General features: G+C 64.7%; 46 protein-coding genes and 3 pseudogenes (1 of these 49 running past the window's edge). 29 read left to right on the plus strand and 20 right to left on the minus strand.

Features of this window, described 5'->3' with window-relative positions; all coding sequences use genetic code 11:
* Both LG367_RS08125 and LG367_RS08130 read right to left on the minus strand, forming a co-directional pair.
* A pseudogene (locus tag LG367_RS08125) lies at nt 1-1,976 on the minus strand (hypothetical protein); the annotation flags it as partial.
* Between the two features lie 100 nt (nt 1,977-2,076).
* A complete protein-coding gene (locus tag LG367_RS08130; protein WP_226468746.1) occupies nt 2,077-4,866 on the minus strand; it encodes a TonB-dependent receptor in 2,790 nt (929 codons plus the stop codon).
* 493 nt (nt 4,867-5,359) lie between these two features.
* Here LG367_RS08130 and LG367_RS08135 point away from each other — a divergent pair, with 493 nt between their 5' ends.
* Nucleotides 5,360-6,031, plus strand: coding sequence for an energy transducer TonB (locus tag LG367_RS08135; RefSeq protein WP_226468747.1), 672 nt, complete (start codon nt 5,360-5,362; stop codon nt 6,029-6,031).
* Nucleotides 6,032-6,161: 130 nt separating this feature from the next.
* Here the strand turns inward: LG367_RS08135 and rlmH are convergent, their stop codons facing one another.
* The 6 genes from rlmH to leuS form a co-directional block, all read right to left on the minus strand.
* Nucleotides 6,162-6,632 carry a 23S rRNA (pseudouridine(1915)-N(3))-methyltransferase RlmH gene (rlmH, locus tag LG367_RS08140; protein WP_226468748.1) on the minus strand — a complete coding sequence of 157 codons (471 nt, stop codon included), beginning with the start codon at nt 6,630-6,632 and terminating at the stop codon, nt 6,162-6,164.
* A 75-nt stretch (nt 6,633-6,707) separates the two neighbouring features.
* Nucleotides 6,708-7,130 carry a ribosome silencing factor gene (gene rsfS, locus LG367_RS08145; RefSeq protein WP_226468749.1) on the minus strand — a complete coding sequence of 141 codons (423 nt, stop codon included), beginning with the start codon at nt 7,128-7,130 and terminating at the stop codon, nt 6,708-6,710.
* Nucleotides 7,131-7,159: 29 nt separating this feature from the next.
* Nucleotides 7,160-7,840, minus strand: a complete 681-nt coding sequence (gene nadD / locus LG367_RS08150; protein ID WP_226468750.1) for a nicotinate-nucleotide adenylyltransferase — start codon at nt 7,838-7,840, stop codon at nt 7,160-7,162.
* Nucleotides 7,837-8,865, minus strand: a complete 1,029-nt coding sequence (holA, locus tag LG367_RS08155) for a DNA polymerase III subunit delta (RefSeq protein ID WP_226468751.1) — start codon at nt 8,863-8,865, stop codon at nt 7,837-7,839. Before holA ends, nadD begins: the two co-directional genes overlap by 4 nt.
* A 37-nt stretch (nt 8,866-8,902) precedes the next feature.
* On the minus strand, nt 8,903-9,490 hold the full coding sequence (locus LG367_RS08160; protein ID WP_226468752.1) for an LPS-assembly lipoprotein LptE: 588 nt from the start codon (nt 9,488-9,490) through the stop codon (nt 8,903-8,905).
* A gap of 76 nt (nt 9,491-9,566) precedes the next feature.
* Entirely contained in the window at nt 9,567-12,293 is a 2,727-nt protein-coding gene (gene leuS, locus LG367_RS08165) for a leucine--tRNA ligase (protein ID WP_226468753.1), read from the minus strand.
* Nucleotides 12,294-12,573: 280 nt separating this feature from the next.
* Between leuS and LG367_RS08170 the strand changes: the two genes are divergently transcribed.
* The 4 genes from LG367_RS08170 to LG367_RS08185 all read left to right on the plus strand — a co-directional run bounded on the left by LG367_RS08170 (nt 12,574) and on the right by LG367_RS08185 (nt 16,510).
* Nucleotides 12,574-13,752, plus strand: a complete 1,179-nt coding sequence (locus LG367_RS08170) for a M23 family metallopeptidase (protein WP_226468754.1) — start codon at nt 12,574-12,576, stop codon at nt 13,750-13,752.
* 133 nt (nt 13,753-13,885) lie between these two features.
* A complete protein-coding gene (locus LG367_RS08175) occupies nt 13,886-15,238 on the plus strand; it encodes a metal-dependent hydrolase family protein (protein ID WP_226468755.1) in 1,353 nt (450 codons plus the stop codon).
* Entirely contained in the window at nt 15,235-15,486 is a 252-nt protein-coding gene (locus LG367_RS08180; RefSeq protein WP_226468756.1) for a SemiSWEET transporter, read from the plus strand. The genes LG367_RS08175 and LG367_RS08180 overlap by 4 nt, the downstream gene beginning before the upstream one ends.
* Nucleotides 15,487-15,586: 100 nt before the next feature.
* Complete coding sequence (locus LG367_RS08185) at nt 15,587-16,510, plus strand: cyclase family protein (protein ID WP_226468757.1); 924 nt, start codon at nt 15,587-15,589, stop codon at nt 16,508-16,510.
* Here the strand turns inward: LG367_RS08185 and LG367_RS08190 are convergent.
* Complete coding sequence (locus tag LG367_RS08190) at nt 16,489-17,094, minus strand: DUF998 domain-containing protein (RefSeq protein WP_226468758.1); 606 nt, start codon at nt 17,092-17,094, stop codon at nt 16,489-16,491. The two genes, LG367_RS08185 and LG367_RS08190, sit on opposite strands and share 22 nt — an antisense overlap.
* Before the next feature lie 75 nt (nt 17,095-17,169).
* Nucleotides 17,170-17,547, minus strand: a complete 378-nt coding sequence (locus LG367_RS08195) for a hypothetical protein (RefSeq protein WP_226468759.1) — start codon at nt 17,545-17,547, stop codon at nt 17,170-17,172.
* Between the two features lie 134 nt (nt 17,548-17,681).
* Here LG367_RS08195 and trxA point away from each other — a divergent pair, with 134 nt between their 5' ends.
* The 7 genes from trxA (at nt 17,682) to arsC (ending at nt 25,291) form a co-directional block, all read left to right on the plus strand.
* Entirely contained in the window at nt 17,682-18,563 is an 882-nt protein-coding gene (trxA, locus tag LG367_RS08200) for a thioredoxin (RefSeq protein WP_226468760.1), read from the plus strand.
* A gap of 66 nt (nt 18,564-18,629) precedes the next feature.
* Nucleotides 18,630-19,088, plus strand: coding sequence for a DUF4442 domain-containing protein (locus LG367_RS08205; protein ID WP_226468761.1), 459 nt, complete (start codon nt 18,630-18,632; stop codon nt 19,086-19,088).
* 146 nt (nt 19,089-19,234) lie between these two features.
* Nucleotides 19,235-21,358 (plus strand): bifunctional serine/threonine-protein kinase/formylglycine-generating enzyme family protein, encoded by a 2,124-nt coding sequence (locus tag LG367_RS08210; protein ID WP_226468762.1) that lies wholly within the window; start codon nt 19,235-19,237, stop codon nt 21,356-21,358.
* A 132-nt stretch (nt 21,359-21,490) separates the two neighbouring features.
* Nucleotides 21,491-22,171, plus strand: a complete 681-nt coding sequence (locus LG367_RS08215; protein WP_226468763.1) for a DUF502 domain-containing protein — start codon at nt 21,491-21,493, stop codon at nt 22,169-22,171.
* On the plus strand, nt 22,168-22,944 hold the full coding sequence (locus LG367_RS08220; protein ID WP_226468764.1) for a queuosine precursor transporter: 777 nt from the start codon (nt 22,168-22,170) through the stop codon (nt 22,942-22,944). Before LG367_RS08215 ends, LG367_RS08220 begins: the two co-directional genes overlap by 4 nt.
* Before the next feature lie 89 nt (nt 22,945-23,033).
* A complete protein-coding gene (locus tag LG367_RS08225; RefSeq protein ID WP_226468765.1) occupies nt 23,034-24,851 on the plus strand; it encodes a DUF885 domain-containing protein in 1,818 nt (605 codons plus the stop codon).
* Between the two features lie 20 nt (nt 24,852-24,871).
* Nucleotides 24,872-25,291: an arsenate reductase (glutaredoxin) gene (gene arsC / locus LG367_RS08230; RefSeq protein WP_226468766.1), complete on the plus strand. Its 420-nt coding sequence runs from the start codon at nt 24,872-24,874 to the stop codon at nt 25,289-25,291.
* Between the two features lie 24 nt (nt 25,292-25,315).
* On the opposite strand, the gene LG367_RS08235 is transcribed toward arsC, so the two are convergent.
* A complete protein-coding gene (locus LG367_RS08235) occupies nt 25,316-26,665 on the minus strand; it encodes a DEAD/DEAH box helicase (RefSeq protein WP_319004008.1) in 1,350 nt (449 codons plus the stop codon).
* 479 nt (nt 26,666-27,144) lie between these two features.
* Here LG367_RS08235 and LG367_RS08240 point away from each other — a divergent pair, with 479 nt between their 5' ends.
* From LG367_RS08240 to LG367_RS08265, 6 genes are all read left to right on the plus strand, one after another.
* Nucleotides 27,145-28,836 carry a FecR family protein gene (locus LG367_RS08240; RefSeq protein ID WP_226468767.1) on the plus strand — a complete coding sequence of 564 codons (1,692 nt, stop codon included), beginning with the start codon at nt 27,145-27,147 and terminating at the stop codon, nt 28,834-28,836.
* A 13-nt stretch (nt 28,837-28,849) separates the two neighbouring features.
* Nucleotides 28,850-30,553, plus strand: a complete 1,704-nt coding sequence (locus LG367_RS08245) for a CHASE2 domain-containing protein (RefSeq protein ID WP_226468768.1) — start codon at nt 28,850-28,852, stop codon at nt 30,551-30,553.
* Nucleotides 30,554-30,607: 54 nt separating this feature from the next.
* Nucleotides 30,608-30,913, plus strand: coding sequence for a hypothetical protein (locus tag LG367_RS08250; RefSeq protein ID WP_226468769.1), 306 nt, complete (start codon nt 30,608-30,610; stop codon nt 30,911-30,913).
* A 10-nt stretch (nt 30,914-30,923) separates the two neighbouring features.
* The gene (locus tag LG367_RS08255) at nt 30,924-32,105 is read left to right on the plus strand and encodes a low temperature requirement protein A (protein ID WP_226468770.1); all 1,182 of its coding nucleotides are present in this window, start codon (nt 30,924-30,926) and stop codon (nt 32,103-32,105) included.
* A gap of 124 nt (nt 32,106-32,229) precedes the next feature.
* Nucleotides 32,230-34,353: a M13 family metallopeptidase gene (locus tag LG367_RS08260; RefSeq protein ID WP_226468771.1), complete on the plus strand. Its 2,124-nt coding sequence runs from the start codon at nt 32,230-32,232 to the stop codon at nt 34,351-34,353.
* A 108-nt stretch (nt 34,354-34,461) separates the two neighbouring features.
* A complete protein-coding gene (locus tag LG367_RS08265; protein ID WP_226468772.1) occupies nt 34,462-36,525 on the plus strand; it encodes a M13 family metallopeptidase in 2,064 nt (687 codons plus the stop codon).
* A gap of 103 nt (nt 36,526-36,628) precedes the next feature.
* Here LG367_RS08265 and LG367_RS08270 read toward each other — a convergent pair whose 3' ends face one another.
* Both LG367_RS08270 and LG367_RS08275 read right to left on the minus strand, forming a co-directional pair.
* Nucleotides 36,629-37,294, minus strand: coding sequence for a rhomboid family intramembrane serine protease (locus tag LG367_RS08270; RefSeq protein ID WP_226468773.1), 666 nt, complete (start codon nt 37,292-37,294; stop codon nt 36,629-36,631).
* Nucleotides 37,295-37,530: 236 nt separating this feature from the next.
* Nucleotides 37,531-37,854, minus strand: a pseudogene (locus LG367_RS08275) (MGMT family protein); the annotation flags it as partial.
* Nucleotides 37,855-37,958: 104 nt separating this feature from the next.
* Here LG367_RS08275 and LG367_RS08280 point away from each other — a divergent pair.
* The gene (locus tag LG367_RS08280; protein ID WP_226468774.1) at nt 37,959-38,312 is read left to right on the plus strand and encodes a hypothetical protein; all 354 of its coding nucleotides are present in this window, start codon (nt 37,959-37,961) and stop codon (nt 38,310-38,312) included.
* A gap of 37 nt (nt 38,313-38,349) precedes the next feature.
* Here LG367_RS08280 and LG367_RS08285 read toward each other — a convergent pair whose 3' ends face one another.
* Both LG367_RS08285 and LG367_RS08290 read right to left on the minus strand, forming a co-directional pair.
* Nucleotides 38,350-39,471, minus strand: a complete 1,122-nt coding sequence (locus LG367_RS08285) for an inorganic phosphate transporter (protein WP_226468775.1) — start codon at nt 39,469-39,471, stop codon at nt 38,350-38,352.
* 11 nt (nt 39,472-39,482) lie between these two features.
* On the minus strand, nt 39,483-40,109 hold the full coding sequence (locus LG367_RS08290; protein ID WP_226468776.1) for a DUF47 domain-containing protein: 627 nt from the start codon (nt 40,107-40,109) through the stop codon (nt 39,483-39,485).
* 228 nt (nt 40,110-40,337) lie between these two features.
* Between LG367_RS08290 and LG367_RS08295 the strand changes: the two genes are divergently transcribed.
* Nucleotides 40,338-41,645 (plus strand): hemolysin family protein, encoded by a 1,308-nt coding sequence (locus tag LG367_RS08295; protein ID WP_226468777.1) that lies wholly within the window; start codon nt 40,338-40,340, stop codon nt 41,643-41,645.
* Nucleotides 41,635-42,294: an exopolysaccharide biosynthesis protein gene (locus LG367_RS08300; protein ID WP_226468778.1), complete on the plus strand. Its 660-nt coding sequence runs from the start codon at nt 41,635-41,637 to the stop codon at nt 42,292-42,294. The genes LG367_RS08295 and LG367_RS08300 overlap by 11 nt, the downstream gene beginning before the upstream one ends.
* Before the next feature lie 26 nt (nt 42,295-42,320).
* On the opposite strand, the gene LG367_RS08305 is transcribed toward LG367_RS08300, so the two are convergent.
* The gene (locus LG367_RS08305; protein ID WP_226468779.1) at nt 42,321-43,082 is read right to left on the minus strand and encodes an RNA methyltransferase; all 762 of its coding nucleotides are present in this window, start codon (nt 43,080-43,082) and stop codon (nt 42,321-42,323) included.
* 350 nt (nt 43,083-43,432) lie between these two features.
* Between LG367_RS08305 and LG367_RS08310 the strand changes: the two genes are divergently transcribed.
* Complete coding sequence (locus LG367_RS08310; protein WP_226468780.1) at nt 43,433-44,260, plus strand: inositol monophosphatase family protein; 828 nt, start codon at nt 43,433-43,435, stop codon at nt 44,258-44,260.
* Between the two features lie 258 nt (nt 44,261-44,518).
* Here LG367_RS08310 and LG367_RS08315 read toward each other — a convergent pair whose 3' ends face one another.
* Nucleotides 44,519-45,430, minus strand: coding sequence for a LysR family transcriptional regulator (locus tag LG367_RS08315; RefSeq protein ID WP_226468781.1), 912 nt, complete (start codon nt 45,428-45,430; stop codon nt 44,519-44,521).
* 96 nt (nt 45,431-45,526) lie between these two features.
* On the opposite strand from LG367_RS08315, the gene LG367_RS08320 reads away from it, so the two are divergent.
* From LG367_RS08320 to LG367_RS08340, 5 genes and pseudogenes are all read left to right on the plus strand, one after another.
* Complete coding sequence (locus tag LG367_RS08320; protein WP_226468782.1) at nt 45,527-46,759, plus strand: MFS transporter; 1,233 nt, start codon at nt 45,527-45,529, stop codon at nt 46,757-46,759.
* A 131-nt stretch (nt 46,760-46,890) separates the two neighbouring features.
* Nucleotides 46,891-47,685 carry an SDR family NAD(P)-dependent oxidoreductase gene (locus LG367_RS08325; protein ID WP_226468783.1) on the plus strand — a complete coding sequence of 265 codons (795 nt, stop codon included), beginning with the start codon at nt 46,891-46,893 and terminating at the stop codon, nt 47,683-47,685.
* A 51-nt stretch (nt 47,686-47,736) separates the two neighbouring features.
* Complete coding sequence (locus LG367_RS08330; protein ID WP_226468784.1) at nt 47,737-48,792, plus strand: aldo/keto reductase; 1,056 nt, start codon at nt 47,737-47,739, stop codon at nt 48,790-48,792.
* Between the two features lie 147 nt (nt 48,793-48,939).
* On the plus strand, nt 48,940-49,821 hold the full coding sequence (locus LG367_RS08335; RefSeq protein WP_226468785.1) for a PhzF family phenazine biosynthesis protein: 882 nt from the start codon (nt 48,940-48,942) through the stop codon (nt 49,819-49,821).
* Nucleotides 49,818-50,831: pseudogene (locus LG367_RS08340) on the plus strand (zinc-binding alcohol dehydrogenase family protein); the annotation flags it as partial. The gene LG367_RS08335 and the pseudogene LG367_RS08340, both read left to right, overlap by 4 nt.
* Nucleotides 50,832-50,923: 92 nt before the next feature.
* On the opposite strand, the gene LG367_RS08345 reads toward LG367_RS08340, so the two are convergent.
* Nucleotides 50,924-53,029, minus strand: coding sequence for an LTA synthase family protein (locus tag LG367_RS08345; protein ID WP_226468786.1), 2,106 nt, complete (start codon nt 53,027-53,029; stop codon nt 50,924-50,926).
* 91 nt (nt 53,030-53,120) lie between these two features.
* Here LG367_RS08345 and LG367_RS08350 point away from each other — a divergent pair, with 91 nt between their 5' ends.
* Both LG367_RS08350 and LG367_RS08355 read left to right on the plus strand, forming a co-directional pair.
* Complete coding sequence (locus LG367_RS08350; RefSeq protein WP_226468787.1) at nt 53,121-55,148, plus strand: NADPH-dependent 2,4-dienoyl-CoA reductase; 2,028 nt, start codon at nt 53,121-53,123, stop codon at nt 55,146-55,148.
* A 331-nt stretch (nt 55,149-55,479) separates the two neighbouring features.
* The gene (locus LG367_RS08355) at nt 55,480-55,941 is read left to right on the plus strand and encodes a cell wall hydrolase (protein WP_226468788.1); all 462 of its coding nucleotides are present in this window, start codon (nt 55,480-55,482) and stop codon (nt 55,939-55,941) included.
* A gap of 146 nt (nt 55,942-56,087) precedes the next feature.
* On the opposite strand, the gene prpC is transcribed toward LG367_RS08355, so the two are convergent.
* Both prpC and prpB read right to left on the minus strand, forming a co-directional pair.
* Nucleotides 56,088-57,239: a bifunctional 2-methylcitrate synthase/citrate synthase gene (gene prpC, locus LG367_RS08360; protein WP_226468789.1), complete on the minus strand. Its 1,152-nt coding sequence runs from the start codon at nt 57,237-57,239 to the stop codon at nt 56,088-56,090.
* A 74-nt stretch (nt 57,240-57,313) separates the two neighbouring features.
* A protein-coding gene (prpB, locus tag LG367_RS08365; RefSeq protein ID WP_226468790.1) for a methylisocitrate lyase crosses the window boundary here: on the minus strand, nt 57,314-57,671 show its end. Its footprint extends 527 nt past the window's final position; only the last 358 of its 885 coding nucleotides appear in the window; its start codon lies off the right edge, out of view — the gene reads right to left on this strand; its stop codon occupies nt 57,314-57,316.

The raw sequence follows: 57,671 nt of genomic DNA on the forward strand, positions 1-57,671 counted from the left end.
CTCGAGAGCGTGGTGACGTTGTTGTTGCCGTCCTTCACCGTGGCGACCGTGCCGTCGGTGTTGTAGGTGAGGGTTTGCTTGAGCTTGCCGAAGGCATAGGTCTTCAGCGGCAGCGCGGTATTGGCGTCGTAGTCGGTCTGCGACATGACATCGCCGTCGCAAGCGGAGCTGGCCGGGACCGAGGCTGTGCAGGTCACGGACTTGATCTGGCCTAGCACCCACTTCGACAAATGATCTGAGTACGCCGTTGTCTCGCTGCGGCTGTAGCCCAACGAACTCGACTTGGTCACGCTCAAGGGGCGGGCAAAAGTGTCGAACGCATTTGCGCCCACCGTATTAGTAAACGTCACGCCGTCCTGCGTGATAGTGGTCTTCTTTACCGGCCGGATAAGGCTGTCGTCTAAGGTCGGTGCTCTAATATTTCTTATGAAGGGCAAGCTCTGACCAGGGACATTCTGATACTCGATCAATTTATCCATAACAACAGCCCCGCTCGCAGCAAGAATACGTTCCTGCAATAACAACCCCTCGTCTACCGGCGTCTCAGCCGCCTCCGAAGCGAACCTCTTCCCATATCGATATTGGTGCTTGGTACCATCAGGGGCGGCTAATATGCTCCATTTTTCCGAGCTACCCGATATGGTTTGATCGAAAGAAAAAGTCGTCGTTTGTGATTCGACACCCAGCCCGGAAATGACCTTCTCGGATATCGCCCACCTATCGAAAAATGCGGGATTGCTGCAACTATTATTTACCGCAGGAACTCGCCACGCCCTTACCTTATTAAAGGTGAATCTTCCATTTATGCCAGCCGGATGCCTAATCGAGTATTGGAATGGCGGCGGGTAAATGGTTTCCCAGGACATGCATGGATCAGCTATTTCACCATCAGGCGGATCGACTTCCCTCGAAGCCCTCAAACTCCCAGATTTTTGATAGGTCCATTGCTCTCCTGTTGGCAGAGTTACGCTAATCAGTCCATAAGCACCATCGCCATAACCATAAGACCAGACTCGACCATTAGCAGAAGCCGTTGCAACGCGCCCACCAGAATAAGTGATGGAAATATCCCTCCCATCACTGGATGAAATTCCCGACAACATTCCACCAGAATAACTATAGCTTACCCAATTCCCGACTCTATCTTCGACCCTGGTAGCTAAAAGAAAAACACGCTTTCGGTACGCTCTAGCGATAGTCCCTGGACCAGAAAGATACTTTTGTATTTGAGCAGCGCCACGCTCAACCCCCCAATCGAAGTAATATTTCGTACCGTCTGGAGCCAGAGCAACAAAGCCTTCTCCGGAGTAATTCTTCGTTTGCGCCAAACAGCCGAGGCGCATGCCACTCACTGTTGCCCACGGATAGCTTGCTCCAGACACCGTCGGCACCCCGGGGTCCGCAACAACGATTTTTTCATCGCCACGCCCTGGAATATGCAAAGTTGTCCCACGCCAGAAATCGAAGATATAAAAATTATCTACAAACTCTGCAGGCAGCTTTAATTCACTACAGCGTTTACCACGATCGGGGGCGTCTACAACCCATCCATCTGTCGAAAAAGTGCCTTCAAGGTAAGGGACTTCAACATCCCAATCCTCGAAGCCACCAAGAAACCAGTCATTGTTGTCAGTATTGTCTTGCCAGTTGGCGTTCCGATCAGAAATTGAGAAGCGTCGCCCCAACGCAACGGGAAGGGCATTGTTCCCTGGGAGACTTATGTCGTTAATCACGAACTCCGCAGAACCCGAGAACATAGAGATTTTCTCTCCAAACGGGGCATCTCCCAATGGTGAAACTTGTCGGGCGGCTGTCACACTTTTTTCATATTCTTGATACGGATAAACAGCCTGCGCCATGACATCAGGCGCCACGGCTGCCAATGCAACCAATCCCCAAACAAAATTTTTCATTCCGCCTCCATGACGGCCAATCAAAAAAACGGCACCTCTGAATTTCCGGGTTGATTTAATCATTGGGCCATCTCAAAACTCAAGAATGGATTTATGAATACGTGGACACAAAAAAGCGGGCCCTTTCGGGCCCGCCTCAGTACAACAACTTTACTAGTTGGTCTTACTTGAAGGTGTACTTCACGCCCAGCGTGTAGTAACGACCAATCGCACCATCGAAGTCCATCGGGTTGTAGTTGATGGCACCGTAGGTCGTCGGATCCAGAGGCGCGATCCGGTCGGTCACGTTCTGAATCGAACCGAAGACTTCCCACGACTCGGCCGGGCTCCAGCGACCCGACAGATCGATGGTATAGAACGAGTCGACACGGCAACCATGCGGCGCATCGGGACCGTCATCCGTGTAGATGGCGGCGCAACCGTTTTCGTCGTTCTCGAACGCGACGTTCTTCATGCCGCTGCGATAGTTGACGACGCTGCTGAGGGTGAAGTTATCGTTGTAGTCCCAGGTGGCGCCAAAGTTGATGCGATCCTTCGGAGTACCGATGCAGTTCGTGACGTCGCAGTTGCCGTGAGTGCCGGCGTACTCGACCTTGTCATCACCGTCTTCACGCTCGAACTTGGTGACGTGGCTCCACTGCAGGTCAAGCGTCAGCTTGCCGGCACTGCCCAGCTCGAAGCGCTGGCGCACGTCGAGGTCAACACCACGCACGCGGGTGGAGGTGGAGTTGATGTACTGAGACAGCACGGCCAGCAAGGTACCGGTGTTCGGGATCTCCGCACCATTGACGATCAGGTTGTCATCGCTACGGAGCGCACGGCCATTGGCGATCGAGTTGCCGACGGATTCCGTGTTGATCTCGTTGTCGCGATCGATCTGCCAAGCATCGAGCGTGATCGACGTGCTGGACGTCGGATCGAACACCAGACCCACCGTATAGCTCTTGGACTCTTCGGGCTTCAGATCGGTGTTACCCGTCGTGATCAGGCCGACAGTTCCGGAACCGCAGGTCGGAACCGGATTGGCACCCGGATACGGGTTGCCGCCCGGGCAACGGATCGGATCGCTCGCCGTCGTGAACGCGGCCAGCTGGCCGGTCTTTTCCGCCGGGTTCGGAGCGCGGAAGCCTTCGGCGTAGGTGGCGCGCAGCGCGACCCACTCAGCCGGCTTCCACTTGATGCCGAACTTCGGCGTGAAGGAATTGTCACCATCCTTGTAGCTGTCGAAGCGCAGCGCGCCGGACAGTTCCAGGGACTCCAGCACCGGTGCATTCAATTCCGCGTAGGCGCTGGCGACTTCTTCCTTGCCGTCATAAGCCGAGTAACCGAGACCGATGATGTCACCGATGTCGGTGAAGGTGGTCGGCACCAGCTTGACGGTCTGACGGCGATATTCGGCGCCAAACGCCAGGCCGAGCGCGCCGCCCTTCAGATCCATCAGAGCGCGCGAAGCCTTGAAGTCGACGGTGTCGAGCTTCGTCTGGCCGTTGGCTTCGATCGTCGGCGAGATGTAGTCGTAGAGTGCCTGCGAGTTCTGGCCTGCATCGGCACCGATGCGCCACCAGCCGACCGGGCTGTTGGGATCATTCAGCACCGTGCGAACGCGGCTGTTCACCAGGAAGCCATCGCGCTTGTTGACGATGTCGCTCTGGGAGTGCAGGTATCCGACGTCGTAATCCCACGCGCCCGCCGTACCCTTGACGCCGGCGAGGAAGCGCATGAACTCATTGTCGGTGTTGTTGGTGCGCGGACCGACGTCCCATGCCGAATAACGTATGCGGCCCGTCAGGCCAAGCACGTTGTCGGGATGCGCGGCATTGATCGTCATCTGAGTCGGACCGCTGCCGGTCACGACCGCGCCACCCGGATAACCCCACGTACCGGACACGGCCGACGGGGTGTTGTGGAACGTGGTTTCCTTCTTCGAATAACCGAACTCGGTGTAGAGCTCCGCGTTGTCGTTGATCGCGAAGGTGCCGCGCGCGAAGAAGTTCATGAACTTCTCGCTGGGCGCCAGATCGCGGAACTTGGAAACGTCCCAAAGGCAGCCGCCATTCGGATCGCCCGGAGGTGCGACGTTGGTGAACTGCTCGCAGCCTTCGAGGTAGGTGTATTCCAGCGTGTTCGGATCACGGATCGCGCCGACCGGAGAGTTGGTGGCCACGCCGTTGTTCATGAAACCAGCCAGGCCGGAAGCGTGGTTGATGGCATAGCCCCAGCGACGCAGGTCACCGCTACCGATCCACTTGCGATCCTTGCGATCGCTCATCTTGATGCCGTCGGACTTGCTGGCTTCCGCGGTGAAGAAGAAGTTGTAGCCGTCGGTCGACAGATCACCCCAGCCAGCGGTGACGGAGCCCTTGCGGGTATCGCCGTCGCCATCGCCGGAGATGCCGTACGAACCGCGCACGGTCACGCCGTTGAAATCCTTGCGGAGGATGATGTTCACCACGCCCGCGATCGCGTCGGAACCGTAGATCGCCGAAGCGCCGTCCTTCAGGACGTCGACGCGTTCGACCGCATCCAGAGGAATCGTGCTGAGGTCGGTGAAGACCTTCTGGCCGTCATCCGCCAGACCGAACGGCGCGATGCGGCGACCGTTCAACAGAACCAGCGTGGAGCCTGCGCCCAGACCGCGCAGCGAGATACCGGCGCCGCCGCCTGCGAAGCCGTTGCCGAAGGTCTTGGGAATCGATCCCTGACCGTCCACCGTCAGCGTCTGCAAATATTCGGCGATCGTGGTCTTGCCCGTGCGATCGATCTCTTCGCGCGTGATCACCTGCACCGGCGAAGCGGTTTCGGTGTCGGTACGCGGGATGTTGGAGCCGGTGACCTCGATGCGATCGAGGGTCTTGGGCTCTTCCTGGGCTGCCGCGCTGCCGGCGAAGGCAACGACGCCCGTCGTCATCGCCAGCGCGATGGCATCGCGCAGGCAGTTACGTCTGAAGTTCATCTCTCTCTCCAAAAATGAAATAACAAATTTTGCTCCCCGCTTGGGCGATCCCTAAGATTGCCGGGCCAAAGCCCCTAGCCCGACCACCCAGAGGTCGATACTAGATGGGTTTTAACAATATTTAAACCCCACGAGAAAATCTTGACATCCCGTTCAGGGAATTTGTGATTTTGGTTCCAGTCAGGAAGCCGTCAGGCTTTCCGGAAGGCATCCGAGCGCGGCGCACCCCCGCCTCCGGCCGACAAGAAATCCAATGATTTGAACCTCTTACGAAGATCGCATGCTCTTCGGAACGGGCTCGCCGATCCGGGACCAGCGCCGTTCGCCTCCGCTTCCGCTCGGTAGCGCAAGAGGACCCCTTCTTGCCCCCTCTTGCACCGCAGCATCGACTAAGCGCAATTTTGATTCGCCGTGGCGTCCGGATGCAGGACCTAACCCCGGATGTGGACTACGTGCGTTATCGACTGTGCTTTGCAACCAATGGAGGTGGGTCATGGTGCTGCAACACGCTCGTTCTTCTTTTCATATCCCGTGGGACAAGGTCGAAACCTCTCGCATCGTTGCCACGACAGGTGCGATCGCGCTCAACATAGCGATTCTGATGTTGTTGCTAGTGCCAGCAGCACGCCTGCTGCCTCAGCCGGACAAGCCGTTTATCTGGTACATGCCGCCGGAGAAGGTAACTCCGCCCCCGACCCCACCACCGACAACGGTTCCCGTTACCCCCACCACTCAGCCCACGGCACGGATACCCGTCGTGACGCCTCCCGCTGTCGATCCGCCGTTATCGGAGCAAATCATCGATCCGATGGGCACGATACCTGCCGATCCCGTCGTCACTACGCCTGCCGTCACCACGCCACCCACAACGATCGCTTCAACCGAGCCTATAGCTGGCGCGCATTTGGAATATCTGCATGCGCCGCCACCGAAATACACCCGCGAACTCATGATGGCGCGCGCGGAGGGAACGGTATTGTTGCAAGTGTTGGTTGATGTCGATGGCAAACCGCTGGAAGTCAAGATTCTGAAGAGCAGCGGCACACGGCAGCTCGACGAACTGGCACGGCGTACTGTGTTGAAGTGGGCCTTCCGGCCGGCAACTCGCGACGGACAACCCGTAAAGGCAATCGGCAACATCCCGATCGACTTCAAGCTCCAATGATTGGATAGACAATCAATACGAAAGCCCGCCATCAAGGCGGGCTTTCTTTTCCATAGACACCTGTTTCAGAAACGCAGCCTGCTCCGTTCCGCTGCGGAACGTGGATCAGGCGCCCCGTATCGCCGATGTTTCACGCGCGGTGATAAGGATGATTCGTCAGCAACGCCGCAGCGCGATACAGCTGCTCGGCCAACACCAGCCGCACCAGCATGTGCGGCAACGTCAAGGGTCCCAGCGACCACCGCTCGTCCGCGCGTGTTAGCACTTCGGCGGCATGCCCTTCGGGCCCGCCGATCAGAAAGGCGAGATCGCGCCCCTGCCCGCGCCAATGTTCGAGACGCTGGGCCAGCTGTTCGGAGGTGTAAGGCGTCCCTCGCCCATCGAGCACGACGACATGCGCTTGCTTCGGCAATGCGGCCAGCACGCGCGCGCCCTCGTCCTGGGTGGCGCGTGCGACGTCGCGATTCTTGCCGCGAAGTCCCGGCGCGATCTCGACCAGGTCGAGCGGCAGCCAGTGCGAGAGGCGTTTGCGATATTCGGCGAAGCCTTCCGCGACCCAGGGCGGTGCGTTTTCGCCGACGGCGATGAGGCGGGCTTTCATGCGCGGATGGTAGCGTCAGCGACATGAGCCGCTCCGCCCCCGCTTCCATCCGTCATCGACGGACGAAAGAAAGGCTCAGAGCGATCGTTCGGCCGCGGTTCCCGAATCGGCGTCTTCCGGCGGCTGGTCGCCGACCGTCCACAGCCGCTCCAGCGCGTAGAACTCACGCACGCGCGGCAGCATGATGTGAACGACGACGTCGCCAAGATCGACCAGCACCCATTCGGCCTCACGCTCGCCTTCCACGCCGAGCGGTTGGCAATCGAGCTGCTTGGCGTGCTTGATCACCTCGTCGGCCACCGATTTGACGTGGCGTGACGAAGTGCCGGAAGCGACGATCATGAAATCGCAGACGCTGGTCTTGCCGCGAACATCGATCTCGACGACATCCTGGGCCTTGAGGTTGTCGACGGCAGCATGGACGGCCTTGAGCAAGGCTTCGGCCGGCGGCGGCGGATTGGGAAGACGGGTCTTGATGACTTGGGCGGGACTGGTCAAGGGCACTGACTCGTGGGGTTGCGCCTGAATTATAGCGAAGACGATCGCCGGGACTCGTGACCGTACAGATGGTGCCGTTCGATGTAGTCGGCGACGGCGGCGGGCACGCCATCCCGCCAGGGCGCGCCCGAGGCGATCAGATCGCGGATTTCGGTCGCGGATTCGTCGTGCAGCGGCTGGCGCAGGCGGAAGATACGGCCGGCGGGCGCGGTTTCGAGGTCGGAAGGGGCACTGACCCAGCGTCCGGACGCGATGGCGGCCAGTTCAGGCGGCAGGCCGTCGTCTAGCGGGTTGCCGGGGCGCTCGGCCACCACGAAATGGGCGAAGGTGAACAGGTCGCGCCAATCCTTCCAGGTCGGCAGCCCGAGGAAGCTGTCGGCACCGACCAGTAGCGCCAGGGGCGCTTCGGGGCCGTATTCGGCGCGCAGGGCATGCAGGGTGTCGATGCTGTAGCTGCGGCCCTCTCCGCTCTCAAAGGCACGCCTGAGTTCGAGGCGATCGACGCACAGGCCGGCCTCGCCGGCGACGGCCAGATCCAGCATCGCCGCGCGCTGCCGCGCATCGGCGCCCGGCGGCGGACGGTGCGGCGGGTCCGCGGCCGGCATCAGCCGGATCGTGCGGTCGAGCGCGGCATGCGCGGCGCGCGCGATCGCCAGATGGCCGTTGTGGACGGGGTCGAAGGTGCCGCCGTAGTAGACGCGCAGCTTCACGGGACGAGGGATGCGGCCTTGGCTTCGCTCACCGCCAGCAGCAGGCGTTCGAGCACCTGCCAGGCGTCTCCGGCCGCGCGGCCCTTGCTGATGCGGTCGACACGGCCGGCTTCGGCCACGAAACGCTCCCAGCGCGGCGCGGCATGGCGTTGCAGCGCGCGGCGATAGGTGGCCTGCTTGGAGTCCCATACGCGTTGCGCCTTGAACTCGCCGGCGAGATTGCCGCCACGTGCCTGCACGCGTGCGAGCGCGGCCGTGAGCTGCAGCTCCCGCACCACCATGCCCATCAGCGCCGGCACCGCCTCGCCCTCGGCGCGCAGGCCGGCAAGCATGCGCGAGACTTGCGCGGGCTGACCGTTGAGCGTGGCGTCGATCAGGCGGAACACGTCGAAACGGGCGGCATCGGCCACCAGCGATTCCATACGCGCGGCATCCAGCGGCTGGCCATCGGCGAGCAGCGCGAGCTTGTCGATCTCCTGCGCGGCCGCCAGCAGATTGCCCTCCACGCGCTGGACCAGTCGCTGCACGGCGTCGCGGTCGGCATGCACGCCGCGGCTGCGCAGGCGGCTTTCGACCCAGTCGGTCATCTCGTGCGGTTTCACCGCCCAGGCGACGACGAGATGGCCGATGCGGGCGATGGCCTCGCTCCACTTGCCGCCGTGCTGACGGCTCCACTCGCCGCCGGTGATGAGCAGCGCGGTGTCACCGGGCGGCTCGGCGCAATAGTCGGCGATGACCTCGGCGCCGTCCTTGCCGGGCTTGGCGGTCGGCAGGCGCAATTCGATCAGGCGTTGCGCGGAGAACAGGCTCGGGGCGCGGAAGCTCGCCGCGAGCGCGTCCCAGTCGAAATCGCGGCTGTCGGCGTCGAACACTTCGCGCTCGGCGTAGCCCTGCTCGCGCGCCCGCGCGCGAACGGCGTCGGCGGCCTCGATCACGCGCAGCGGTTCCGGCCCGGCGATCAGATAGGCCGGACGCAACGGTTCGGCGCGCAACTGCGCGGAGAGGCGTTCCGGACTCAGTTCCATGCCAGCATCGCGACCGACATTCCGCTCATCGCATTGATCAGGGCGGCGCGTTGAGATCGGGCAGCGTGACGTCCGTGGGCTCGGTCGGCGTTTCCGGCTTCGGCGAGCGTGCGGCGGCGTCGATGCGGCGCAGGATCGCCGCCGTCATGTCCTTGCGCATTTCCTTGGTGAGCAGGTCGACCTCGCTCTCGGCGCCGGTGGGGCTGGTCGGCGACGACACATAATCGCGCGCCAGCTCCACCACCTGCTTCGGCACGAACACGGAGCCGTCGGCCTTGGTGAAGGAGAACACCACCGCGTAGCGCAGCGTGAATTCCTGCGCGCGGCCGTACTGGTCGACGCTGATCGGCAACGAGCCCCACTTCTCCGACACGACGCTCAACACCGCCTTGCCGGTGGGAGCGCCTTCGGTCGACGCCTCGACCCCGGCGCGTTCCAGCGCCTGCACCACCGACTGCGCCAGCGGGCTGTAGGGATTGCGCGACGCCACGAGGATCTGGCCGACATCCGGCGGCAGCGTCAACGCGCTGCGCAGATGGAATCCGCACGCGGTCAGGACCAGCGCGAGGGCGGCGATCGCAGCGGTTCGAAGAAGGCGGGGCCTGCTCGGAAGGGCTTTTCTCATGCGCGCAGTCTGGACGAGACGGCTATGGGCGGCAAGCGCGAGGGGTTGGGGATCGCGCCCTGCCGCCATTTCGCGTTCAGGCAACAACGATGTTGACGATCTTGCCGGGCACGATGATCAGCTTGCGTATCTGCTGGCCCTCGACGAACTTCGCCACATTCGGCTCGGCCAACGCAGCGGCTTCGATCTGTTCGCGCGGCGCATCGGCGGCGGCCTCGATCGTGCCGCGCAGCTTGCCGTTGACCTGCACCGCCAGCGTCACGCTGTCGCGCACGAGCGCGGCGGGATCGGCCTGCGGGAACGGCACGTCCTCGAGCACCGTCTCGGCATGGCCGAGCGCCTGCCACAGGGCGTGGCTGACGTGCGGCGTCACCGGGTTGAGCAGCAGCACCATCGTCTGCAGCGTCTCGTGGCGCAGCGCGCGGCCCTGGTCGCTCATGTCATCGAACTTCGACACCGCGTTGAGCAATTCCATCAGCGCCGCGATCGCGGTGTTGAAACTGTGGCGGCGGCCGTAATCGTCGCCCACTTTCTGGATGGTTTCGTGCAGCTGGCGGCGCAGCGTCTTCTGCGCCGGCGTCAGTGCCGAAACATCGACTTGCGGATGATCCGGCTGCGCGACATGCGTGGTCACCTCGCGCCAGAAGCGACGCAGGAAGCGGGCCATGCCTTCGACGCCGGCATCGCTCCACTCCAGCGACATGGTCGGCGGCGAGGCGAACATCGAGAACAGGCGCACGGTATCGGCGCCGTATTGCTCGACCAGCACCACCGGATCGACGCCGTTGTTCTTGGACTTGGACATCTTCTCGATGCCGCCGATCGCGACCGGCCCGCCGTCGCTCTTCAGCACCGCGCCGGTGATCTTGGCGCGTTCGTCGCGCAGGATTTCAACATCCGCGGGGTTGAACCATTCCTTGTTGCCGTTTTCCGTTTCGCGATAGAACGTTTCCGCCACCACCATGCCCTGCGTCAGCAGATTCGTCGCCGGCTCGTCGCTGTCGACCATGCCGGCGTCGCGCAGCAGCTTGTGATAGAAGCGGAAGTACATCAGATGCAGGATCGCGTGCTCGATGCCGCCGATGTACTGGTCCACCGGCAGCCAGTAGCGCGCGCGCTCGTCGATCATGTCGCTCGCGCCCGGCGAGGTGTAGCGGGCGTAGTACCAGCTCGACTCCATGAAGGTGTCGAAGGTGTCGGTCTCGCGCTCGGCCGCGCCGCCGCATTGCGGGCAGGTGGTCTTGCGCCATGCGGGATCGGCCTTGATCGGCGACTGCACGCCGGAAAACGCGACGTCTTCCGGCAGCAGCACCGGCAGCTGATCTTCCGGCACCGGCACGTCGCCGCACTTCGGGCACAGGATCACCGGAATCGGGCAACCCCAGTAGCGCTGGCGGCTCACGCCCCAGTCGCGCAGACGGTAGTTGACGCGGCGCGCACCGCGGCCGTCGTGTTCGAACTTCGCCGCCAGCGCGTCGAAGCTCTCGCGGTAATCCATGCCGTTGTATTCGTCGGAATTCACCAGCCAGCCGCGCTCGGTATAGGCCGCGTCGTCCTGGATGCCGCGCTCGAAGGCTTCCACCACCTGCACCGCGGCGCCGGTGTCGTAGACGTCGACCGCACCGCTTCCACCCAGCGCGGCGCGCATCGGGTCCTGGGCGCGCTCGACATCGGAGGCGATCTCGCTCAACGCATCGCGCACCTCCAGCGGCACCACCACCATGCGGATCGGCAGGCCGTAGGCCTTGGCGAATTCCCAGTCGCGCTGATCGTGCCCAGGCACCGCCATCACCGCGCCGGTGCCGTAGCCCATCAGCACGAAGTTGGCCACCCACACCGGCACTTCCTCGCCGCTGATCGGGTGGATCGCGCGCAGGCCGGTGTCCATGCCACGCTTCACCTGCGTTTCCAGTTCGGCTTCGGAGACGCCGCCCTTGCGCAGATCCTCGATGAAATCCGCCAGCTCGGAATTGGCCTGCGCGGCCTTATGTGCCAGCGGATGCTCGGCGGCGATCGAAATGAAGGTCACGCCCATCAATGTGTCGGGGCGCGTGGTGAACACGGTGAGCGGCGCGTCCTCGCCCTCGATGCGGAACTGGATCTCCAGGCCTTCGCTGCGGCCGATCCAGTTGCGCTGCATGGTCTTGACCGAATCCGGCCAACCGGGCAGCGCGTCGAGGCCATCCAGCAGCTCCTGCGCGTAGTCGGTGATCTTCAGGAACCACTGCGGAATCTCGCGCTTCTCGACCAAAGCACCGGTGCGCCAGCCGCGGCCGTCGATCACCTGTTCGTTGGCCAGCACGGTCTGGTCGACCGGGTCCCAGTTCACCACCGAGTTCTTGCGATAGGCCAATCCCTTTTTCATCAGCCGCACGAACATGCGCTGCTCGTGCACGTAGTACTCGGGCCGGCAGGTGGCGAACTCGCGCGACCAGTCGATGGCATAACCCATCGATTTCAGCTGCGCGCGCATGTGGTCGATGTTGGCGTAGGTCCACTTGGCCGGCGCGGTGTTGTTCTTGATCGCCGCGTTCTCGGCCGGCAGGCCGAAGGCGTCCCATGCCATCGGCTGCAGCACGTTCTTGCCGATCATGCGCTGGTAGCGGCTGATCACATCGCCGATGGTGTAGTTGCGCACATGGCCTACATGGAGCGCGCCGGACGGATACGGCAGCATCGAAAGGCAGAAATACTTCGGCTTCGAAGCATCCTCGCGCACCTCGTAGGCACGGGTGTCGGCCCAGTACTGCTGGGCGGCGGTTTCGACGGCTTTGGGGTCGTAGGCGGCGGTTTCGGCGGACACGGGGACGGCTGGCGCGCGGCCAGGCGGAAAGGATCAGGGCCGGAAAGCCTACCGCAGCGCAGCATTCACCGCCATCGCCGGAGCGCCGACAGCTCCAATGCCAGGCGCACGAGAGGTCTGGCGAAGCGCATCCCGGCATCGGGCCGGCAGGCCGGATGACGATGGACACCCGACAGGTTGCCGATGACGGACAGCACATGAGATTCGATGAAAGACCAGGCAAATTCGCACGCTCGCTTTGCACGCTTCTGGAGAATTGGGGATGAGGCCGCATCGATCCATGCGCAGCGCAGCATCGTTGACGGCGTTGTTGTGCCTCGTCGCGGCCTGGCTCCCGGGCGCCATCGCCGCCGTGCCGATGCGCACCTCGTTCGACATGCAGGTGCCCCTGGCGCCGACGCCGCTGAAAATCGCCGGCGTTCCGCAGCTCGTTTACGAATTGCACCTCACCAATTTCGCGGACGATGCCTTGACGCTCAAGCATGTCCAGGTGCTCGACGCGGCCGGCGCAACTCTGATCGACCTGCGCGGGCAGGAACTCGACCACAGGCTCGGAAGACCAGGCCTGACGACGGGCCAGAAAGACAAACGCGAGATCGCGCCAGGCATGCGCGCGGTGCTCTACATCGAGGTGCCGGTCCGCGACCGCGCGATGCCGCGCGAATTGCGGCATCGCATCGAGTACGCCAGCGCCAGCACGGGCGAAGCGACCGAGGTCGACGCCGTCGTCGAGGGCGCCCGCATCGCCGTGCTCGAGACACCACCTCCGTCGCTCAGCCCGCCGCTGCGGGGCGGGCCTTGGGCGGCGATCCATGATCCCGCGTGGCCGCGCGGACATCGCCGCGTGTTCTATGCGGTCGACGGCCGCGCATTTCTTCCGGGCCGCTATGCCATCGACTGGGTCAAGCTGGACGATCAGGGGCGCGAGGAGCGCTCCAGGAACGGCGGCAGCGACCAGGTGACCGACTGGTACGGTTACGGCGAAGACGTGCTGGCCGTCGCCGACGGCGTGATCGCCTCCACTCGCGACGATGTCGTCGAAAGCGCCACGATTTCCGCGCATCCCAAGCATTCGATTACCGATGCCAGCGGCAACTATGTCGCCCTCGATATCGGCAACGGCCGTTACGCTTTTTACGAGCATCTGAAACCCGGCAGCCTGCGCGTTCGCCCTGGACAGCGTGTGCGGCGCGGCGACGTCATCGCTTCGCTGGGTTTCACCGGCGATTCGACCGGTCCGCACCTGCATTTCCATGTCGCCGATGCCGACTCGCCGCTTGGTGCCGAAGGCGTGCCATACGTCTTCGACGGTTTCGAGATCCTCGGCCGTTACGAGGCGATCGGCGATCTCGGCAAGAAACGCTGGCAGCCCTATCCCGTGCCGGCGGAAGCCCATCGCAGCGGAGAACGCCCCGCTGCCAATGTCGTCTTGAAATTCGAAGCAGCATCGAAGCCGTAGCCATGTGCTCTCGTGATTCGCTCCGTAGCCACGGCTGCAAGCGCTCTGTCGGCACAGCCCCTCGCCGCGATGCGCAACCGGCCTCCCGCATACCGCTATGATCCTTGCGAATTTCTTACCCAGGGAAATCTCCGTGCATAGAATCGCTCCCGCGCTCGCATCCGCCATCGCCCTGGCTTCATCCGCGCCCCTGTTCGCCGCCGATGCTCCAACGGCTGTCGCCACCAAGGCGGTAGCACTGCATTGCGAGCATCTGTTCGACAGCCGCGGCGGCCGCGTCCTGGGCGCGCATACCGTGGTGGTGCGCGAGGGAAAAGTGGCCGACGTGGTGCCCGGGCGCGCCGAGATTCCCGATGCCGAATCCGTCGATCTGGCTGGCCGCACCTGCCTGCCGGGCTGGACCGACCTGCACGTGCACCTGGGCTCGCAATCCAGCCCGCAAAGCTATTCCGAAGGCTTTCGTCTCGACGAGGTCGATTTCGCCTTCCGCAGCGTCGGCTACGCCGAGAAGACCCTGCTCGCCGGCTTCACCAGCGTGCGCGACCTCGGCGGCGAAGTGGCGCCGCACCTGCGCGACGCGATCAACCAGGGCCTCGTGCGCGGTCCACGCATCTTTGCCGCCGGCAAGTCGATCGCCACCACCGGCGGCCATGCCGATCCCACCAACGGCTACAACTCCGAACTGTCGCACCTGCTCGGCCCGCCCGGCCCCACCGAGGGCGTGATCAACTCGATCGACGACGCCCGCCAGGCCGTGCGCCAGCGCTACAAGGACGGCAGTGACGTCATCAAGATCACCGCCACCGGCGGCGTGCTGTCGTACGCGAAATCCGGCGACGCGCCGCAGTTCACCGTGGACGAGGTGAAGGCCATCGTCGACACGGCCAAGGACTACGGCTACAAGGTCGCCGCGCACGCGCACGGCACCGAAGGCATGAAGCGCGCGGTGCTGGGCGGCGTGACCAGCATCGAGCACGGCACCTACATGACCGACGAGGTCATCTCGCTGATGAAGCAGAAAGGCACCTGGTACGTGCCGACGATCTACGCCGGCCGCTTCGTCGCCGACAAGGCCAAGGTCGATGGCTACTACCCCGAGGTCGTGCGCGCGAAGGCGGCACGTATCGGCGCGCAGATCCAGGGCACCGCCGCCAAGGCCTACAAGTCCGGTGTGAAGATCGCCTTCGGCACCGACATGGGCGTCGGTCCGCATGGCGACAACGCGCGCGAATTTCTCTACATGGTCGAAGCCGGCATGCCGGCCGCCTATGCGCTGCAGGCGGCGACGATCCGCGCCGCCGAAGTGCTTGGCGTCAGCGACCAGGGCGTGATCGAGGCCGGCAAGCGCGCCGACATCATCGCCCTGCCCGGCGACCCGGTCGCCGAGATCGGCAACGTGCTGAAGGTGGATTTCGTGATGAAGGACGGCGCGATCTACAAGCGCCCGGCGCAGAACGCTTCCGCATCGGGCAGCATTGTGCAGTGAACGCGCACTGGCTCGGCGCCGTCGCGGCCACGCTGACCACCGTGGCCTTCGTGCCACAGGCGCTGAAGACCATCCGCACGCGCGACACTCGCGGCATCTCGCTCGGGATGTACGTGATCTTCACGATCGGGATCGTTTGCTGGTTCGGCTATGGCCTGCTGCTGCAGTCGTGGCCGATGATCATCTCGAACGCGATCACCTTTTTGCTGGCGGCGACGATCCTGGCGCTGAAGCTTCGCTACGGGTGAACGCAGCCGCGCATTTCGTTCAACGCAGGGTTTCGAACCATTCACTACTCCGTCGCGACGGGGCGCCGTAGCATGCCTGCTTTCGCCAGTGGAACGCGCCGTGGACAACAAAGAGAATCTTGCTGTTGAGAAGCGCGTCGTTTTCGATTTCGAAATCGACTTCTCCAATGGCGGCGGCATCCAGGGTCAGGACTTCCGCCTCGACATCGACGGCGACGACATCTCCGATCACGAACTGGGCGATTACATCGTCCGTGATCTGCGCCTGCTGATGGTCGGCACCATCCGCATCCTCAACAAGCGGATCATCCGCGAGCGTCACAAGCGTGGCGAGATTTCCGTCGACGCGGCCGCAAACTCGGGCGCGCGCTTCATCGACCTCAGCCACAGCATCGAGCACGGCATGATCACCTACAAGGGGGTGCCGGCGCCGATCATCTGCGACTACTTGAGCCGTGAGCAGTCGCGCGCGCATTACGCATCGGGCACCGAGTTCCACATCGGCCAGGTGACGATGGTCGCCAACACCGGCACTTATCTCGACAGCCCTTTCCATCGCTATGCCGACGGCACCGATCTCGCCGGACTCGAACTCGACACGCTGGCGGAACTCGATGCCGTGGTCGTGCGCGTCACCGGTACCGGCAGCCGCGCGATCGGCCGCGAGGCCTTCCTCGCCAGCGACATCCACGGCAAGGCCGTGCTGGTGGAGACGGGATGGTCGCGACACTGGCGCACGGACCAGTATTTCGAAGGCCATCCCTATCTGACGGCAGAAGCCGCCACCCATCTGCGCGATGCCGGCGCGAAGCTGGTCGGCATCGATTCGTTGAACATCGACGACATCGAAGACGGCGAGCGCCCCGTGCACAGCACGCTGCTGCGCGCGGTCATTCCGATCGTGGAACATCTGTGCCGGCTCGATCAGCTGCCGATCGATGGTTTTCGCTTCAGCGCGGTGCCGGTGAAGGTGCACGGGATGGGCACCTTTCCCGTGCGCGCCTACGCCACGCTCCCTGCCTGACGCGCCGCCCGCGCGAGCGCGAGCCACCACAGGAACCAGACCGCGAACGCCGCGCGCTGCGCGATCGCCGCCGGCATCACCAGCGGTCCGAGCAGCGCCAGCATCACCAGTGTCGTCGCGGCCAGCACGACCGACCAGGCGGGTAGCGGACTGTCGCTGCCGCGCCATCGACCGATGGCGATCAGGATCGTGCCCGCGGCGAAGGCCACCCACCACAGCGTCCAGACCGAGGCGTGCAACCGGCTGACCACGGCTTCCAGATCTTGCGGATCGAGACGCAGCACGCCCTGCATGGCGAAGGCGAGCGCCGACAGCACTACCAGCCAGGCGCCGATGCGCAGCGACCATGGCGCGTTCGCCGACTGCGCTTCGCGCAGACGCCAGCCCACGAATGCCAGCAACAGTCCTGGCAATACGAATCCTGCGAAATTGAAGACCGGCGCGCGTGCGATGCCCTGCGCTCCCAGCAACGCGACCGGATGCAGCGTCTGCGAATAGCCTTCCAACACGCTTCCGAACACGATCACGCAGCCGGCGAACAGCAATGCGGCGACCCAGGCCGCCACGCGCACAGCGCGATTCATGCGATTCCCCGGCGCAATACGATTTCGGCCAATCCGGTTTTCCAGCTGCGATGCATCAATCGTCCGATCCGCGATCTAGTAATCGCGCGCACCCATCAAGCCGACCGAATAGCCGGCCTTCTCCAGCCTCGCCGTGGCGCGGGAATTGAGCACGACCAGCGCCAGCAATCCCACGAGCGGCACCAGCATCATCAGAAGCAGGAGGATCCTGCCCCACACCGGGTATCCCAGGCCGCGGCCGATCTTGTAGATCCCCACCCACGACATGCCGAGGCAGATCAGGATGGGCAGCAACGCGAGCGGGCCGAGGATCGCGCGCGACGCCGCCGCGACGAAGTACAGAAGGATGGCGTAGATCACCAGTTTCTGCCCCGAGACCACATCATCGAGCGCGGGATTGCGTTGCTCCCGCACCGAAACGACCGAATTCGGACTCTGATAAGGATTTTCCACGCCGCCCCTTTGATCACTGCAAACCTTGATCTCTTATGGTGACATCCGATCCGGCCATTCGGTTGGAACATTCGGTTGGAAATGGTCACCCCAGGCACAATCTACTGCCGATAGCCTCCCCGCCCGGACTCCGCATGTTCTCCCAAACCGCCGCTCCCGACGCCGCCGCCCACGTCTTCGACGCTACCACCGCCACCTTCGAAGCCGAGGTCCTGCAGAAATCACTGCAGACGCCGGTGCTCGTGGATTTCTGGGCCGAGTGGTGCGGGCCGTGCAAGACGCTCGGGCCGATCCTCGAGAAGCTGGCCGCCGAATTCCACGGCGCCTTCGAACTGGCCAAGGTCGACACCGAGCAGGAACCGCAGATCGCCTCCGCCTTCCAGATCCGCTCGATCCCGACCGTGTTCCTGGTCGTGGGCGGCCAGATCGTCGACGGATTCCAGGGCGCGCTGCCGGAAGGTCAGGTCCGCCAGTTCCTCAAGCATCACGGCATCGAGCCGGCCCAGCCGGTCGAGGACGTCGAACCCGCGGCCGCGCCGCCGGTCGATCCGCATGCCGAGGTGATGCGCCTGCGCAAGGCGGTCGAGGCCGAGCCGGACAAGGCCGAACTCAAGCTCGATCTCGCCCTCGCCCTGCTGCAGACCGGCAGCGCGCACGAGGCCGAGCAGTTGCTCGACGCCCTCCCCGCCAACCTGTCCACCGACGACCGCACGATCCGCGCCCGCGCCAGGCTCGGCTTCGCGGCCCTGCTGAAGGACGCACCGCCGGAGCAGACGCTGGAAGCGGCCATCGCCACCAACGGCGACGACCTGCGCGCCCGCCATCTGCTCGGCGTGCGCCGCATCGTCGCCGGCGATGCCGAAGGCGGGCTTGAACAACTGCTGGAAATGCTTCGCCGCAACCGGAATTTCGAGGACGGGCTGCCGCGCAAGGTGCTGATCGACGCCTTCCGCGTGGTCGAGGACGAGGATCTGGTGGGCCGCTACCGCCGCAAGATGTCGTCGCTGCTGTTCTGACCCGGCATAAACCATACCTTTGCGTATGGTAGGCTCCGCCTCGTTTCCGTCCGAGGCCGTTGCCGCATGTCTCCGTCCAAGTTCCGCCACATCATGAACGTGTGGCCGCCGTTCCTCTTCAGCGGCATCCGCGTCCGCGAGATCAGTGCCGGCTGGCGTTCCGTGCGCGTGGAGCTGCGCCAGCACTGGTACAACCGCAACTACGTCGGCACCCACTTCGGCGGCAGCCTGTTCGCGATGACCGATCCGTTCTGGATGATCATGACGATGCAGGCGCTGGGGCGCGGCTACATCGTCTGGGACAAGGCCGCCACGATCGACTTCATCAAACCGGGGCGCGGCACCGTCACCGCGCGCTTCGCTCTGGACGATGCCACGCTGGATGCGATTCGCGCCGCGACCGCTGGCGGCGAGAAAACCTTGCACTGGTTCGAGACGCCGGTCACCGATGCCGGCGGCGAGACGGTGGCTCTGGTGCGCAAGCAGATCTACGTCCGCCGCAAGCGCGAGACCCCGCAGGGCTGAGTCGCGACATCCTCGCGATATCCCAATGATCTCCCGGGATATCCGAACCGCGACGTGCGTCGCGCTGCACATCGCGCGACAAGCTGTACATATTCATTCTGTTAACGCCGGGAGCGCGTATTCTCCGCAGGTTAACAGGGGGACGCATGTACAAGGCGCCACAGGACAAGCCTCGTGATCCGGCGCTGCCGGAGATCGCCGGTTATCGCCTGCTGCGCGTGATCGGCAGCGGCGGCATGTCGACCGTCTATCTCGCCGACCAGCTTTCGCTCGACCGCCAGGTCGCGATCAAGGTGATGCGGCCCGAGGCCCTCGCCGATGAAGTCAGCCGGCGCCGCTTCGAGAACGAAGCGCGCACCATCGCGCGCCTGGAACATCCGCATATCGTCGGCATCTACGAAGTCGGGCGCACCAGCGACGGCCTGCCCTACTACGCGATGCCGCATCTCTCGCGCGGCCATCTCGGCGAACGCATCACCGCGGCGGGCGAAGCCGGCATGGACCCGCAGCGCGTGCGCGACATCCTGCATGCGCTGCTGTCGGCGCTCGGCTACGCGCATGCGCGCGGCACCATCCATCGCGACGTCAAGGCCGAGAACGTGCTCTTCGACGACGCCGATCGTCCGATGCTCGCCGACTTCGGCATCGCATTGCGTCGCGGCTACGGCGCGCGCGTCACCACCACCGGCTTCGCCGTCGGCAGCACCGCCTACATGGCGCCGGAGCAGGCGCGCGGCGACGAAGTGGACCACCGTACCGATCTCTACGCCGTCGGCGTGCTGGCCTGGGAAATGCTGGCCGGCGAACTGCCCTACAACGCCGCCGATGCGGTGTCGATGGCGGTGATGCACGTCAAGGATCCGATTCCGCGCCTGCCCTTCCGGCTGCGGCATTGGCAGCGCTTCTTCGATCGCGCGCTGGCGAAGGGGCCGCTCAAGCGTTATCGCGATGCGCGGCACATGCAGGAAAGCCTCGACCAGGTCCCGCATCGGCAGGTGACGCGCGAAATCCTCGCCGTGCCCGCGCTGCGTCGCGGCGCCGGCGTGCTCGGCGCGATGCCCCTGCTCGGCTGGTTCGGCGTGCTGGTCGTGGTCGCCGCCGCGCTCGGCCTGTTCCTGCACGGACAAAGCGAAAAAGACAACGCCGTCGCGGCGACACCGCCCGCGCCGCCCGCCATCACCATCGTGATGCCGTCGGCCGATGCTTCCGCCGCGGCCCAGAAACCGATCGAACAAGCCGCGCCCGCCGTCGCGACCGAGGAAGACCCCACCAAGGCGATGCTGCGCGCCGCGCCGACCTCGGAAGCCGAACGCTGGGTCACCGCCGCCGACGCGCAGATCCGTGCCGGCCGCCTGCTCACCCCGAAAAACGCCAACGCTTTCGACAGCCTGCTCGCGGCGCGCCAGCGCGATCCCGGCTACGACGCACTGGTGCCGGCCATCGGCCGTCTCGTCGATGCTTTCAGCCGCGAAGCCGTGCGCGCCATCGGCAAGGGCGAGGACACACGCGCCAAGCAGCAGATCGCCGCCGCCACGCAGCTCGCCCAGCGCATGCAGCAGCCGGGGCATCCGGCGATCGCACGCCTGCGCACCGAGGTCGAGAAGGCCTACGACGCGCGCGTCACGCTCGCCACTGCGGATTTCGATCGCGAGGCCGGCAAGAAAGCCATCGCCGGCGCGAAAACGATCGGCGTGATCGAAGCCGCCAACCTGCGCAAGCTCGCAGCGCGCGCAGAAAAGATTCCCGCGCCGGGCGATCGCCTGAAGCAGGCCGGCAACATGGTGCTGGTGCGCAGCAACGGTCTCGCTTTCGCCGCGTCGGCCGCGCCGGTCACCCGCGACGAATACGCGCGCTTCGCCACCGCCACGCATCGCAGCATGGCGCTATGCCGCGAGCGTGGCTCGCTGCTGCGCATCTTCGCGCCGCGCAACTGGAAATCGCCGGGCTTCGCCCAGGTCGGCAGCCAGCCTGTCGTCTGCGTCTCGTGGGCCGATGCCGAAGCCTACGCGCAGTGGCGCAGCGCGCAGGACGGCCGCCGCTATCGACTGCCGAACGCGGACGAAGCCAAGCTCCTGCCCGCCGATCCGGAACAGGCACGCACCGTCGCCGAATGGAACAACGATTGCAGCGGCGGTTGCGACAAGCGCATCAGCAACGGCAGCAGTTGGCGCGGCGCCAAGGGTACCCGCCCTCTCCCCTCGGACCGTGGCTATGACGATGTCGGCATCCGCCTGATCAGCGATTTGCCGGAAGTGCTCGCCAAGCGCTGAGCATTGTTCGAACGCCAGATCGCGTGGGACGGCCATTGCCTGCTTTTGCCCATCATTCCCGCGAAGGCGGGAATGACGAAACAGGCAACCGCGCTTTTCTCTACTCATGGCGGACACCGTAGAATCACCGCCATGAGCACCAACACCTCCACCAGCCGCCGCCTGCAGCGGCTGTTCCTCACCGGTCTGCTCACCCTGCTGCCGATCTGGCTGACCTGGGTGGTGATCAAATTCGTCTTCGTATTGCTCAGCGATCTCAGCAAGCCCTGGGTGCAGCCGCTGTCGCAGCGCATCGCCGCGGCCGATCCGCGCCTGCTCAGCTGGTTCGGCGACGACTGGGTGCAGACCACAATCGCGATGATCGCCACCCTGTTCGTGATCCTCCTCGTCGGCTGGATGGCGCGACGCGTGGTCGGGCAACGCCTGCTCGGCTGGTTCGAAGCGCTGGTCGCGCGCGTGCCGCTGGCCAACATGATCTATGGCAGCGCACGCAAGTTGCTCGACATCCTCCAGACCAAGCCGGACGGCACCCAGCGCGTCGTGCTGATCGACTTCCCGCACAGCCAGATGAAGTCGGTCGGCTTCGTCACCCGCGTGATCCGCGAAGCCGGCACCGGCCGTGAACTGGCCGCCGTGTACGTGCCGACCACGCCGAACCCGACCTCCGGCTATCTCGAGATCGTGCCGGTGGAAAAGATCACGCCCACCGACTGGACCGTGGATCAGGCGATGAGCTTCATCATCTCCGGCGGCGCGGTGGCGCCGGAGACGATTCCATTCGATCCGCCAGCATCGCAGACGACCACCCGATGAAAATAGCGCACCTGTTCGAAGACCGCGCCACTCGCCTCTTCGTCGCGCTCGCTGCTTTCTTCTGCGTCAACGCAGTACTGGCGGAATTCATCGGCGTGAAAATCTTCGCGCTCGAGGACACGCTCGGCATCAAGCCGCTGGAATGGAACCTGTTCGGACAGACCGGCTCGCTCAACTTCACCGCGGGCACACTGCTGTGGCCGATCGTGTTCATCATGACCGACACGATCAACGAATACTTCGGCCGTCGCGGCGTGCGCTTCATCAGCTGGCTGGCGGCGGCCCTGATCGTGTACGGCTTCGCCTTCGCCTTCATCGCCATCCATCTTGCGCCGGCATCCTGGTGGGTGGGCGTGGCGAAGGATCAGGGCGTGCCCGATTACCAGGCCGCGTTCTCGGCGGTGTTCGGACAAGGCCTGTGGACGATCTGGGGTTCGCTGATCGCCTTCATCATCGGGCAATTGATCGACGTCGCCGTCTATCACCGCATTCGTCGACACACCGGCGACCGCCATGCCTGGCTGCGCGCGACCGGCTCCACCGCGGTGTCGCAGCTGGTCGACAGCTTCGTCGTGCTCTACATCGCATTCGTGCTCGGCCCGCAGCATTGGCCGATGTCGCTGTTCGCCGCCGTCGCCAGCTTGAATTATGTCTACAAGATGCTGGCTGCGATCGCGCTGATTCCGTTGTTGTATCTGGCTCGCGCCGGCATCCATCGTTATCTCGGTCATGCACGCGCGGCGGAATTGCGCGAGCATGCGGCGGCCGCTTGATTCAACGCGGATTCTGCGTGGTGACCTTCGGCCCATGCGAGCCGCGGCCCGCATGCGGATAGTCCTCAAAATTGTCCCGGGAGCACGCAATGACCCTCCGACCACTTCTTCTCAGCCTCGCGATCGCATCGGTCGCGACAGGCACCGCACTATCCGTCCATGCCGAAACCGCGAAGACGGATAACGCGGCCACGCCCGCCAGCACCAAGGCGGCCAAGCTCGACGCGCTGTACGCGGAATACTGGGAAGCGTATCTGAAGCTGCATCCGGTCGAAGCCACGTTCCAGGGTGACAACCGCTACAACGATCAGCTGCCGGATTCCGGCAGCGCCGAATATCGCGAAAAGACGCGCAAATTCACCGAGGACTGGCTGAAGAAGATCGAAGCGATCGGCGCGGACGGCCTCGCCGGACAGAGTCTGATCAGCTATCAGATCTTCGTGCGCGAAGCCAAGGACGATCTGGAGTCCTACCAGTATCCCGACTGGATGATGCCGGTGAACCAGATGTTCAGCCTGCCCATCGCCGCCGTGCAGTTCGGCTCGGGCACCGGCGCGCAGCCGTTCAAGACGGTGAAGGATTACGACAACTGGCTCGCGCGCGGCAATCGACTGCCGGTGCTGATCGATACCGACATCGACAACATGCGGCAAGGCATCAAAGCCGGCGTCGTGCAGCCGCGCGCGCTGATGGAAAAGGTGTTGCCGCAGCTGGCCGCGCTGATCAAGGACAAGCCCGAGGACACGCTGCTGTGGGGGCCGATCCAGTCGATGCCCGAAAGCTTCAGCGCCGCCGACAAGACGCGGCTCACCGAGGCGTATCGCGAAATGATCGGCGAACGCATCATGCCCGCCTATCGCAAGCTGCACGATTTCATCGACAAGGAATACCTGCCGAAGACACGTGCCAGCGTCGGCCTCGACAAGCTGCCGAACGGCGCGGCCTGGTATGCCTACGGCGCGCGCAAGTCGACGACGACCGACATGTCGCCCGCCGAAATCCATCAGATCGGATTGGATGAAGTCGCGCGCATCCACGGCGAGATCCGCAAGATCATGGTCGAGACCGGCTTCAAGGGATCGCTGCAGGATTTCTTCCAGTTCATGAAGTCCGATCCGAAGTTCAGCTTCAAGAGCGAGGACGCGTTGCTGGCCTACTACCGTGCTCTCGAAGCGAAGATCAACAAGCGCATTCCCGAGCAGTTCTCGCTAACGCCGAAAGCGCCGTTCGAGATTCGCCCGGTCGAGGCGTTCCGCGCGAAATCCGCGGCCGGTGGCGAATACATGCAGCCGAGCGAGGACGGTTCGCGTCCCGGTATCTTCTACGTCAACACCTACGACCTGCCCACCCGCAAGACCTGGGACGCGGAGGATCTCTATCTGCACGAAGCGATTCCCGGCCATCACTTCCAGATCGCCCTGCAGCAAGAACTGAAGAGCCTGCCGGCTTTCCGCCGCTTCGGTGGCGAGACCGCCTTCATCGAAGGCTGGGGACTGTACGCGGAATCGCTGGGCAAGAGTCTGGGCGTGTACGAATCGCCCTATGACTATTTCGGTTATCTGCAGAACGAACTCTGGCGCGCGATCCGCCTGGTGACCGACACCGGACTGCACAGCAAGGGCTGGACGCGCGAGCAAGTGATCAAATACATGCTCGACAATTCCGCCGAGAGCGAAGTCCAGTCCACCGCGGAAGCGGAACGCTACATTGCGTGGCCGGGGCAGGCACTGGCCTACAAGATCGGCGAGTTGAAGATCAAATCGCTGCGCGCGAAGGCGGAGCGTGAGCTTGGCACGAACTTCGACATCCGCGAATTCCATGCCGAGGTGCTGAAGGACGGCGCCGTGCCGCTGGACATCCTGGAAGGCAAGATCGATCGCTGGATCGCCGAGAAAAAGAAGGGCTGAGTCGACGGACTTCCGCAACGATGATCACGATCTACCACAACCCCGCTTGCGGCACCTCGCGCAACACGCTCGCGCTGATCCGCAACAGCGGCGTCGAGCCGACCGTCATCGAGTATCTGAAGACGCCGCCCGACCGCGACACGCTGATCGGCTTGATCGCCGCTTGCGGGTTAAGCGTGCGCGAAGTGCTGCGTGAAAAAGGAACGCCCTACGCCGAACTCGGCCTGGGCGATCCAGCGTTGTCGGACGAAGCTTTGATCGACGCCATGCTGGCGCATCCGATCCTGATCAATCGTCCGATCGTCGTCACGCCGCTCGGTACACGGCTCTGCCGGCCCTCCGAACTCGTACTCGACATCCTGCCGGATCCGCAGCGCGGACCGTTCACGAAGGAAGACGGCGAAGTGGTGATCGACGAACAAGGCCGGCGCGTCCTCTGACTCGACCGGCCCCTTGTTGCTTACTTACGCGCGCGTATCGCGCCTCGCCCCGGGCTTGCCGCTGCTGCGATGCTGCTTCGGTCCCGCGTGCGAATGCGCGCCGCGCGAGGCGGGCTTACCGTGCGCGCGATGCGCGGGCTTGCCTGCTGCGCGCGTCGGCGGACGCTGGCCACCCGGCTTCTGACTGGTTGCACGCTGCCCGCCATTCTTGGGGATCGGCGCATCGAGGCGGATCGGCTTGCTCGGCGCATAACCTGGCACCGTGTCCATCACGATGTCGGCGTTGAGCATGCGCTGAATCTGACGCAACAGGCCACCCTCTTCCGGCGATACCAGCGACAGCGCCTCGCCTGTCGAACCGGCGCGGCCGGTGCGGCCAATGCGGTGGATGTAGTCCTCGGCCACCATCGGCAGGTCATGGTTGATGACCAGCGGCAGATTGGGGATGTCCAGACCACGCGCCGCGACGTCGGTGGCGACCAGAATGCGTGCCTTGCCGGTCTTGAACTGGATCAGCGCCTTCTGCCGCTGCGCCTGGCTCTTGTTGCCGTGGATGGCGACGGCTTTGAGGCCGGCGGTTTCCAGCTGTTCGGCGAGGCGGTTGCAGCCGTGCTTGGTCTTGCCGAACACCAGCACCTGATCGGTGTGGCGCGAAGTCAGGATGCTGATCAGCAGATCGCGCTTGCGCGAGCCGTCGACCGGATGCGCGCGATGCACGATGGTCTCGGCAATGGTGTTACGCGCGGTCACCTGCACTTGCTGCGGGTTGCGCATGAATTCCATCGCCAACGCCTTGATCCGCTCCTCGAAAGTCGCCGAGAACAACAGCGTCTGGCGCTCCTTCGGCACGCGATTGATGATGCGCTTGATCGCGGGCAGGAAGCCCATGTCGAGCATGCGATCGGCCTCGTCGAGGACGAGGATTTCCACCGCGTCGAGCTTGGCGCTGCCGCGCTCGAGATGATCGATGAGCCGGCCGGGCGTGGCCACGAGGATGTCGGCGCCGCGCCGCAGGTTGTCGACCTGCGGCCCCATGCCGGCACCACCGTAGATGGTGGTGACGTTGAGACGCAGCTGACGACCATAGGTCTTCAGGCTGTCGGCGACCTGCACGGCAAGTTCGCGGGTCGGCACCAGGATCAGCGCGCGCGGCTTGCGCGGGCCGTTAGGCGGGGTTTGCTTGGACAGGCGCTGCAACAGCGGCAGGCTGAAGGCAGCGGTTTTGCCGGTGCCGGTCTGGGCACCACCGAGCAGATCATGACCGGCCAGCGCCAACGGGATGGCCTGAGCCTGGATCGGGGTGGGAACGGTGTATTGGCTGTCGGCCAATGCACGCAGCAGCGCGGGCGAGAGCCCGAGGGATTCAAAACTCATGTTATGGATAACTCCGAAAAATCGGCCATCCGCGCCCGGAAGTCGCGCATCGAACCGCGCCATGAGCGCGTTGAGGCGTGCGACCATCCGGCCGTGGGAACGGCACGATTGCTTACCCGGAGCTATCCAAAAACCGCGCTGCGAGTGAGGGTTGAACGGCTGCCGGACGCTCCGGGCCGTGTTTGCGCGACATCGAGCTCCGCCGACGGGGGCGAAGTCTCCAGCTTCACGTGCGGGATAGGTGCGGGACAGGCGTGAGAAAAAAGCCCCTTCCCCAACGAACATACCAGGATCGTGACTGCCCGAAGGCAGGGTCAAGCCATGTTGCAGAACAGGGGAATTGTAGCCGATTCCGGCGGTCGAAGCCAGCCGGGGCCGGCCCGGACACCCGTACAGGGCGGCGCGGCGGCCGTCAAGTTGTACGGTGGGCCGAGTTTTCGCGGACAATATTCCTTTGGCAGGGACGGGAATCCTCACTCTTGAAACGGGCATACGTCACAACTTGTTCGCAAAACCGTGCCGCCAGTCGCTTCGGCTCGCAGACTTTCCGGCGATCGATCGCAGCCCTGCTGGGGCTGGCGATCCTGTGCTGCGCCGCGAGCGCGACCGCGCAAGAATGGCGTTATCGGGTACGCCCGGGCGACAACGTCTGGGATCTGGCCGCGAAGTATCTGCGCAGCGACGTGCCGTGGCAGAAGCTGCAGGAACACAATAACGTCGCCGATCCCTTGCGTCTGCCGCCGGGATCGCAAATGAGTTTTCCCGTCTCCTGGCTGAAGCAGCAGCCGGCGAAGGCGAAGGTGATCGGCGTGCAAGGCAGCGCCACCGCGCGCGATGCGCGCGGCAAGGAATCGCCCGTCACCGAAGGCATGCAACTCGGCATCGGCGCCACGTTGCGCACCGCCACCGACGCCAACCTCACGCTGCAATTCGCCGACGGTTCGCGGCTCTTGCTGCAGGGCGACAGCGAACTCGTGCTCGACAAGCTCAGCGCCTACGGCGCCACCGGCATGACCGACACCCGCCTGCGCCTGCCGCGCGGACGTGCGGGCAATGCCGTGCATCCGATGCGCGGACCGGCGGCGAACTACATCATCGCCACGCCGAACACGATCTCGAGCGTGCGCGGCACGCAGTTCCGCATCGGCAGCGACGGCGCGCGCTCGCAGGCCGAAGTCACCGAAGGCAAGGTCGCGGTGAGCGGCGGCGGCGGACAAGTGCTGCTCAAGCGCGGCCAGGGCACGGCCAGTGATGCCAACAATCGTCCGCTGCCACCACGCGAACTGCTGGCGGCGCCGGAGCCGGCGTCGATCGCACTTTCGCTCGATCAGATTCCCGCGCGCCTGACCTGGAAGCCGGTACCGGGCGCGGTGCGTTATCGCGTGCAGGTCTCGGCGACACCCGAGTTCGTCACGCTGCTGCACGATCGCGTCGTCGACGCGCCGCAGGATGCGCTGCCGGCACTACCGGACGGCACCTACAGCGTGCGCGTGCGCGCCATCGACGACCGCGACATCGAAGGCCAGGATGCCACCGTGTCGGTGCACGCGGCGCGGCAGCCGCCGTTCGCGATCGCGCCGACCGAAGGCAGCAGCACCGATGCCGAGCGCCCGCGCTTCCGCTGGGCTTCGATGGGCGATGGCGTGCGCTATCGCTTCCAGCTGGCGAGCGCCGCCGGTTTCGATGCGCCATTGGTTGACCAGACCATCAAGTCGACCGACCTGCGCAGCCCGCAGGCGCTCGCGCCGGGCGACTATCAATGGCGCGTGGCCGCCATCGACAGCGAGGACCGCGCCACCGGCTTCAGCGAAGGCCAGCATTTCAACGTGCGCGCCCCTGGCCCCGGACCGGAACTGCAGAGCGAGGCGGCCGCGGCCGACAAGCGCACGCTGCAAATCCGCTGGCCGGCCGGCGCGAAGGGCCAGCGTTTCCGCTTCCAGCTCTCGCGCAAGGCCGACTTCTCGAAATTGGAGGTAGACCGCGAACTGGACGAGAACCAGATCACGTTGCCCAAGCTGCGCACCGGGACCTGGTACGCACGTATCCAGACCATCGAGAGCGACGGCTATGCCGGTCCCTACGGACCGACTCAGACCATCAAGCTGGGATGCCTCTCCTGCCGCATCGCCGCGATCGGCGGCGGCGTGGTATTGATATTGCTCGCGCTCTGAGATGCGCTGACGCATGCCCAGCCGTTCCCGCCGCAAATCGTTTCCGCTGGCGTTGCTGCTGACGCTGGCGGCGATCGCGTGCGTGACGTTGCTGACGCTGGGCAAGCTCACCTGGAAAGCCGATTACCGGGTCTACGACACGCTGCTGCGTCACGCGGGCGAACGCGCTGACGACAGCATCGTGATCATCGCCATCGACGACAAGAGCGTGTCCGCGCTGGGCCGCTGGCCGTGGCGGCGGAGCGTGCACGCGGACCTGATCGATCGGTTGAGCCGCGCCGGCACGCGCGGCGTCGCGCTGGATGTGGTGTTCGCCGAACCGGACAGCGCCGATCCCGATGGCGACACCGCGCTCGCGAAGGCGATCCAGCGCCACGGCCACGTCGTATTGCCGGTATTGGCCGAACCGTCCGAACCCAATGGCCCGCCGGTGGAAGTGCTGCCCCTGCCCGCGCTGGTGTCGGCGGCGGCGGGACTGGGGCATGTCGCGGTGGACGAGAGCCGCGACGGCATCACTCGCGACGCGCATCTGTATGCCGGTCTCGGCGACGCGCATTGGCCGGTGCTGGCGCTGGCACTGCGCAATCTGGACACGACGGCGAGCAAGTCCATCCCAGGATTGCGGGATGCGCACACCGATCCGGCATCGCCCTATCTGTGGAATCGCAACTACTGCGTCCTGATCCCCTACGTGTCGGCGGGCGCTGGCTTCCAGCAGGTGTCCTACGTCGACGTCCTCAACGGTCGCATCCCGGACAACCTGCTGCGCGATCGCTGGGTCCTGGTCGGCGCGACTGCTTACGGCACCGGCGACACCATCCTCACCCCGATGCAGCCCGGTGATGGCCGCATCACGGGCGTGGAGTACCAGGCTTCGCTGCTCAACATGCTGCTGAGCGGACACACCATCGTCCCGCTCGAGCACGGCTGGCAACTGGGCGCGGGCATCTTCGCGGTGCTGCTGCCGACCTGGCTGCTGTTCCGCGTGCGCATGCGCAGCATCGGCTGGATGGTGCCGATCGCGATGATGGTCGTGCTGCTCTCCAGCGCCCTGCTGCTGTACCGCGCGCACATCTGGTTCGCGCCGATGCCGGCGCTGGTGACGCTGCTCGCGAGTGTCGCCTTGTGGCTTTTCCTCGATCTGCGCCAGTCGCAGCGCCAGGCGCACTACGATTCGCTCACGCAGCTGGCCAACCGGCGCCTGTTCGACACGATCCTGGCGCGCGAGCTCTCCTCCGCGCGTCGCAGCGAGGCACCGCTGTCATTGCTGCTGATCGATGTCGACCACTTCAAGCACTACAACGACCGTTACGGCCATCAGGCCGGCGACGACCTCCTGCGGCGCGTTGCGCAGGCGGTCTCCACGCATGCGCGGCGCCCGCGCGACCTGCCCGCGCGCTACGGTGGCGACGAGCTGGCGGTGATCCTGCCCGAGACCAGCGGCCTCACCGCCTATGCCATCGCCGACGCGATCGTCGACGAGGTGCGCGCGCTCGCCATTCCGCATGCCGATTCTGGCGTGGCGCCGGTGGTGACGGTCAGCATCGGCGTGGCCAGTTGCGATCCGGGCAGCGACACCCGCCCGGACCTGCTGATCCGCCGCACCGACGTCGCGCTGTATCGCGCCAAGGAACTCGGCCGCAACTGCAGTTATCGTGCGCCGGTGTGGACGCCGGAGAATTCCGAAACCCAGTTCGACATCAAGCTGGTCGGTTGAGATGTCCGGACCTCGCCGTTTCGTCTTGCCATTCGTCGGCGGACGAGAACGGTCATGGTCGTCATCGACCGCAAGTTCACCATTCTTTCGCACACGGGGAAAACGATGCATACATTGCTGGTGATCCTGGGCGGCTTCGCCCTGCTGGCGCTCTGTCTGCTCATCGCGCGCTTGACCGGCGCATCGCGGCGCAAGGCGGTGCTGGTCTTCCTGCCGCTGTGGCTGATCGGCGCGGCGATCAACATGTGGGTGGGGGTGTCCACCGCCGGCTACTCGGTGGCCGACGAATTCCCGATCTTCCTCGTCATCTTCGCCGTGCCGGCCGTCGTCGCCGGCCTGCTCTACCGCAAACTGCGCTGAGCGCGAACCGATGACGAAGCCCAGTCTCCTGCGCGGCCGCGGCACCCATGACAGCGGCAAGGTCGGCATGGTCGAACTGTTCTTCGACCTCGTGTTCGTCTTCGCCGTCACCCAGCTCTCGCACACATTGCTCGCGCATCTGGACCTGGCCGGCGCGCTGAAGGTCGGCCTATTGATGCTGGCGGTGTGGTGGGTGTGGATCTACACCTCGTGGGTGACCAACTGGCTCGACCCGGAACGGCAGCCGGTGCGCTTGTGTCTGTTCGCGCTGATGCTGGCGGGATTGTTGATGTCCTCGTCGATCCCGGAGGCCTTCACCGAGCACGGCGCGAGCTTCGCCGGCGCCTACGTGGCGATGCAGATCGGCCGCACGCTGTTCTCCCTGTGGGCGGTGCGGAACGAACCGGTCGAGCGTCGCCGCAACTTCCAGCGCATCCTGGCCTGGCTGGTGCTGTCGGGTGTGTTCTGGATCGCGGGCGGTCTGCACGAGGGCCAGATGCGGCTGTGGTTGTGGGGTGTGGCGCTGGCGATCGAATTCGTCTCGCCCTCGCTGTATTTCTGGGTGCCGGGACTCGGCCGCTCCACCACGGACGACTGGGACATCGACGGCCACCACATGGCCGAGCGTTGCGCCCTGTTCGTGATCATCGGGCTCGGCGAATCGCTGCTGGTCACCGGCGCCACCTTCGCCGAGCTGGAACGCAGCTTCGATGCCGTCGCCGCGCTGCTGACCGCCTTCCTCGGCAGCGTAGCGATGTGGTGGCTGTACTTCGACACCAGCGCCGAACGCGCCACGCATCGCTTCGCGCATTCCGACGACCCCGGCCGCATCGCGCGCATCGCCTACACCTATCTGCATCTGCCGATCGTGGCCGGCATCATCGTCTGCGCGGTGGCGGACGAACTGGTGCTCATGCATCCCGACCACGCCAGCGATGCCGGCATCGCCGCGATCCTCGGCGGCCCGGCGCTGTATCTGCTCGGAAACGCATTGTTCAAATGGGTGACCAACGATCGCCGGCTGCCGCCGCTGTCGCATCTGGTCGGCCTGCTCCTGCTGCTGGCGCTGCTGCCCTTCGCATACGGGCACCTGTTCTCGGCGCTGGCGCTCGGCGCGATCACCACGGCGGTGCTGATGCTGGTCGCCGCCTGGGAAAGCCTCGCCCTGCGCCGGCCGGCGCGCGTGGCGTAACCGTTTTCCCTATGACCTTCGACACCCGCCGGTCGCCGGCTCGAGGGGTATCGTCCCTGGCTCCTGCCGCCTGGCGCGGCAGGCATTCTTCTTTGCAAAGCCCGATCCGGGCCGGAGTCCGTCTGTGAGCGCGAAACTTCTTCAAGTGCAGGCCCCACGCGTCCTGCTGTTGTCCCTGGCCGTCACCCTGGCCCTGTCCGCCTGCAACCGCGAGGCGCCGGCACCGGCCGCCGACACGTCGGCCGCAAAACCCGAGGCCACCGAAGCGAAGCAGCTCACGCTCGACGAAAGCAAGCTGCCGCAATACAACGCCTTCTCGGTCAACGACCTCGACAGCACCAAGAACGCCTGCACCGACTTCGGCGCCTACGCCAACGGCAAGTGGCTGGCCGCCAACGAGATCCCGGCCGACCGCACCTCCTGGGGTGCCTTCTCGATCCTGGCCGAGCGCTCGATCGCCGCGCAGCACCAGCTGGCCGAACAGGCCGCCGCCGACGCCAAGGCCACGGGCGTGGAGAAGATCGTCGGTGACTTCTGGTCGACCGGCATGGACGAAGCCAAGGTCAACGCCCAGGGCATCGAGCCGCTGAAGGAGCGCCTGGCCGCCATCGACGCGCTCAACGACAAGGACGCCATCGCCGACTATCTGCGCAAGACCGCGGCGAAGGGCGAGAACGTGCTGTTCGGCTTCGACGCCGAACCCGACTTCAAGGATTCCACCGTCAACATCGCCTACGCGATGCAGGGCGGCCTGGGCCTGCCCGACAAGAGCTACTACTCCGACAAGGACAAGAAGGACAAGCTCGACGCGTATCAGGCGCACGTCGCCAAGACGCTGGAGCTTTCCGGCGTGGCCGCCGCCGACGCGGCCGAGCAGTCCAAGGCGATCGTGGCGTTCGAAACCCGCCTGGCCAAGGCATCGAAGTCGAGCGAGGAACTCTCGCGCGACGTGTCGCTGTACTACAACCCGGTGACGCTCGCCGACGCCGACAAGCTGACGCCGAACTTCCCCTGGACCAAGTTCTTCGAAGCGCAAGGCGTCGCCGCGCCGGCGAAGTTCTCGCTGGCCATTCCCGCCTTCCACGAGGAAGTCAGCAAGGCCATCGCCGACACCGCTCCGGCCACCTGGCGCGCCTATCTGCGCTTCCACACCGTCGACGCCGCCTCGCCGTACCTGAGCGACGCCTTCGTGCAGGAGAACTACAACTTCTACGGCAAGACGCTCAACGGCCAGAAGGAAATCCAGCCGCGCTGGAAGCGCGTGCTGCACACCATCGAGGACGAGGCCGGCGAAGCGTTCGGCCAGCTCTACGTCAAGGTCGCGTTCTCGCCCGATGCCAAGGCGAAGATGGAGACGCTCGTCGGCAACCTGCGCACCGCGCTCAAGGCCCGCATCGAGAACCTGAAGTGGATGAGCGACGAGACCAAGAAGAAGGCCATCGCCAAGTGGGAAACCTTCACGCCGAAGATCGGCTACCCCGACAAGTGGCGTGACTGGGCCGGCCTGACCACCAACCGCGACAGCTATCTCGGCAACGTCCTGGCCGCCAACGAGTTCAACTACAAGTGGGAGCTGTCGAAGATCGGCAAGCCGGTCGACAAGACCGAGTGGGGCATGACACCGCAGACGGTGAACGCCTACTACAACCCGCAGCAGAACGAGATCGTGTTCCCGGCCGCGATCCTGCAGCCGCCGTTCTTCGATCTGAAGGCCGACGACGCCCTCAACTACGGCGGCATCGGCGCGGTGATCGGCCATGAAATGACCCACGGCTACGACGATCAGGGCTCGCGCTTCGGACCCAGCGGCAACTTCGAGAACTGGTGGACCAAGGCCGATTCCGACGGCTTCTCTGCTCTGACCGACAAGCTGGTGAAGCAGTTCGACGGCTACGACGCCGGCGGCCAGCACGTCAACGGCAAGCTCACGCTGGGCGAGAACATCGCCGACCTCGGCGGCATCGCCACCGCCTACGACGCGATGAAGAAGGCCACCGACGGCCAGCCCGATCCCAAGACCGACGGCCTCACCCGCGACCAGCGCTTCTTCCTCAACTGGGCGACGGTGTGGCGCACCAAGTACACGCCGGAAAACCTCAAGGTGCGCCTGACCACCGATCCGCACGCCCCCGCCACCTTCCGCGCCATCGGCGCGCCGTCGAACATGCCCGCGTTCGCCGCCGCGTTCCAGTGCAAGGCCGGCGACGCCATGGTGCGCGACGGCGACAAGCAGGTCGTGATCTGGTGATGCTCGAAGCCCCTCTCCCGCTCGCGGGGGAGGGGTTTGCCCCACGGGGTTCAGGAAGTACCACCGCGGCTTGCTAAACTCCCGCGACTTCCCAGTGCGGATCCCGTGATGCCCAAGCTGCGCCCTCTCGCCCTTGTCCTCAGCCTGACCCTTGTTGCCGGCCTGGCCGCGCACGACGCCGACGCCGCCAAGAAGAAGCGCGCGCCCGCCAAGAAGGCTGCTCCCGCGGCTACCGCCTGCACCGATTTCTACAGCTTCACCAACAAGGACTGGCTGGCCAGCAATACCATCGTCGGCGGCAGCGGATCGGTGTCCGCGCTGAGCCAGCTCTACAGCCTCGCCCAGCAACAGCAGCGCGACCTGCTCAACGCCGCGATGCAGTCGCCGCAGAACAACGTGCAGAAGCTGCTCGGCGACTTCTGGGCCAGCGGCCTCGACGAAGCCGCCGTGGAACGCGATGGCGCCAACCCGATCGCGCCCCTGCTCTCGCGCATCGATGGCATCAAGCGCGCCAAGGACATCCCGCCTTCGATCGCCGCGCTGCATCAGGTCGGCATCCCGGTCGTCTTCAATTTCAGCGCCGACGTCGATCTCGCCGACCTGTCCCGCCACGTCGGCTACTTCACCCAGGGCGGCACCGGCCTCACCGATCCGGCCTACTACACTCGCACCGATGCCGACACGCGCGCCCTGCTCGGCCGCTACAACAACTACGTGCAGAAGATCCTCGCCCTGACCGGCACGCCCGCCGACAAGCTGGCGGCGCAGGCGCAACTGGTGATCGATCTGGAAACGCGCATCGCCCGCGTCTCCAAGCCCGAATCCGCACTGCTCGATCCGCGCGCCAACTACGCGCTCGTGCCCGTGGCCACGCTCGGCAAGACCTACAAGCGCCTGCAGCTCGGCGATTTCATCAAAGCGCAGGGCGTGAAGGACGACACCGTCTCCCTCGCCAATCCCGCGCTGTTCACCGAACTCGACGGGCTGATCAACAGCCTCAAGCCCGAACAGTGGAAGGCCTATCTGCGCTTCCAGGTCGGCGACGCCATGGCGCAGTATCTGTCGAAGAGTTTCCGCGACGCCGATTTCGAATTCCGCGGGCGCGTGCTGCGCGGCCTGACGACGCAGCCGACGCGTCAGCAGCAGGTGCTGGACGCCATCAACGATGCCGCCGGCCCGATGCTCGGGCGCGAATACGTCGGCCGCTATCTGCCCGCCGCCACCAAATCGCGCGCAGAAACCATCGCCAACGAAGTGCGTGACGCGCTCGGCCGCGCCATCGATCGCAGCACCTGGATGGCCGAGCCGACCAAGGCCGAAGCCAAGGCCAAGGTCGCCAAGCTCAAGATCGAAATCGGCGCGCCGCGCCGCGATCTCGACTACAGCGTGCAGCCGATGGGCCGCGGCAGCTTCGGCGGCAACATGCTGATCGCGTCCACCTGGCAGCATCGCGAGGAAATGAAGCGCATCGGCCGCGGCAACGCCGACCGCCGCTGGGATGTATTGCCGCAAAACCCGGCCCTGGCTTACGACATCGCGCAGAACCGCCTGATCGTCACCGCCGCCGTGCTGCAGGCGCCGGTCCTGGACCAGACGCAGGATGCCGCCGCGCATTACGGCGCCTACGGCGCCATGGTCGGACACGAACTTAACCGCAGCATCGACAGGAAGGGCAGCCTCGTCAACACCGCCGGCGAGCTGAAGACGTGGTGGACGCCGGCCGACGTCGCCGCGTGGGACGCGCGCACCGCACCGCTGTCCGTGCAATACAGCGGCTACACATATCCCGATCTCAAGAACGTCCGGGTCAACGGTGCGCAGACGCTCGACCAGAACGTCGCCGACCTCGCCGGGGTCGAACTCGCCTGGGACGCACTCACCACTGCGCAGCCGGCCTTGTCCGAGACCTCCAAGCAAGCCTTCTTCCAGGGCTGGGCGCAGTTGTGGCGCGAGCAGATGTCCGCAGACGTCGCCACCCGCATGGCCGCGACCTCCGTGCATGCCCCCGGCCAATGGCGTGCCAATGGTCCGCTGATGAACGAGCCCGCCTTCGGCGAAGCCTTCAGCTGCAACGCCGCAGCGAGCGGCAAGACCGCCAAGGGCAAGGCCAAGCCGGCGGTGTCGGTGCCGATGCAGCTCAAGCCGGAGCAGCAGGTGTCGATCTGGCGCTAGACGTCAGGATGTATGGAAACGAAAACGGCGCGGATATCCGCGCCGTTTTCGCATGCAAGCCTTCGAATTCTCGTCAGACTATCTCGTCAAAGCGTACCGCGCTTCAGAAACGCCGTATACGCGGCGAGCCGCTGCGACTGAACGGCGGTTTGCCGCGCCAGTAATTGATCAGCAGCCAGCCGAACAACATGCCGCCCAGATGCGCGAAGTGCGCAACGCCCGGCTGCAAGCCCGTGAACCCGAGCAGCAGTTCGATCGCGCCGTAGATGATCACCAGCGTGCGTGCCTTCATCGGGATCGGTGGAATCAACAGCATCACGCGCTGATTCGGGAACAGCAAACCATAGGCGAGCAGCAATCCGAATACCCCGCCGGAAGCGCCGATTGTCTGCCCGATATTGCCGCCTTGCGCCGCCATCCAAGTGGTCAGCATCAGCTGACATAGGCCCGCACCGAAAACACAGACCAGATAGTACGTAAGAAACCGGCGGCTTCCCCATGTGTATTCGAGCGGTGAACCAAACATCAGCAACATGAGCATGTTGAAAATCAAATGCGCGTAATTCGACGGATCGTGCAGGAAGCCATAGGTCAACAACTGCCATGGCATGAACAACTGCCCGCCACCAATCTCGGGAATGCCCCCAGGCACATAGGGCCACAACTCGAACAAGGCATATCGTGACTCTCCGACCAGCAACTGGAGGAGAAACGCCAGGACATTGAGGGTCAATAACGCCTTGATGACAGGCGGAAGATTGGTGAACATCCGGATTCCTTCTACTGCCGGCGCATGATACCGGTTAAGCGCGAGCCAATTGCGTGACTGGCCGGCGCTCGCACCTATCCCGATGCCTTTTTGTTTACCTTTTTCCGAGCGCTGGAAGCCACCGCGGGACGCCCGCCCTTCGCGGCACGCACTCGGCCTGATGGGGATGGCTTTGGTGTCTTGACGGGACGCTTCTTGGCACCGCCCAGCACTTCGTCCTGCTGGAGCGCCGGTCCACCCCAGATCATCGCATCGAGCGAAACATCCGCTTGCGGCATCCGCACACGGCCGCTCTCGACCCTGACACCTTCGGCACGCAACCGCTGCGACTGCTCGCGCCACCCGCGCGAGCCTTCCGGGAACGCGATGCGGCCATCGCTGCGCAACACGCGATGCCAGGGCAGTTTCGAATCCTCGTTGCCGGCCAGGATGCGCGCGACCAACCGCGCGCGACCCGGCAGGCCGGCGCGCTGGGCGATATGTCCGTAGCCGGCGACCTGCCCGCGCGGGATCGCGCGGATCGCAGCTAGGATGCGGTCTTCAGCGGATCGTTCCGGCATTGCGTTAGCATAGCCTCCCCCTTCCCCCGTTGCTCGCCTGCCGGCTCATGCAGAACTTCGAGAAAATCCGCCACCACCTCGTCGCCGGGCCCTTCCGCGTCACCATGCAGGACCCCTATGTGCTGTGCGTGGAGCTTTCTCTCGACGGCGGTCGCCGCCATCAGGCGATCTTCCTCTCGGAACTGCAGGACGACGACGGCCGCAACTACCTGCGTGTGAGCACGGTGATCGCGCCGACCACCGGCATCGACGGCAAGCGCGCGCTGGCCTTCAACTGGCAGAGCCGCGTCGGCTATCTCGCCATCGGCGATCTCGACGGCGTGCCCTATCTGCAGCTGTGCGAGAACCGTCCATACGATGGCCTGAGCGCGGCCGAACTCGATCGCCTGATCCTGGAAATCGGCGGTATGGGCGATCGCCTGGAACGCGCGCTGTCCGCCGAGGGCGACCTGCTCTGATTTCGAATCCCTTCTCCCCGCGGGAGAAGAAGCAACATCAAGTCCAACCGGCGAACGCGAACAGCCGGAACAGCCCGTAGGCGACGCCACCCGCCGCCGGAATCGTCAGAATCCACGCCCAGACGATGCGCTCGATCACGCCGATCTTGAGCGCGCGCGGATTCTTTGCGAAGCCCACGCCCATGATCGCGGTGGAAATGCTGTGCGTGGTCGACACCGGCATGCCGAAATGCGCGGCCGTCACCAGGATCGTGGCCGAGGCTGTCTCCGCGGCGAAGCCGTCGATCGGGTGCAGCTTCACCATCTTGTGACCGAGCGTCTTGATGATGCGCCAGCCGCCGGAAGCCGTGCCGGCCGCCATCACCAGCGCGCAAGTCGCGATCACCCAGCGATCGATGTCGTCCTTGCCCCCATCCGGGTGCAGGAACTGCAGCCACGACGGCAGGTCGTTCAACGTGCCCGCAGACTGCGCCGCGAAAATAGCCAGCGCGATGATGCCCATCGTCTTCTGCGCATCCTGGCGGCCATGCGCGAAGCCCATGTAGGCGGCCGAGACGAACTGCGCCTTGCCGAAGAAGGCGTTGACCCAATGCGGTCGCGCGATGCGCGCCAGCGGCCCGCCCGCGCGCGTGAACGAGGCGATCAACAGATACAGCAGCGTGATGATCAGAACGCCGAGCGTGAAGCCGGCGATCGGCGAGGTGACCATCGGCATCACCACCTTCCACAACAATCCCTTGTTGGTGGACCAACCGGCATCGCCCGCCTTCGACCAGATCAGCGCCGCCCAGTTGTTGTGCGCGGCGGCCAGTGCGGCACCGCACAGGCCGCCGATCAGCGCATGCGAGGAGGACGAGGGCAATCCGCGCCACCAGGTGATCAGGTTCCAGACGATCGCGCCGAGCAACGCGCAGATCAGCACCTGCGAAGTGACGTTGACCACATCGGTGTCGACCAGCCCCGAGGCGATCGTCTTGGCCACCGCTGTGCCCCAGAACGCACCGACCAGGTTGGTGCAGGCCGCGAGCATGATCGCCTGCCCCGGCGTCAGCACCTTGGTGGCGACGACGGTGGCGATGGAGTTGGCTGTGTCGTGGAATCCGTTGATGAACTCGAAGATCAGCGCGGCCAGGATCACCACCAGCAGCAGGGTCAGCATGGCGGCTCGCCTTACGAGTTCTTCAGGACGATCTGGTAGGCGACGACGCCCGCCTCGCGGCAGCGATCGATGGCCTTCTCCAGGATCTCGAAGAACTCCTTCAGCAGGAACATCTGCTGGTAATCGAGCCGGCCGGAATAGATGTCGCGATACAGCTCGAGCATCAGGCGATCGGCTTCGTTCTCGATCGCGCGCAGTTTCTCGTTGAGCGCGGTCATGCGGTCGATATCGAGCTTCGACAGCTCGTGCACCATCTCGCGGACCACCGCGGCAGCCTGTTCCAGCATCGCCGCGCGCGGCGCGAAGTCGATGCCTTCCAGATGATGCGTCGCCAGCGAATAGCGATCGGCGAACTTCTCGATCTGCTTCGGAATCTTGTACAGGGCCGAGCCGAGCGCCTCGATGTCCTCGCGCTCGATCGGCGTGATGAAGCTGTCGACCAGCGCCTTGCTGATCTTGTCGGAGACGGTCCGCTCCCGCTGGCGGGCCAGCTTGAAGGCATCCAGCGCCGGCTGGCGGTTGGTCGCCCGCATCATCTGATGCAGGGCCTGGGCGCTGTCGTGGGCGCCTTCGGCGGCCTCGCTCAAAAGCGCATAGAACTGCTTGCCGGAACCGAAAATCGTCTGCAGGGAGAACATCTGAGAGGGCCTCGTCGCGTCTGGAGGGCGTGGCGAAGGCGCGATTATGACGGTTTTGCGTCAATTCCGGGTCGCGGCGGGGCCATCCGGAGGTCCTGCTATGATGCCCAGGCGTCCCCGGACGCGACCTATGGACGATTCGCCGCTACCCCCACCCCCGCCCGATCGCCTGTTCCGCGCCCGCCTCGCGAGGAACGCGCATGGCCGCAGCCCTGACGGGGGCCAAGGATGATCGAGATCCTGATTGTCATCGTGCTGATCTTCCTCAATGGCTTCTTCGCCATGTCGGAGATGGCCCTGATGACCGCGCGCAAGTCGCGCCTGAAACAAATGGGCGAGACCAGCCGTGGCGCCCGCAAAGCGTTGGCGCTGGCCGAACATCCGGACAATCTATTGTCCACCGTGCAGATAGGCATCACCGCGATCGGCGTGCTGGCTGGCTCTTTGGGTGCCGACGCCATCGGCGTAATCATCGCCGGATGGCTCGACGGCATATGGCCGGAAGCGCAGAAGTACGCCACGAGCATTGGTTTCGGTACCGCGGTCACCCTGATCACGGCCGGCTCGGTCATCTTCGGCGAACTCATCCCTAAGCGGCTCGCCCTGACCAACGCCGAGAACATCGCTTCGGTGGTCGCCATCCCGCTCGATTGGCTGTCACGCGTCGCCCGCCCCGTCGTGTTTGTACTGGGCGCGATCAACCGCTTGGTCCTGCGCCTGCTCGGCATCCGCGACGATGCCCGCAACGCCATCAGCGAAGAGGAAATCCGCCTGCTCGTCAGCGAAGGCCACGAGCAGGGCGTGATCGACGAAGACGAACGCAACATGATGAACCGCGTGCTGCGCCTGGGCGATCGCAGCACCGCGAGCCTGATGACCCCGCGCATGCGTATCGCCTGGCTCGATGCGGCCGAAAGCTTCGAGGAGAACCTGGCGGTGATGCGTGAAACGCCGTTCTCGCGCTATCCCGTCTATCGCGGCAGCGACGCCGACGTGGTGGGCGTGCTCGAGGTCAAGTCGCTGATCGATCGCATCGAACTGACCGAGTTCGACCTGTTCAAATACTTGCGCGAGGCCTTGTTCGTCTCCGAATCCACGCCCGCGCTGAAACTGCTGGAAATCCTGCGCGAGGAGCAGCAATCGCTGGCCCTGGTGGTCGACGAGTACGGCGACATCACCGGCCTGGTCACCATCAACGACGTCATGGAAACCGTGATCGGCCGTACCCAGACCAGCGACGGCGGCGACGCCACACCGCTGGTGGTGGCGCGCGAGGACGGTTCGTATCTGGTCGACGGCAGTCTCACCATCGACAATCTGCGCGAGTTGCTCGGCGGCAGCCCGCTGCCGCTGGAAGGCGATTATGACTATCACACCGCGGCCGGCATGACGATCGCGCATTTCGGCCGCATTCCCAACGTCGCGGAATATTTCGACTGGAACGGCTGGCGCATCGAAGTGGTCGATCTCGATGGTCCGCGCGTCGACAAATTGCTGCTCCGGCGCATCGCCGAGCCCGAACACGATGAGGCCTGAACCGGACGGCGCGGACGACGACCGCCGCGCTGAAGCATCCCGTTTGGAGGCGAGCGGAACCCGCGAACTGCTGGCCGCTTTCACCCGCGGCGATCCCGACGATCAGATCCGTTTCCGCGATGTCTTCGCCGGGCTCGAAGAGCGTGCCTTCGGCATGCTGCTGTTCGTCGCCACGCTGCCCGCCTTCATCCCCGTGCCCATCGGCGGTGCGATCAGCGGCCCGTTGGCGGTGCTGATCGGCGCGCAGTTGCTGATCGGCCTGCACCGCCCGTGGCTGCCGCGGTTCATCGCCGAGCGCGGGCTGCATCGCAGCGCGATGATCCGCTTCGAGCATCGGCTGTCTCCCTGGCTGAACCGCCTCGAGCGTCTGGTCAAACCGCGCTGGACGGCGCTGCTCGATCACCGCCTCGCCAACTTCTTCAGCGGCCTGTTGCTGGTCCTGCTCGGCCTGCTGCTGTCGTTGCCGATTCCGCTCACCAACTATCTGTTCGCCGCGCTGCTGCTGTTGTTCGCGCTGGCGCTTCTGGAGCGCGATGGCGCGTTGATGACTGTTGCCTGGGTGGCGGGCGTCACGGCGATTGTCGTGTCCGGCGTGCTGTCGGGAAATCTGGCGACGCTGGTCATGGAATGGATCGACCGCCTGCGATAGCGCCGCCCTTCCGTGTCCGGGAAAGGCTATTCGCGTGCGATTCTCGCCATCCGCTGCGCATCGGCCAGGATGCCGCGTAGCAGCCGCACCTCGCGTTCATCGAGATCGCTGCGCAGGAACAGCCTGCGTAGCTTGCGCATCGCCGACTCCGGTGCCCTGCCCTTGTGGAAATCGATGTCGTCCAGGGTTTGCGCCAACTGATCGAAGAATCCTTCCAATTGCGTGTGACTGGCCGGGGAGCCGGCGTGTGCGCCGTCCTCCCGCTGCGGAATCTCACCCGCGGAGAGCATCGCAAGCCGCAACTCGTAGGTCAGCACCTGCACGGCCGCGGCGAGATTGAGCGAGCCGTAATCCGGATTCGAAGGGATATGCACGGCCGCATGGCAGAGCTGCAATTCCTCGTTTTCCAGACCGGTGCGTTCACGCCCGAACAACAACGCCACCTCACCGCCCTCCCGCGCCACGGCGAGCATGCGCGCGGCCGCATCGCGCGGCATCAGCTCCTGCAACTGCACGCGCCGGCTGCGCGCCGTGCAACCGAGTACCAGACGGCAATCGGCCACCGCCTCGGCCAGCGCCTCGTGACGCTGCGCCGACTCGAGCACGTCGCCGGCACCGGCCGCCATGGCCTCGGCGTCTGCATGCGGGAATCGCTGCGGCGCCACAAGTGACAGCCGGTGCAGGCCCATCGTCTTCATCGCGCGCGCCGCCGAGCCGATGTTGCCGGGATGCTGGGTGCCCACCAGCACGATGCGGATGCGGGAGAACGGTGTCGTATCGGGATTCATGGTGACAGGGCGTGCCGGTATGGGTGGAACAGGCCGCGCCGGGCCTGAGGGTGTGCGAGGCAAGGAAGAGTGAGGGCGCGTATGCCGATACGCAACTGAGCGATGACGTGGCATCGCGTACCCTCAGGCCCGGCCCTTCGGGTTGCTTGGCAATGGCCGCCAGCCGGCGCCGCGAAGCTTGATCTTGCTTCCGCGAGGCACTGCGCCGCACAACACCACCTGACGGCCATTGCCAAGCAACGCGGCCTATTCCACCCATACCGGCACGCGCTTGGTAAACTGCGCGCCCGGCCACCGAGCCGGTTCGCTCTTTTCCTTCCGATCCCCATCTGCGCCCGGAGCCGTCCGCGATGCAAAAACCTGCTGTCAACGTAATGATCAAGGCGGCGCGCGCCGGCGGCAATGTCCTACTACGGAACATGCACCGGCTGGATGCGCTCAACGTGGTTGAGAAGGATCGCATGGACTACGCCAGCGAGGTCGATCGCCTGGCCGAGGCCGAGATCATCAAGGAACTCAAGCGCGCCAACCCCGAGTACACCATCCTCGGCGAGGAAGGCGGCATCCAGAAGAGCAATCGCGGCCCAAGCCGCTATACCTGGGTGATCGACCCGCTCGACGGCACCAGCAACTACCTGCACGGCATCCCGCACTGGTGCGTCTCGATCGCGCTGTGCGAGGGCCCCGACCCGCTGCACGCGGTGATCTTCGACCCGCTGCGCAACGAACTCTTCACTGCGACCCGCGGCGCCGGCACGCAACTCAACGAACGTCGCGTCCGCGTGTCCGAACGCAAGGACCTGAACGGCGCGATGCTGATCACCGGCTTTCCGCCGCGCGAGCGCAAGCGCGTCTCCGCTCATCTCAAATGCGTGGATGCCCTGCTCACCGAAGCGGAAGACATCCGCCGCACGGGCTCGGCTGCGCTCGATCTTGCCTACGTCGCCTGCGGGCGGAGCGATGGTTATTTCGAAGCTGGCGTACAGCCTTGGGATATTGCCGCCGGCATTCTGCTGGTGCGTGAGGCCGGTGGGCGCGTTTGTGACTTCCGTGGTTCCAGCACCGGGCCGGTGCATATCGAGAGCGGACCGCGGCAGTTGATCGCCGGCAATGTCAAGATTGTTGAGCCGTTGCAGAAGGCGATTGTGTCTTCGGGGTATTTGCAGGCGTTTTCCTGACGCTATTAAAAACTGAAGCATTTCGTCTAGAAGCAAAAGCGTTTCGCCCCTTTTGGGCGAAACGCTTTTGATCTTCAAAGACAAGGCAAAGACGCTGGATTCCCGCCTTCGCGGGAATGACGAGCAAAAGCAAAAGCCAAATGGATCCCAGCTTTCGCTGGGACGACGGCAAGCGGAAGGCTGGATGACCAGCCATACGGCTGTTAAAAACCCGGCTTCCGCCGGAATGACGAGCAAAAACAACAACGACAGCAGCCCCTACCCCCTCTCCCACGGCGGCTCATCCCCCAACCTCTCCGCAAGAAAATCCACAAACGCACTCACCCGCCTAGGCACCATCCGCCGCTGCGGCATCACCGCATAAATCCCTGTCTCCGTGATCGGATACTCCGGAAGTACCGGCTTCAACCGCCCGCTGCGCAGATCCTCGTGCACATGCCAGTACGAGTGGATCGCGATCCCCAAATCCGCCACCGCCGCATCACGCAATGCTTCGCCGTAATTGCATTCGAAGCGGCCCTGCACCCGCACTTCGATCTCGCGTCCGTCGTGATCATGCAGGCGCCATAGATCCTGCCGCCCGTCGCGCCCGACCAGCAGGATGCAGTCGTGATCGACGAGATCCGCAGGTGTCTTTGGCGTCCCACGTTTGCGCAGATATCCTGGAGATGCGCACAACACGCGCCGGTTCGCGGCCAGCCTGCGCGCCACCAGCGTGGAATCATCGAGCGCGCCGATCCGGATCGCCAGGTCGAAGCCGGAGCCGACCAGATCGGTCACGCGATCGTCCAGATTCAGACTGACCCGCAACGCCGGGTGCAGCGCCAGGAATTCCGGCAGCAGCGGCGAGATGTACTGCCGCCCGAACGATGCCGAGGCGGTGACCCGCAGCGTCCCCGCCACGGCGGAACCTGCCCGGCGCAGGTTGCCCGCGAGCGCTTCGAATTCGTCGACGAGGGCGCGCCCCTGCTCCGCCAGCACCAGCCCCTCGGGCGTCGCATGCAGCCGGCGCGTGGTCCGGTGCAACAGACGCGTGCCCAGATCCTGCTCCAGCCGCTTCAGACGCTGGCTGGCGACCGCCGCCGACAAGTCCAGGCTGCGGGCGGCGGCGCTGATCGAGCCGAGGTCGAGCACGCGCAGGAACAGGGCGAGGTCGCCGATCCGGTCCATTTTCAATATTTCATTGAAAGTGATTCTACATTCTTCCTGTTTTTGCGAATGATGCAAGCCCCTACCGTGTGCGTCTCCCCATCCGGATCTGACGCCATGACCACCGCCTCTCCCGCCAGCTCGCGCATGCCGGTTGCGCTCTACGCGCTGACCGCCGGCTCGTTCGGGATCGGATGCGCCGAGTTCGTGATGATGGGCCTGCTGCTGCAGGTGGCGACCGACCTGCACATCTCGATCGCCTCGGCCGGTCTTCTGATCTCGATCTACGCCCTCGGCGTGTTCGTCGGCGCGCCGGTGCTGACCATCGCCAGCCGGCGCATGCCGCGCAAGGCCGTGCTGATCGCGCTGATGGCGATCTACGCGGTCGGCAACCTCGCCTGCGCGGTCGCGCCGAACTACGAAATGCTGATGATCGCCCGCGTGATCACCTCGCTCACCCACGGCACCTTCTTCGGTGTCGGCGCGGTGGTGGCGACCAGCCTCGTCGCCGAGGACCGCAAGGCCTCGGCGATCTCGATCATGTTCTCCGGCCTCACGCTGGCCACGCTGCTCGGCATGCCGGCCGGCGCTTGGCTCGGCCTGCATTTCGGCTGGCGTTCGACCTTCTGGGCGATGACGCTGATCGGCATTGCCTCGATGGCGACCATCGCGTTGTGGGTGCCGCGCAGCCGCGAGGCGATGGCGCCAGCACCGCTGCGCGAGGAGCTGCGCGCGATCGCCAAGCCACAGGTGCTGCTGGGCCTGCTGATGACGATGCTCGGCTTCGCCGGCGTGTTCGTGGTGATCACCTACGTGCAGCCGCTGCTGACCCGCATGGCCGGGTTCGCGGAGAGCGCGGTGTCGCCGATCCTGCTGATGTTCGGCGGCGGCATGATCATCGGCAATCTGCTGGGCGGGCGTCTGGCCGATCGGAAGCCGGTTCCGGCATTGGTCGGCACGTTGCTGGCGCTGGCGGTCGTGCTCGGCGTCATGAGTTTCACTCTGCACAGCAAGATCGCCATCATCGTTTTCGTCGGACTGCTCGGCATCGCCGCATTCGCCACCGTCTCGCCGCTGCAATTGCGCGTGCTGCGCAAGGCTGAAGGTGTCGGCCAGAACCTCGCCTCCAGCTTCAACATCGCCTTCTTCAATCTCGGCAACGCGCTCGGCGCCTGGCTTGGCGGGGTGGTCATCGATCACGGTCCTGGTCTGAGCGCGGTGACCTGGGTGGCGGCATTGGTGACGTTGTCGGGGCTGCTCGTCGCGCTGTGGAGCCTCTATCTGGATCGCACACCTTCAGCTGAGCCGATCGAGGCCGGCATGGCCACATGCGATTCGACCGCATCGTGATTGCGAAACCGTTCTCGATTTTTCACATCGTTCCATCGGTCCCTCACATCGTTCTACAACCAACGTATTGAAATGAAGGTGCATCGAACGTAGTTCGATACTCGCCCCTTTCCACATCATCGAATCCCCTCATGAACACTCCCCTCTCCGGCTGGACTTCCGTCGTCACCGGCTCCACCGCGGGCATCGGCTACGCGATCGCGGAAGAACTCGCGCGCGCCGGCGCGTCGGTGGTCGTCAACGGCCGCACCGCCGAACGTGTCGATGCCGCCGTGCAATCGCTCTCGAAGGCCGTGCCCGGCGCACAGTTGCGTGGCGTGGCCGCTGATCTCTCCACCGTCGCGGGCGCCGCGGCCTTCCTCAAGGAAGTGCCGCAGACCGACATCCTCATCAACAACCTCGGCATCTTCGTACCGACCGCATTCCATGACATCGACGACGAGGAATGGAACCGCCTCTGGGAAGCCAACGTGATGAGCGGCGTGCGACTCTCACGCCACTATTTCAAGGGCATGCTGGAGCGCAATCGCGGCCGCGTGGTGTTCATCTCCAGCGAATCCGGGCTGCAGATCCCCGCTGAAATGATCCACTACGGCGTGACCAAGACCGCGCAGATCGCCCTCGCCCGCGGCATGGCTCAACTGACCGCAGGCACAGAAGTCACGGTCAATTCCGTGCTGGCCGGTCCGACCAGTTCGGAAGGCGTCGGCGTGTTCGTGAAACAACTCGCCGAGCAGCAAGGCGTCAGCACCGAAGCCTTCGAGAAGGAATTCTTCAAGAGCGTGCGTCCGACCTCGCTGCTGCAACGCTTCGCCGAACCGGCCGAGATCGCGCGCGTGGTCGCGTTCGTCGCGAGCCCCGCCGCCTCGGTCGTCAATGGTGCCGCCATCCGCGCCGAAGGCGGGCTGGTCGTCTCCGCATTCTGATTTCCCACTACACCGACGATGTCATCGCCGGCCTGAAAGGCAACACCTCCCATGGAATATCGTTTTCTCGGCAATTCCGGCCTGAAAGTACCGGCTCTCGGTTTCGGCGTCGGCACCTTCGGCGGCAAGGGCCCCTTGTTCAGCGCCTGGGGTAATAGCGATGTCAACGATGCGACGCGGCTGATCGATGTCGCGCTCGATGCCGGCGTGAATCTCTTCGACACCGCTGATGTGTATTCCGACGGCGCGTCCGAGGAAATCCTCGGCGCGGCGATCAAGGGCCGGCGCGATCACGTGCTGCTGTCGAGCAAGGTCACGTTGCGTCTTGGCGACGGGCCGAACGATATCGGCGCTTCGCGCCATCACCTGATCACCGCCATCAACAATTCGCTGCGACGTCTCGGCACGGATTATCTCGATCTCTTGCAGCTGCATCACTTCGACGCCAGGACGCCGATCGAGGAAACGCTGTCCGTGCTCGACGATCTGGTCCGCGCGGGCAAGCTGCGCTACGTCGGTGCGTCGAATTTTTCGGGATGGCAGCTGATGAAATCGCTGGCCGCTTCCGAACGTCATGATCGCGCGCGCTATGTCGCCCATCAGGTCTACTACTCGCTGATCGGCCGCGACTACGAATGGGAACTCATGCCGCTGGCGCTCGACCAGGGCGTGGGCGCGGTGGTGTGGAGCCCGCTCGGATGGGGCCGCCTCACCGGCAAGATCCGCCGCGGACAGCCTTGGCCGGAAGGTAGTCGTCTGCACGACACCGCCGCGTTCGCGCCGCCGGTGGACGAGGAGCGCCTGTATCGCGTGGTCGATGCGCTCGATGCGATCGCCGCCGAAACGGGGAAGACCATCCCGCAGATCGCGTTGAATTGGCTGCTGCAACGTCCGAGCGTATCGACCGTGCTGATCGGCGCGCGCAACGAAACACAGCTGCGTGACAATCTCGGTGCCGTCGGCTGGCAATTGAGCGCCGAACAGATCGCCAGGCTCGATGCCGCCAGCGCCGTGACGCCGCCGTATCCCTACTATCCCTACTGGAACGGGATGTTCAGCGAGCGCACTCCACCTCCTGTCGCCTTTCCCGCCACCGCCTCGACATGAACCGATTCGCACGTCGACATTCGATGAGGCATCGAATGTCGACATCGCTCTGTTCCGGAAAGGTGGGATTTTCCCACGCGACATGTGCGTTAGTCTGCGTGACGATCCTGGGCTCCCCTCGCCCTTGTCCGACTGCAAGGTAAAAACATGACTACCGGTACGCTGCACCGCTATTCGGCATTTTCCGACGATCCCACAGGCGGCAATCCCGCGGGCGTCTGGATCGGCGATGCCTTTCCCGACACCGACACCATGCAGCGAATCGCCGCCGACATCGGCTATTCCGAAACCGCCTTCGTCGTTCCCGCTCGCGGCAAGGAGCGCAAGGTTCTCTACTACAGTCCGGAAGCTGAAGTTCCCTTCTGTGGACATGCCACTATCGCCACAGGCGTGGTGCTGGGCACGACGGAAGGCGACGGCGTCTATCGTCTCGCCACCTCGGTAGGCGAAGTACCCGTCTCGGTGCAAATGCAAGGCGAGATTCGCAAGGCGGCGCTCACTTCGATCACGCCCAGGCAGGCCGAAGCTCCGCCCACGCTCGTCGATGCCGCTCTGTCGGCGCTCGGTTGGCGACACGATGATTTGGATGCGTCGATTCCTCCCATCAAGGCTTTCGCCGGTGCATGGCATCTGGTCCTAGCCGTCACCGAACGTGCTCGCCTCGACGATCTGAACTACGACTTCGATCGCCTCAAGCGTCTGATGCTCGCTGAAGATCTGACGACGCTGCAACTGATCTGGCGCGAACGGCAGGGTGTCTTCCATGCACGCAACCCGTTCCCTGTCGGCGGCGTCGTGGAAGATCCCGCGACAGGCGCGGCCGCCGCCGCGCTCGGCGGCTATCTTCGCGATGCGGGGCTGCTGCCGACACCGACTACGATCCTGATCCGCCAGGGAGAAGCCATGGGACGTCCGAGTCGTTTGAATGTGGAAATTCCCGCAAGCGGCGGCATCGTCGTCAGCGGCACCGCCGTGGCGATTCCGACACCGCTCGCATCCCCCAACACCCCGGACACCGTCAAGCCATGAAAGCCGTTGCCCTCACGCGTTACCTGCCGATCGACGATCCGCAGTCCCTGTTCGACGTCGAACTTCCGAAGCCCGAAGCTACCGGACACGATCTGCTGGTGCGCGTGGAAGCGATCTCCGTGAATCCGGTCGACACCAAGGTGCGCTCGCCCAAGCCGCAGGAGGAGAGCGAACCGAAAGTCCTGGGTTACGACGCCGCGGGTGTGGTCGAGGCGGTCGGGCCTCGCGTCACGCTGTTCAAGCCGGGCGATGCGGTGTTCTACGCTGGCGACATCACGCGTCCGGGCAGCAATGCGCAGTACCAGCTCGTCGACGAGCGGATCGTCGGGCTGAAGCCGGAATCCCTCGACTTCGTGCAGGCCGCCGCGATTCCACTCACCGCGATCACGGCGTGGGAACTGTTGTTCCAGCGCCTGCCTTTCAGCATCGACAGCGGCGGATACGAGAAGACGCTGCTGATCATCGGCGGCGCCGGCGGCGTAGGTTCGATCGCGATCCAGTTGGCCAAGCTGGCGAGCTTCACCGTGATCGCCACCGCATCGCGGCCGGAAACGGTGGCGTGGTGCAAGTCGCTGGGCGCCGATCATGTGATCGACCATCGTCAGCCGTTGGCACCGCAGCTGAAAGCATGTGACTTCGAACAGATCGACGCCGCGCTCAATCTTGCCGATACCGACCGCTATTGGGAAACGCTGGGTGAATTGCTGGCGCCGCAAGGCCATGTCGGCCTGATCGTGGAACCGCGCGGCGCGCTCAATATCGGCGGTTCGTACAAGTCGAAATGCATCGGCATCCACTGGGAGACGATGTTCGGGCGCTCACGCTTCCAGACGGATGACATGATCGAACAGCATCGCCTGCTCAATCAGGTCGCCGCACTGATCGATGATGGCCACCTGCGCGGAACGCATACCGAAACACTGGGCACGATCAATGCCGCCAATTTGCGCGAGGCGCATCGGAGGCTGGAATCGGGCACCACGATCGGCAAACTGGTGTTGGCCGGTTGGGGGAGTGAAGGCTTCGCCTCGCTCGCTCTTTTTCGTGCATCCCAAGGCTCGTCATTCCCGCGAAGGCGGGAATGACGAGCGAAAAAAGCGCCTTAGCGACTGGCGGAACGACCACGTCGCGCCGCGATCACTGCGCTGCGTAAATGCCAATCGCGCAGCGCGATCTCCGCGGCAACCTGCCTCGCGCGACCCAACAGCTTCGGCGAAGGCGGCTCGCCCTTGACGGCGATATGCCGCGAATCGCGCCAGGCATGCGCCTCCGGCTTCTGCAACGGGAACAGCACCGCCTCGCGCGTGTAGAGACGCTGATACAACGCCAGCGCCTGACCGCCATCCGCCACCGGCTCCAGCAGATTCCGCCCGGTCGCGAAGTAGCGCTGTCCCGGCAACGCCAGCGACACCAGCGTCGGCACGAGATCGGCATGACCGCAGAAGGCCTGCGAGTCGACAGGCACGGCCGGCTTCAACGCATCCGGCACGCGCAGATACCCGAACACGCGATCCACGTCCGGCACTTCCGCCGGCAGGTCGTAGCGGTAATGCGTGCGCAGGTTGTGATCGCCGGCCGCCGCCAGTATCACGCGCTGCCGCAATGCTCCGCTGTCGAGACGATCGAGGAAGGCACCGAATTGGTCGGCCTGATACTGATAGGTTTCCAGCATCTTTTGCAGTTCGGACTTGTCCTCGTCCGCGCGTGGACCGAGCGCGTTTGGATTCAACGGCAACTTCCGCCGCGGCGTGTCCAGCGAATAAGGCGGATGGTTCGTGGTGGTCAGTACGAATAAGAACAGTCGCTCGCCACGCGCGTCCGCCTGCTCGAGCAGATCCGCGGCGAAATCGAACACGTACTCGTCGTAGATGCCCCACTCCGTACCGCGCGCCTTCGGGAAACGTTGCTGGATGTCGCGTGAGTCGTACACGCGATCGAAACCTTGACGCGAGAACGCCTCGCCGATGCGCCGCCAGCTGGCACCGCCGGCGTAGACGAACGCGGTCTTGTAACCGGCACGCTTGAACGGCAAGGCGGCCGAGGTATCGAACGCGATCGTCGCATTGCGGCCGCGCGTGAGTGGCGTGATCGGCGAACCGAGCAGCAGCGTTTCCAGTTCCGAATGCGTGCCGTTCTGCCCGGTGATGAAATTGCCGAAGCGATAGCCGCGCGCCAGTTGCGGCCGCAACCGCCCCAGAAGATCGTTGCCGGGGCCGTCGGTGTAAAGCAGGTCGTTGCCGAAGGATTCCAGCAGCGCCAGCACCACGTGCGGTGACTCCGCCAGCGATCTGGTCTGCCCTGGCGCGGTCTTGAAAAGCGCCGCGGGCACCTTGGAGGGATCGGTCACCGGCAGCCCCGCCACGGATGCGGCTTCGGCGACGCTCGAGAATCCCAGCTTGTGCAAGCCTTCCTCCGCATCGTCGCCGATCTGCGCTTCCTTGGCGTTGGTGCGGATCGCCTTGTACAGCGCGAGCGGCGCATTGAGCACAAGCTCGTTGACGAACGGGTCCGTCGATACGATCAGGTCCTGCCGTACCAACGGAAAGGTGCCGAAGCTGCCGCGCGCGAGCGCAAGCAGAAGGAATAGCTGCACCACGATCGCGAACGGACGACCGAGACGCGTCGCTCTCGGAATGCGGCGATCCAGCCACGCCGCCATGCGCGGCACGCTCCATGCCAACGCGAACACCAGGATGAGCAGCCCGATCAGTCCCTGCACGACCGGATATTCATCCCAGACAGTGCGCAGGATCGCCAGCGTATCGTCCTCGAACAGGCCGAACACGACCGGATCGAAACGCGTCTTGTAGAAGGCGTAGTAGAAATGCTCGCAGGCCGCCGCGAGCATGAAGATGGCCAGCGTGAACACCAGCAGCCATTCCGCGAAACGCACCGCCAGCATGCGCCGGCGCAACAGCAGCAAAGGGATGCCCAGCAGCAGGATCAGCCAGGCGACGCTGGCACTGGTCGCCAGGTCGTAGCGGACGCCCTGTCCCAGCGCGGGCCAAAGATGCTGCAGCGGCCGCGCATCGCCGGCATAGGCCACCCACAGCCCAACTCGGGCCGCGCTGCCGACCACGACGGCCAAGGCCAGCAACAGCCAGAGTCTGGGCAGGAGCCTCGGCGGGACGGCGGGCGCTGGTGCGGCCTCGACCACCGTACCTTGATGCTTGCTTTGTTGAAGTTGCTCCGATCCGATTTCGTTCACACCGATTTTGCCCACGCGCCCAGTGGCTGCTGCCACAATTATGCCTCCTGCTCTTCCCCAGCAGCCCTTCCCAGCTCATTCGCCAGGCCCGATGGACGCTCTCAGCACGCCCTATCCACACCTGTTCGCTCCGCTCGATCTCGGCTTCACCCAATTGCGCAATCGCGTGCTGATGGGGTCGATGCATACCGGCCTGGAGGATCGCCGCAAGGATTTCCCCAAGCTCGCCGCCTATTTCGCCGAACGTGCCGAAGGCGGCGCGGCGCTGCTGGTCACCGGCGGCTTCGCGCCGAACATCGAAGGCTGGGTGAAGCCCTTCGCCGGCAAGCTGAGCTGGCCCTGGGAGGCGCGCAAGCATCGCCAGGTCACCTCGGCGGTGCATGCGCATGGCGCCAAGATCTGTCTGCAACTGCTGCACGCCGGCCGCTACGCCTACCATCCGTTGCAGGTGGCGCCGACGAGGTTGAAGGCGCCGATCAATCCGTTCACACCGCGCGCGCTGTCCGCTCGCGGTGTCGAACGCACCATTACCGCCTATGCCAACGCGGCGAAACTCGCGCGCGAGGGCGGTTACGACGGCGTCGAGGTGATGGGATCGGAAGGCTATCTGATCAACCAGTTCCTCAGCGCGCGCACCAACCATCGCGACGATGCCTGGGGCGGCACGCCCGAGAAACGCATGCGCTTCGCGATCGAGATCGTGCGCCGCATCCGCGAAGCCTGCGGGCCGGATTTCATCATCATCTATCGTCTGTCGATGCTCGAACTGGTGCCGGAAGGCTCCGACTGGGACGAGATCGTGGCGCAAGCCAAGGCGATCGAAGCCGCGGGCGCGACCATCATCAACACGGGCATCGGCTGGCACGAGGCGCGCGTGCCCACCATCGCCACATCGGTGCCGCGCGCGGCCTTCGCCGGCGTCACCGCGAAGCTGCGTCCGCACGTGGCGCTGCCGCTGGTCGCCACCAACCGCATCAACATGCCGGAAGTGGCCGAATCCGTGCTCGCCACCGGTGGCGCCGACATGGTGTCGATGGCACGGCCGCTATTGGCCGATCCGCAGTGGGTGAACAAGGCGCGCGTCGGCAAGTCCGATGCGATCAACACCTGCATCGCCTGTAACCAGGCCTGCCTCGATCACGTGTTCCAGAACAAGCTGGCGAGCTGCCTGGTGAATCCGCGCGCCTGCATGGAAACCGAGCTCAACTATCCCAAGACCTACGCGCCCAAGCGCATCGCGGTGGTCGGCGCCGGCCCGGCGGGGCTCGCCTGCGCGACCATCGCCGCCGAACGCGGCCATCGCGTGACGCTGTTCGATGCGGCGAGCGAGATCGGCGGGCAGTTCAATCTCGCCAAGACGATCCCCGGCAAGGAAGAATTCCACGAAACGCTGCGCTACTTCCGCCATCGCATCGACGAGACGCGCGTGGATCTGCGCCTGTCGACCGTCGTCACCACGGAAACGCTTTCCGGCTACGACAGCGTCGTGCTGGCGACCGGCGTGACGCCGCGCGCGGTGAATTTCCCCGGACACGATCATTCCAAGGTGGTCAGCTATCTCGACGTGCTGCAGAAGCGCGTCGTGCCCGGCCATCGCGTCGCCATCATCGGCGCCGGCGGCATCGGCTTCGACGTCGCCGAATATCTGGTGCAGAACGCGCCCTCGCCTAGCCTGGATCCGGGCGCGTGGATGCACGAATGGGGCGTCGACGCCAGCTTCGACAGCGCCGGCGGCCTCGCGCGCCCGCGCGTGGAGCCGCCCGAGCGGGAGATCTGGCTGCTGCAGCGCAGCCCCGGCAAGCCCGGTGCCCGGCTAGCCAAGACCACCGGCTGGATCCACCGTTCCACGCTGAAGGCCAAGGGCGTGACGATGCTGGGCGGGGTCGAATACCTCGGCGTCGACGATGCCGGCCTGCGCATCCGCGTCGGCGACACGGAACAGACCCTGCCCGTCGACCACGTGGTGATCTGTGCCGGCCAGGAATCGCGCCGCGATCTGCTGGCCCCGTTGCAGGCCGCCGCCGTCCCGGTTCAGCTGATCGGCGGCGCAGACGTGGCCGCGGAGCTGGATGCCAAGCGCGCGATCGCCCAGGCCTCGCGGGTCGCGGCGGCGCTGTAAGCGCCTGTCGCGAGGATTGCGTCAACGGCTTACAAGCGGATTCAGAACAAAAACTCCAATCGAATCAATCATTTCTGACTAGCGGTTCAGCCCAGGTTGGGAAACCGGAGGCTACCGTGCGCGCACTTTGTTCCGCCAGCGGTTTCCGGTGGAACAGGCTCCACCCGCCCCTTTTGCGGTTTTCGGAGTTAAGCCCGCAGCCACGGCGGCCGCCCAGATGATGCGGCTCGGCTCGCGGACTTCCCAATTCGCCATGCCCGTTTCTCCAGCCCTGATGCCTCCACGGCAGCGGCGGAAGGGAGCGCGGGCGCAACGGAGTAAGGAGTACTCAATGAAACTGGCTTGGATCCTGTGGTTGGCTTCGGTACTGCCGCCACAAGCCGCTGATTCCCTCTGCCTCAGTACCACCGTGTACCTGGAGGCCCGCGACCAGTCCGCCCGCGGCCAGCAGGCGGTGGCCGAGGTCGCCCTGCGCCGCCAGGACAGCGGCCTGTGGGGCAAGTCGATGTGCGAGGTGGTCACCGCGCGCAGCCAATTCGCGCCCTCCCTGGTGCCGGCCGGAACACGGCTGAGCAACATCGAGGCCTGGTCGCAGGCGGTGGGCATCGCCCTCGAGTCCGAACGCAACTGGGCCCTGCCGCCCGGCCAGCGCAAGGAGATCGTGCCCGGCGCCAGCCACTTCATGGCGCACGACATCGCCGCGCCGAGTTGGCGCAATGCCTATCAGGTGGCGACGATTGGGGATCACACCTTTTTGAAGGTGCAGAGCTTGAAGCCGCGGCGCCGCGGCTGATCGCGCGCAAGCAGGCTTTCGTCTTTCGCCTTTGTTCGTCATTCCCGCGCAGGCGGGAATCGCTCCTTACCATCCGTCGCCTGTTGTTTTTTGCAAGACAAAGGCAAGAGCGATTCCCGCCTGCGCGGGAATGACGAGCGAAACCGTCAGCGCTTGTCGATCGGAACGAACTTGCGATCCTCGGGCCCAACGTAATTCGCGCTCGGCCGAATGATCTTGCCGTCGATGCGCTGCTCGATCACATGCGCGCTCCAGCCGCTGGTACGCGCGATCACGAAAAGCGGCGTGAACATCGCCGTCGGCACGCCCATCATGTGATAGCTCACCGCGCTGAACCAGTCGAGGTTCGGGAACATCTTCTTGATGTCCCACATCACTGCTTCCAGACGATCGGCGATGTCGAACATCTTCGTATTCTTCTGCTCGACCGACAGCTCGCGCGACACTTCCTTGATGACCTGATTGCGCGGATCGCTCACCGTGTAGACGGGATGTCCGAAACCGATGATCACTTCCTTGCGCTCCACGCGCGCCTTGATGTCGGCCTCAGCCTCGTCCGGCGTTTCGTAGCGCTTCTGCACTTCGAACGCAACTTCGTTGGCGCCGCCATGCTTGGGGCCGCGCAGCGCGCCGATCGCACCGGTGATGCACGAATGCATGTCGCTGCCGGTGCCCGCGATCACGCGCGCGGTGAACGTGGAGGCGTTGAATTCATGCTCCGCATACAGGATCAGCGAGGTGTGCATCGCGCGCACCCACGACTCGCGCGGCTTCTCGCCGTGCAGAAGATGCAGAAAGTGGCCACCGATGCTGTCGTCGTCGGTATCCACCTCGATGCGCTTGCCGTTGTGGCTGTAGTGATACCAGTACAGCAGCATCGAACCGAGCGAGGCCATCAGCTTGTCGGCGATGTCGCGCGCGCCGGGATGGTTGTGGTCGTCCTTCTCCGGCGAGACGCAACCCAGCACGGAAACGCCGGTGCGCATCACGTCCATCGGATGCGCGGACGGCGGCAGTTGCTCCAGCGCCGTCTTCACCGCCGCGGACACGCCGCGCAGGGATTTCAGCTTGGCCTTGTAGGCGACCAGTTCGGCCACGGTCGGCAGCGAGCCGTGCACGAGCAGATGCGCGATCTCCTCGAACTCGCAGGTGCGCGCGATGTCGAGGATGTCATAGCCGCGGTAATGCAGATCGTTGCCGCTGCGGCCGACGGTGCACAGCGCGGTGTTGCCGGCGGCGGTGCCGCTCAGGGCGACGGATTTCTTCGGCTTGAAACCGGTGCTCGGTGCGTCGGACATTGCATATCTCCGTGAACAGCGAAGGGGGTGGCGCCTCCCTCGGAAGAAGGAAGCAGCCGTAACTGGAGGGCCTGTTATTTCTTGGCGGCGAACAGAGCGTCGAGTCTGCGCTCGTAGTCGTGGTAGCCGATGCGCTCGTAGAGTTCCTCGCGCGTCTGCATCTGGTCGACCACGTTCTTCTGATGGCCGTCGCGACGGATCGCCGTGTAGACGTTCTCCGCGGCCTTGTTCATGGCACGGAATGCCGACAGCGGATACAGCTGGATGGCAACGCCCGCCGAAGCCAGTTCCTCGCGCGTAAATAGCGGCGTCTGGCCGAACTCGGTGATGTTGGCGAGCACCGGCACCTTCACCGTATCGACGAAGCGGCGATAGGTGTCGAGATCGTATGCGGCCTCGGCGAAGATGCCGTCGGCGCCGGCCTCGACGCAG

Origin of the sequence: Luteimonas panaciterrae (assembly GCF_020511115.1) — a bacterium.
Taxonomy (GTDB): Bacteria; Pseudomonadota; Gammaproteobacteria; order Xanthomonadales; family Xanthomonadaceae; genus Luteimonas; species Luteimonas panaciterrae.

What these genes read in the sequence shown, in the direction of transcription:
- LG367_RS08130 (WP_226468746.1), bottom strand. Translation starts at nt 4,866, where the DNA reads ATGAACTTCAGACGTAACTGCCTGCGCGATGCCATCGCGCTGGCGATG.
- LG367_RS08135 (WP_226468747.1), top strand. Translation starts at nt 5,360, where the DNA reads ATGGTGCTGCAACACGCTCGTTCTTCTTTTCATATCCCGTGGGACAAG.
- rlmH (WP_226468748.1), bottom strand. Translation starts at nt 6,632, where the DNA reads ATGAAAGCCCGCCTCATCGCCGTCGGCGAAAACGCACCGCCCTGGGTC.
- holA (WP_226468751.1), bottom strand. Translation starts at nt 8,865, where the DNA reads ATGGAACTGAGTCCGGAACGCCTCTCCGCGCAGTTGCGCGCCGAACCG.
- LG367_RS08160 (WP_226468752.1), bottom strand. Translation starts at nt 9,490, where the DNA reads ATGAGAAAAGCCCTTCCGAGCAGGCCCCGCCTTCTTCGAACCGCTGCG.
- LG367_RS08170 (WP_226468754.1), top strand. Translation starts at nt 12,574, where the DNA reads ATGCGCAGCGCAGCATCGTTGACGGCGTTGTTGTGCCTCGTCGCGGCC.
- LG367_RS08190 (WP_226468758.1), bottom strand. Translation starts at nt 17,094, where the DNA reads ATGAATCGCGCTGTGCGCGTGGCGGCCTGGGTCGCCGCATTGCTGTTC.
- trxA (WP_226468760.1), top strand. Translation starts at nt 17,682, where the DNA reads ATGTTCTCCCAAACCGCCGCTCCCGACGCCGCCGCCCACGTCTTCGAC.
- LG367_RS08205 (WP_226468761.1), top strand. Translation starts at nt 18,630, where the DNA reads ATGTCTCCGTCCAAGTTCCGCCACATCATGAACGTGTGGCCGCCGTTC.
- LG367_RS08210 (WP_226468762.1), top strand. Translation starts at nt 19,235, where the DNA reads ATGTACAAGGCGCCACAGGACAAGCCTCGTGATCCGGCGCTGCCGGAG.
- LG367_RS08215 (WP_226468763.1), top strand. Translation starts at nt 21,491, where the DNA reads ATGAGCACCAACACCTCCACCAGCCGCCGCCTGCAGCGGCTGTTCCTC.
- LG367_RS08220 (WP_226468764.1), top strand. Translation starts at nt 22,168, where the DNA reads ATGAAAATAGCGCACCTGTTCGAAGACCGCGCCACTCGCCTCTTCGTC.
- LG367_RS08225 (WP_226468765.1), top strand. Translation starts at nt 23,034, where the DNA reads ATGACCCTCCGACCACTTCTTCTCAGCCTCGCGATCGCATCGGTCGCG.
- arsC (WP_226468766.1), top strand. Translation starts at nt 24,872, where the DNA reads ATGATCACGATCTACCACAACCCCGCTTGCGGCACCTCGCGCAACACG.
- LG367_RS08235 (WP_319004008.1), bottom strand. Translation starts at nt 26,665, where the DNA reads ATGAGTTTTGAATCCCTCGGGCTCTCGCCCGCGCTGCTGCGTGCATTG.
- LG367_RS08245 (WP_226468768.1), top strand. Translation starts at nt 28,850, where the DNA reads ATGCCCAGCCGTTCCCGCCGCAAATCGTTTCCGCTGGCGTTGCTGCTG.
- LG367_RS08250 (WP_226468769.1), top strand. Translation starts at nt 30,608, where the DNA reads ATGGTCGTCATCGACCGCAAGTTCACCATTCTTTCGCACACGGGGAAA.
- LG367_RS08255 (WP_226468770.1), top strand. Translation starts at nt 30,924, where the DNA reads ATGACGAAGCCCAGTCTCCTGCGCGGCCGCGGCACCCATGACAGCGGC.
- LG367_RS08265 (WP_226468772.1), top strand. Translation starts at nt 34,462, where the DNA reads ATGCCCAAGCTGCGCCCTCTCGCCCTTGTCCTCAGCCTGACCCTTGTT.
- LG367_RS08270 (WP_226468773.1), bottom strand. Translation starts at nt 37,294, where the DNA reads ATGTTCACCAATCTTCCGCCTGTCATCAAGGCGTTATTGACCCTCAAT.
- LG367_RS08280 (WP_226468774.1), top strand. Translation starts at nt 37,959, where the DNA reads ATGCAGGACCCCTATGTGCTGTGCGTGGAGCTTTCTCTCGACGGCGGT.
- LG367_RS08285 (WP_226468775.1), bottom strand. Translation starts at nt 39,471, where the DNA reads ATGCTGACCCTGCTGCTGGTGGTGATCCTGGCCGCGCTGATCTTCGAG.
- LG367_RS08290 (WP_226468776.1), bottom strand. Translation starts at nt 40,109, where the DNA reads ATGTTCTCCCTGCAGACGATTTTCGGTTCCGGCAAGCAGTTCTATGCG.
- LG367_RS08295 (WP_226468777.1), top strand. Translation starts at nt 40,338, where the DNA reads ATGATCGAGATCCTGATTGTCATCGTGCTGATCTTCCTCAATGGCTTC.
- LG367_RS08300 (WP_226468778.1), top strand. Translation starts at nt 41,635, where the DNA reads ATGAGGCCTGAACCGGACGGCGCGGACGACGACCGCCGCGCTGAAGCA.
- LG367_RS08305 (WP_226468779.1), bottom strand. Translation starts at nt 43,082, where the DNA reads ATGAATCCCGATACGACACCGTTCTCCCGCATCCGCATCGTGCTGGTG.
- LG367_RS08310 (WP_226468780.1), top strand. Translation starts at nt 43,433, where the DNA reads ATGCAAAAACCTGCTGTCAACGTAATGATCAAGGCGGCGCGCGCCGGC.
- LG367_RS08315 (WP_226468781.1), bottom strand. Translation starts at nt 45,430, where the DNA reads ATGGACCGGATCGGCGACCTCGCCCTGTTCCTGCGCGTGCTCGACCTC.
- LG367_RS08320 (WP_226468782.1), top strand. Translation starts at nt 45,527, where the DNA reads ATGACCACCGCCTCTCCCGCCAGCTCGCGCATGCCGGTTGCGCTCTAC.
- LG367_RS08325 (WP_226468783.1), top strand. Translation starts at nt 46,891, where the DNA reads ATGAACACTCCCCTCTCCGGCTGGACTTCCGTCGTCACCGGCTCCACC.
- LG367_RS08330 (WP_226468784.1), top strand. Translation starts at nt 47,737, where the DNA reads ATGGAATATCGTTTTCTCGGCAATTCCGGCCTGAAAGTACCGGCTCTC.
- LG367_RS08335 (WP_226468785.1), top strand. Translation starts at nt 48,940, where the DNA reads ATGACTACCGGTACGCTGCACCGCTATTCGGCATTTTCCGACGATCCC.
- LG367_RS08350 (WP_226468787.1), top strand. Translation starts at nt 53,121, where the DNA reads ATGGACGCTCTCAGCACGCCCTATCCACACCTGTTCGCTCCGCTCGAT.
- LG367_RS08355 (WP_226468788.1), top strand. Translation starts at nt 55,480, where the DNA reads ATGAAACTGGCTTGGATCCTGTGGTTGGCTTCGGTACTGCCGCCACAA.
- prpC (WP_226468789.1), bottom strand. Translation starts at nt 57,239, where the DNA reads ATGTCCGACGCACCGAGCACCGGTTTCAAGCCGAAGAAATCCGTCGCC.